This is a genomic window from Zoogloea sp. (genome assembly GCF_041914405.1).
Lineage (GTDB): Bacteria > Pseudomonadota > Gammaproteobacteria > Burkholderiales > Rhodocyclaceae > Zoogloea.
Genome location: NZ_JAYSDK010000003.1, coordinates 1 through 57,671, shown reverse-complemented (window position 1 = coordinate 57,671; position 57,671 = coordinate 1). Strand labels below are relative to the sequence as shown.

At 65.1% G+C, this 57,671-nt stretch carries 48 protein-coding genes and 1 riboswitch (1 of these 49 running past the window's edge); of the genes, 30 read left to right on the top strand and 18 right to left on the bottom strand.

From position 1 onward, the window contains the following. From ACE3RX_RS02600 to ACE3RX_RS02565, 8 genes are all read left to right on the top strand, one after another. Window positions 1–3,245 carry the 3' portion of a glycosyltransferase gene (locus ACE3RX_RS02600; RefSeq protein WP_374480014.1) on the top strand. It extends 1,213 nt beyond the left edge of the window, so the window shows 3,245 of its 4,458 coding nt (coding positions 1,214–4,458); the start codon falls outside the window, past its left edge; it ends in the stop codon at window positions 3,243–3,245. A 286-nt stretch (window positions 3,246–3,531) separates the two neighbouring features. Continuing rightward, on the top strand, window positions 3,532–4,413 hold the full coding sequence (locus ACE3RX_RS02595) for a flagellin (protein WP_374480012.1): 882 nt from the start codon (window positions 3,532–3,534) through the stop codon (window positions 4,411–4,413). A gap of 77 nt (window positions 4,414–4,490) precedes the next feature. Then, window positions 4,491–4,883 (top strand): flagellar protein FlaG, encoded by a 393-nt coding sequence (locus ACE3RX_RS02590; RefSeq protein ID WP_374480010.1) that lies wholly within the window; start codon window positions 4,491–4,493, stop codon window positions 4,881–4,883. Window positions 4,884–5,061: 178 nt separating this feature from the next. Then, window positions 5,062–6,465, top strand: a complete 1,404-nt coding sequence (gene fliD, locus ACE3RX_RS02585) for a flagellar filament capping protein FliD (protein WP_374480008.1) — start codon at window positions 5,062–5,064, stop codon at window positions 6,463–6,465. Window positions 6,466–6,495: 30 nt separating this feature from the next. Next, on the top strand, window positions 6,496–6,909 hold the full coding sequence (gene fliS / locus ACE3RX_RS02580) for a flagellar export chaperone FliS (protein ID WP_374480006.1): 414 nt from the start codon (window positions 6,496–6,498) through the stop codon (window positions 6,907–6,909). 19 nt (window positions 6,910–6,928) lie between these two features. Continuing rightward, window positions 6,929–7,273 carry a flagellar protein FliT gene (locus ACE3RX_RS02575; RefSeq protein WP_374480004.1) on the top strand — a complete coding sequence of 115 codons (345 nt, stop codon included), beginning with the start codon at window positions 6,929–6,931 and terminating at the stop codon, window positions 7,271–7,273. 27 nt (window positions 7,274–7,300) lie between these two features. Further along, window positions 7,301–8,452, top strand: a complete 1,152-nt coding sequence (locus tag ACE3RX_RS02570) for a flagellar hook-length control protein FliK (RefSeq protein WP_374480002.1) — start codon at window positions 7,301–7,303, stop codon at window positions 8,450–8,452. Next, on the top strand, window positions 8,449–8,775 hold the full coding sequence (locus tag ACE3RX_RS02565; protein WP_374480000.1) for an EscU/YscU/HrcU family type III secretion system export apparatus switch protein: 327 nt from the start codon (window positions 8,449–8,451) through the stop codon (window positions 8,773–8,775). Before ACE3RX_RS02570 ends, ACE3RX_RS02565 begins: the two co-directional genes overlap by 4 nt. Window positions 8,776–8,781: 6 nt before the next feature. On the opposite strand, the gene ACE3RX_RS02560 is transcribed toward ACE3RX_RS02565, so the two are convergent. The 5 genes from ACE3RX_RS02560 to ACE3RX_RS02540 form a co-directional block, all read right to left on the bottom strand. Continuing rightward, window positions 8,782–9,054 (bottom strand): oxidative damage protection protein, encoded by a 273-nt coding sequence (locus ACE3RX_RS02560; protein ID WP_374479998.1) that lies wholly within the window; start codon window positions 9,052–9,054, stop codon window positions 8,782–8,784. 65 nt (window positions 9,055–9,119) lie between these two features. Then, entirely contained in the window at window positions 9,120–10,730 is a 1,611-nt protein-coding gene (locus ACE3RX_RS02555; protein ID WP_374479996.1) for a diguanylate cyclase domain-containing protein, read from the bottom strand. 80 nt (window positions 10,731–10,810) lie between these two features. Further along, a complete protein-coding gene (gene argA, locus ACE3RX_RS02550; RefSeq protein ID WP_374479994.1) occupies window positions 10,811–12,163 on the bottom strand; it encodes an amino-acid N-acetyltransferase in 1,353 nt (450 codons plus the stop codon). 55 nt (window positions 12,164–12,218) lie between these two features. Further along, entirely contained in the window at window positions 12,219–13,706 is a 1,488-nt protein-coding gene (gene pap / locus ACE3RX_RS02545; RefSeq protein WP_374479992.1) for a polyphosphate:AMP phosphotransferase, read from the bottom strand. Then, the gene (locus tag ACE3RX_RS02540; protein ID WP_374480292.1) at window positions 13,699–14,439 is read right to left on the bottom strand and encodes a 16S rRNA (uracil(1498)-N(3))-methyltransferase; all 741 of its coding nucleotides are present in this window, start codon (window positions 14,437–14,439) and stop codon (window positions 13,699–13,701) included. The genes pap and ACE3RX_RS02540 overlap by 8 nt, the downstream gene beginning before the upstream one ends. A 133-nt stretch (window positions 14,440–14,572) precedes the next feature. Between ACE3RX_RS02540 and ACE3RX_RS02535 the strand changes: the two genes are divergently transcribed. Both ACE3RX_RS02535 and ACE3RX_RS02530 read left to right on the top strand, forming a co-directional pair. Beyond that, entirely contained in the window at window positions 14,573–15,382 is an 810-nt protein-coding gene (locus ACE3RX_RS02535) for an inositol monophosphatase (RefSeq protein ID WP_374479990.1), read from the top strand. Between the two features lie 143 nt (window positions 15,383–15,525). Beyond that, complete coding sequence (locus ACE3RX_RS02530; RefSeq protein ID WP_374479988.1) at window positions 15,526–16,401, top strand: phosphoribulokinase; 876 nt, start codon at window positions 15,526–15,528, stop codon at window positions 16,399–16,401. A 146-nt stretch (window positions 16,402–16,547) separates the two neighbouring features. Here ACE3RX_RS02530 and ACE3RX_RS02525 read toward each other — a convergent pair whose 3' ends face one another. Both ACE3RX_RS02525 and ACE3RX_RS02520 read right to left on the bottom strand, forming a co-directional pair. Then, window positions 16,548–18,314: an MORN repeat-containing protein gene (locus tag ACE3RX_RS02525; protein WP_374479986.1), complete on the bottom strand. Its 1,767-nt coding sequence runs from the start codon at window positions 18,312–18,314 to the stop codon at window positions 16,548–16,550. A gap of 4 nt (window positions 18,315–18,318) precedes the next feature. Then, window positions 18,319–19,701, bottom strand: coding sequence for a hypothetical protein (locus ACE3RX_RS02520; RefSeq protein WP_374479984.1), 1,383 nt, complete (start codon window positions 19,699–19,701; stop codon window positions 18,319–18,321). Between the two features lie 169 nt (window positions 19,702–19,870). Between ACE3RX_RS02520 and tkt the strand changes: the two genes are divergently transcribed. The 8 genes from tkt (at window position 19,871) to ACE3RX_RS02480 (ending at window position 29,468) form a co-directional block, all read left to right on the top strand. After that, entirely contained in the window at window positions 19,871–21,901 is a 2,031-nt protein-coding gene (tkt, locus tag ACE3RX_RS02515) for a transketolase (protein ID WP_374479982.1), read from the top strand. 99 nt (window positions 21,902–22,000) lie between these two features. Further along, on the top strand, window positions 22,001–23,029 hold the full coding sequence (gene gap, locus ACE3RX_RS02510; RefSeq protein WP_374479980.1) for a type I glyceraldehyde-3-phosphate dehydrogenase: 1,029 nt from the start codon (window positions 22,001–22,003) through the stop codon (window positions 23,027–23,029). Between the two features lie 67 nt (window positions 23,030–23,096). Beyond that, entirely contained in the window at window positions 23,097–24,281 is a 1,185-nt protein-coding gene (locus ACE3RX_RS02505; RefSeq protein WP_374479978.1) for a phosphoglycerate kinase, read from the top strand. A 175-nt stretch (window positions 24,282–24,456) separates the two neighbouring features. Continuing rightward, window positions 24,457–25,620 (top strand): diguanylate cyclase domain-containing protein, encoded by a 1,164-nt coding sequence (locus ACE3RX_RS02500; protein WP_374479976.1) that lies wholly within the window; start codon window positions 24,457–24,459, stop codon window positions 25,618–25,620. A 118-nt stretch (window positions 25,621–25,738) separates the two neighbouring features. Then, entirely contained in the window at window positions 25,739–27,073 is a 1,335-nt protein-coding gene (locus tag ACE3RX_RS02495; RefSeq protein ID WP_374479974.1) for a (Fe-S)-binding protein, read from the top strand. A gap of 4 nt (window positions 27,074–27,077) precedes the next feature. Further along, a complete protein-coding gene (locus ACE3RX_RS02490; protein ID WP_374479972.1) occupies window positions 27,078–27,662 on the top strand; it encodes an alpha-ketoglutarate-dependent dioxygenase AlkB in 585 nt (194 codons plus the stop codon). 216 nt (window positions 27,663–27,878) lie between these two features. Beyond that, the gene (locus ACE3RX_RS02485; RefSeq protein ID WP_374479970.1) at window positions 27,879–28,976 is read left to right on the top strand and encodes a flavin monoamine oxidase family protein; all 1,098 of its coding nucleotides are present in this window, start codon (window positions 27,879–27,881) and stop codon (window positions 28,974–28,976) included. A gap of 6 nt (window positions 28,977–28,982) precedes the next feature. After that, window positions 28,983–29,468 (top strand): hypothetical protein, encoded by a 486-nt coding sequence (locus tag ACE3RX_RS02480; protein WP_374479968.1) that lies wholly within the window; start codon window positions 28,983–28,985, stop codon window positions 29,466–29,468. A gap of 41 nt (window positions 29,469–29,509) precedes the next feature. Here the strand turns inward: ACE3RX_RS02480 and ubiD are convergent, their stop codons facing one another. The 9 genes from ubiD to ACE3RX_RS02435 form a co-directional block, all read right to left on the bottom strand. Then, on the bottom strand, window positions 29,510–30,982 hold the full coding sequence (gene ubiD, locus ACE3RX_RS02475) for a 4-hydroxy-3-polyprenylbenzoate decarboxylase (protein WP_374479966.1): 1,473 nt from the start codon (window positions 30,980–30,982) through the stop codon (window positions 29,510–29,512). Between the two features lie 74 nt (window positions 30,983–31,056). Next, on the bottom strand, window positions 31,057–32,373 hold the full coding sequence (locus ACE3RX_RS02470; protein ID WP_374479964.1) for a TolC family outer membrane protein: 1,317 nt from the start codon (window positions 32,371–32,373) through the stop codon (window positions 31,057–31,059). Window positions 32,374–32,399: 26 nt separating this feature from the next. Continuing rightward, entirely contained in the window at window positions 32,400–32,723 is a 324-nt protein-coding gene (locus ACE3RX_RS02465) for a rhodanese-like domain-containing protein (RefSeq protein WP_374479962.1), read from the bottom strand. A gap of 11 nt (window positions 32,724–32,734) precedes the next feature. After that, the gene (locus ACE3RX_RS02460; protein WP_374479960.1) at window positions 32,735–33,388 is read right to left on the bottom strand and encodes a protein-L-isoaspartate O-methyltransferase; all 654 of its coding nucleotides are present in this window, start codon (window positions 33,386–33,388) and stop codon (window positions 32,735–32,737) included. Window positions 33,389–33,471: 83 nt separating this feature from the next. Beyond that, entirely contained in the window at window positions 33,472–36,651 is a 3,180-nt protein-coding gene (locus ACE3RX_RS02455; RefSeq protein ID WP_374479958.1) for an efflux RND transporter permease subunit, read from the bottom strand. Further along, window positions 36,648–37,781: an efflux RND transporter periplasmic adaptor subunit gene (locus tag ACE3RX_RS02450; RefSeq protein WP_374479956.1), complete on the bottom strand. Its 1,134-nt coding sequence runs from the start codon at window positions 37,779–37,781 to the stop codon at window positions 36,648–36,650. Before ACE3RX_RS02450 ends, ACE3RX_RS02455 begins: the two co-directional genes overlap by 4 nt. Next, window positions 37,778–38,428 (bottom strand): TetR/AcrR family transcriptional regulator, encoded by a 651-nt coding sequence (locus ACE3RX_RS02445; protein ID WP_374479954.1) that lies wholly within the window; start codon window positions 38,426–38,428, stop codon window positions 37,778–37,780. Before ACE3RX_RS02445 ends, ACE3RX_RS02450 begins: the two co-directional genes overlap by 4 nt. Window positions 38,429–38,550: 122 nt before the next feature. Then, window positions 38,551–39,918 carry a sigma-54-dependent transcriptional regulator gene (locus tag ACE3RX_RS02440; RefSeq protein ID WP_374479952.1) on the bottom strand — a complete coding sequence of 456 codons (1,368 nt, stop codon included), beginning with the start codon at window positions 39,916–39,918 and terminating at the stop codon, window positions 38,551–38,553. Next, complete coding sequence (locus tag ACE3RX_RS02435; RefSeq protein ID WP_374479950.1) at window positions 39,915–41,723, bottom strand: ATP-binding protein; 1,809 nt, start codon at window positions 41,721–41,723, stop codon at window positions 39,915–39,917. The genes ACE3RX_RS02440 and ACE3RX_RS02435 overlap by 4 nt, the downstream gene beginning before the upstream one ends. A gap of 6 nt (window positions 41,724–41,729) precedes the next feature. Between ACE3RX_RS02435 and ACE3RX_RS02430 the strand changes: the two genes are divergently transcribed. The 8 genes from ACE3RX_RS02430 to ACE3RX_RS02395 all read left to right on the top strand — a co-directional run bounded on the left by ACE3RX_RS02430 (window position 41,730) and on the right by ACE3RX_RS02395 (window position 47,951). Next, window positions 41,730–42,797: a hypothetical protein gene (locus ACE3RX_RS02430; RefSeq protein ID WP_374479948.1), complete on the top strand. Its 1,068-nt coding sequence runs from the start codon at window positions 41,730–41,732 to the stop codon at window positions 42,795–42,797. A gap of 8 nt (window positions 42,798–42,805) precedes the next feature. Then, on the top strand, window positions 42,806–43,279 hold the full coding sequence (locus ACE3RX_RS02425; protein ID WP_374479946.1) for a hypothetical protein: 474 nt from the start codon (window positions 42,806–42,808) through the stop codon (window positions 43,277–43,279). Window positions 43,280–43,540: 261 nt separating this feature from the next. Then, window positions 43,541–44,179 (top strand): thermostable hemolysin, encoded by a 639-nt coding sequence (locus ACE3RX_RS02420; protein ID WP_374479944.1) that lies wholly within the window; start codon window positions 43,541–43,543, stop codon window positions 44,177–44,179. After that, entirely contained in the window at window positions 44,176–45,696 is a 1,521-nt protein-coding gene (locus tag ACE3RX_RS02415; protein ID WP_374479942.1) for an AMP-binding protein, read from the top strand. The genes ACE3RX_RS02420 and ACE3RX_RS02415 overlap by 4 nt, the downstream gene beginning before the upstream one ends. Further along, complete coding sequence (locus ACE3RX_RS02410; protein ID WP_374479940.1) at window positions 45,680–46,339, top strand: TenA family transcriptional regulator; 660 nt, start codon at window positions 45,680–45,682, stop codon at window positions 46,337–46,339. The genes ACE3RX_RS02415 and ACE3RX_RS02410 overlap by 17 nt, the downstream gene beginning before the upstream one ends. After that, the gene (locus ACE3RX_RS02405) at window positions 46,336–47,142 is read left to right on the top strand and encodes an SDR family oxidoreductase (protein ID WP_374479938.1); all 807 of its coding nucleotides are present in this window, start codon (window positions 46,336–46,338) and stop codon (window positions 47,140–47,142) included. Before ACE3RX_RS02410 ends, ACE3RX_RS02405 begins: the two co-directional genes overlap by 4 nt. Window positions 47,143–47,151: 9 nt before the next feature. Continuing rightward, window positions 47,152–47,814, top strand: coding sequence for a tetratricopeptide repeat protein (locus tag ACE3RX_RS02400; protein WP_374479936.1), 663 nt, complete (start codon window positions 47,152–47,154; stop codon window positions 47,812–47,814). Next, on the top strand, window positions 47,811–47,951 hold the full coding sequence (locus ACE3RX_RS02395; protein ID WP_374479934.1) for a hypothetical protein: 141 nt from the start codon (window positions 47,811–47,813) through the stop codon (window positions 47,949–47,951). Before ACE3RX_RS02400 ends, ACE3RX_RS02395 begins: the two co-directional genes overlap by 4 nt. A gap of 13 nt (window positions 47,952–47,964) precedes the next feature. Here ACE3RX_RS02395 and ACE3RX_RS02390 read toward each other — a convergent pair whose 3' ends face one another. After that, window positions 47,965–49,182, bottom strand: coding sequence for an MFS transporter (locus ACE3RX_RS02390; protein ID WP_374479932.1), 1,218 nt, complete (start codon window positions 49,180–49,182; stop codon window positions 47,965–47,967). A 268-nt stretch (window positions 49,183–49,450) separates the two neighbouring features. On the opposite strand from ACE3RX_RS02390, the gene ACE3RX_RS02385 reads away from it, so the two are divergent. The 3 genes from ACE3RX_RS02385 (at window position 49,451) to ACE3RX_RS02375 (ending at window position 55,033) form a co-directional block, all read left to right on the top strand. Beyond that, entirely contained in the window at window positions 49,451–52,045 is a 2,595-nt protein-coding gene (locus tag ACE3RX_RS02385) for a response regulator (protein WP_374479929.1), read from the top strand. 142 nt (window positions 52,046–52,187) lie between these two features. Next, window positions 52,188–53,636, top strand: a complete 1,449-nt coding sequence (locus ACE3RX_RS02380; RefSeq protein WP_374479927.1) for a lipopolysaccharide biosynthesis protein — start codon at window positions 52,188–52,190, stop codon at window positions 53,634–53,636. A gap of 119 nt (window positions 53,637–53,755) precedes the next feature. Continuing rightward, window positions 53,756–55,033 carry a putative O-glycosylation ligase, exosortase A system-associated gene (locus ACE3RX_RS02375; RefSeq protein WP_374479925.1) on the top strand — a complete coding sequence of 426 codons (1,278 nt, stop codon included), beginning with the start codon at window positions 53,756–53,758 and terminating at the stop codon, window positions 55,031–55,033. Window positions 55,034–55,151: 118 nt separating this feature from the next. On the opposite strand, the gene ACE3RX_RS02370 is transcribed toward ACE3RX_RS02375, so the two are convergent. Further along, window positions 55,152–56,597 carry a surface-adhesin E family protein gene (locus ACE3RX_RS02370; RefSeq protein WP_374479923.1) on the bottom strand — a complete coding sequence of 482 codons (1,446 nt, stop codon included), beginning with the start codon at window positions 56,595–56,597 and terminating at the stop codon, window positions 55,152–55,154. A gap of 197 nt (window positions 56,598–56,794) precedes the next feature. Continuing rightward, a riboswitch (TPP riboswitch) is annotated at window positions 56,795–56,896 on the top strand. 39 nt (window positions 56,897–56,935) lie between these two features. On the opposite strand from ACE3RX_RS02370, the gene ACE3RX_RS02365 reads away from it, so the two are divergent. Then, the coding region (locus ACE3RX_RS02365) for a phosphomethylpyrimidine synthase ThiC (RefSeq protein WP_374479921.1) at window positions 56,936–57,671 on the top strand (736 nt) is incomplete at its 3' end.

Sequence of the window (57,671 nt, the reverse complement as noted above, 5' to 3'; positions counted from 1 at the left end):
GCGCCATCGAATCACATCCCGGCCATGTCATCTACGTGGATGCAGACTACGTCAATGAAAGCCTCGAAGGCCGGCGACGTGTCGAGCACAGCCGCGGCAACCCCCTGGTCCATGAGGAATTCTCGGCGGATCGTCTGGCGGTGCAGAACTTCATCCCGGTCAACACCTTCAGTCATCCGCGCGCAATCATCGACCAGATAGGCGGTTTCAACGAATCTTTACCCGCTCTTGAGGACTGGGAATTCCTGCTGCGCCTGTCGGACGTCCTGCCTTTCTGCCACATCCACCGCACCACCGTCGAGGTACGCACCCGCCTCAACGCAGCCGGCAGCCACATGCTGGATCGGGAACGGGGCCGCCTGCCGGAACTCTACCAGGCCGTTTACGCTCAGCACCCCACTCGCGACGTAGACATCCGCCAGGCCCGCTCACAATTGCTCGCACGCTTCGAAGAGGCTCGCAAGGCCGCGACGAACGCCCCCAGCAACGCCGACAAGAACGGGGCTTCGTCCAAGGACGACAGGACAAACGAAGAAACCGACCGGCACAACTACGCCGTCTGGCGCTCGCGCCAGACACTCCAGGAAATCGATGCCCAGGTCCTCGCCGAACGGATGGTGCTCACCTGGAACCAGCAACCAGGCATCCACCTGCTGCTTGCGCTGTACCCTGGCGAGGAATCGCTGCTGGCCGACACGCTGGACAGCCTCCCGACCCAGCTCTACACCAACTGGCTGCTGACCGTCGTCACGGACCTGCCTGCACCGGAAGGCCTCGCCGATGCGCCCAACGTACAGTGGCTATCCCTGCGCGACGCAGCCCACATCGACTACGTGGTCGACGAGATGGCCGCGGCCTCGCCCGGCACCTGGCTCGCCCGTATCGAACCCGGACTGGTCCTCGAACCCCATGCGCTGCAGGTCATCGCCGACTACATCAACGCCCGCCCCGACTGGAAGCTCATCTACTGCGACGAGGACACGCTGCAGGAAGACGGCAGCTACACCGACCCGCTGTTCAAGCCCGACGTCAATCTCGACCTGCTGCGCTCCCAGGCCTACTTCGGCAGCCTGGTGCTGGTAGCCAAGGAAAGCTTCTTGTCCAGCGGCCGCTACGGCACGCACAGGGGGGCCGAGAACTACGACCTGTCCCTGCGCGTCCTCGACCAGGAAGGGGAGCACGCAGTCGGTCATATCAGCCAGGTTCTCGCCCACCTGTCCCGGCAGACCCGACGCTCCCTCTCCCCCGAAGCCGAAAAAAGCGCCCTGCAGGACCACCTGGCCCGGCGCGCACTCACCGCCGACGTCCTTGATGGCGCCGTGTTCGGTACCCGGCGGGTCCAGTATCAGTGGCCCAACGTACCGCTCGTCAGCATCATCATTCCGACGCGGGACAGGGAAGAGTATCTGCGCCCCCTCATCGAAGGCATCGAGGAGCGGACGAGCTATCCGAACTACGAAATCATCGTTGTCGATAACGACAGCAGCGATCCGGACACCATCGAATATCTGAACACCCTGCAGGAAAATGCGCAGGGCCATCCTGCGCGAGTGCTTTCCTGCCCGGGCGAGTTCAGCTGGGCTGCCAGCGTGAATACTGGCGCCTCAGCGGCTGCCGGTGACTACCTGTTCTTCCTCGACAACGACACCCACATTGTCCAGGACGACTGGCTTGATCGACTGATGGCCTTCGCTCAGCGCCCGGAAGTCGCCATCGTGGCCCCCCGCCTGACCTATCCCGAAACGGCCAAGGTGCAGGATGCCGGCACTATCCTCGGCCTGTACGGCGTGGCGGGCAGTCCCTGGAACAACAATGCCGACATCGACGAGCCAGGCTACATGGGACGCGCTCTGTGCGATCAGAACCTCAGCGCGGCAAGTGGTTCGGCGCTACTGGTACGCCGCAGCATATTCGTGCAGCTGAATGGAATTGACGGCCGGACCTACCCACTCTTCCATGGTGCCCTCGATTTCTGCCTGCGCGCCGGCGAACAAGGCCACAAGATCGTGTGGACGCCATATACAACGCTGGTTCACTACAACAGCGTTTCCCTCGCTGCGCGGCAACGCAAGCCGGAAGGCAAGTTAGTCGATCTGCAAGCCGGCCAAAAGGCCACAGACACGCTGTTCACTCAGTGGATGTCACGCCTAGCCAACGATGCGGCCTACAACCGCAACCTCAGCCTGGCAATCCCCTACAAGCCGGACCACATCACCCCCATCGACTGGGACACAAATTTCCATGACCGGCCGCGTATTCTTGCCACGCCGGTACCGGGTGGAGCAGGCGAATACCGCCTGCGCGCCCCCTTGCGCAGCATCAGCCAGGCCGGCCTAGCACACACCATGATCAGCGAGCCGCCGAAGGCCTTCTCCATGCGGATCCTGACTCCTATCGAGATCGCCCGTGCAGCGCCTGACATTCTGATCATGCATCAACCCCTTGATGACATGCAGAGCGAGGCACTTGATGCCTATGCACGCTATTTCCCCAAACTGCGCCGAATCCTGACGCTCGACGATCTTGTTATTGATTTGCCTAGGAAGCACCCCATGTACAAGAACGGCTACAAGGACGGGCGCCAGCGTCTGCGCCGCAACCTGTCACTGATGGATCGTGTCGTCGTCAGCACGCTGCCCCTGGCTGACCTGTGTGCCGACATGATCGAGGACATCCGGATCATGCCGAACACGCTGGAATGGTCCCTGTGGGGCGACGTGGCACCACCGCGGAAGCCTCGCAGCAAGCCCCGTGTCGGCTGGGCCGGCGCCCAGCAACATCACGGCGACCTCGAGCTCATTTACCCGGTGGTTGAAGCACTGGCCGATGAGGTGGACTGGATCTTCATGGGCATGTGCCCCGATGCGCTGAAGCCCTTCGTCCGTGAAGACCGCGGCTACGAGCTCGACTACCGCAAGTACCCCCAGGCCCTCGCCGCCATGGATCTGGACCTGGCGATCGCCCCGCTGGAAATCCATCCTTTCAACGAAGCCAAGAGCAACCTGCGGCTGCTTGAATACGGCATCATGGCCTGGCCGGTGATCTGCACGGACATCTTCCCGTACCAGAACGCTCCAGTGACACGCCTGCGCAATGATCCCGAGTTGTGGATCCGCGCCATCCGCGAACAGCTCGCGGAACCGGAAGCCCTGAAACAGGCCGGCCTGGCCCTCCAGCAATGGGTCAAGGATGGCTTCATCCTGGAGAATCACACCGCGAGCTGGTTCGCGGCCTACGGTTCCTGACGGTTGTCCAACTCCAGCCATCGGGCATATCGATGGCTGGAAAAAATGTGCCGAAGTCGCATTTTCGCCCTAAAGCTTTGCGTGTTTTGGCCGCTATCACTAGCCAAGCGGCAATCCGCCAAGAATCGCAAAAAAAAACAATTGAAAAAAGTCAACATATTTTTCTAAAGTCTTTGCGGCTCATCCCGTTAATGGACTCAACGGCGGTTGCCTTACACTCACCGGGCAAGGCGAACCAAAGTTAGGCCGAACGCTTATGTCTTGAACGGAATGAAGGAGAACCAAAATGGCTGCCACAATCAACACCAATGCGATGTCGCTGAATGCGCAACGCAATCTGTCCGCATCCCAGGCAGGCCTGTCCAAGGCCGTTCAACGCCTGTCCTCTGGCCTGCGCATCAACAGCGCAGCAGATGACGCCGCCGGTCTGGCCATCGCCGACCGCATGAACGCCCAAGCCAAGGGCTTTGACGTTGCGATCCGCAACGCCAACGATGGCATCTCCATGGCACAAACCGCTGAAAGCGCGATGCAGGCCATCACCGACAACCTGCAGCGGATGCGCGAACTGGCGGTTCAGGCCTCCAATGGCACCTACACCAGCGGCGATCGCGCCAGCCTGGATCTCGAATTCCAGCAGTTGAACCAGGAAATTGCCCGCGTCGTGGGTGGCACTACCTTCAATGGCCAGAGTGTGCTGACTTCGGCGGTAAGCTTTTCGTTCCAAGTTGGCGCAGGCACGGCCAGCACTGACTCGATCTCTGTAACTAGCGGTCAAGTTGGCTTGTCTAGCGCCTCTTTTGGATCGACAACAGCAGGGGCGATTATTGCCTCGGTAGGTGCATCAGGTGCCGTTACCGCTGCATCCATTGGCGGGAGTGGCTCAACAAATGCCCAAGCCGCCATTGCGTCACTCGATGCCGCGCTTGACACCCTGAACACTGCCCGCGCCAACTGGGGTGCCGTGCAAAACCGTTTCGCGTCGGTCGTGCAGACCCTGCAAGTCGCCTCCGAAAACGCCAAGTCGTCCCGCGGCCGCATCATGGATGCCGACTTTGCCCAGGAAACTGCCAACATGACCCGCGGCCAGATCCTGCAACAAGCTGGCACTGCCATGGTGGCCCAGGCCAACAGCATGCCCAACAACGTGCTGTCGCTCCTGCGCTAACGCACCTAGAGTTGTTCGCCGCAGCAGGCGCCGCGCCATAAAAGGCACGGCGCAATCTGCACAATTAGGAGATCATCATGAGCATTCAACCCGTCGGACCCGGCGCAGCGCAGCAGTATTCGCCGCCGGCACGGCCAGCCAGCAGCGTTGGCGGCACCCGTCAGGCCGATGCTGCAACTCCTAGCGACGACCCCAAGGCAGTGAAGACCGCCAATCAGGTAGAGCAAACCGGAAGCACGCCACTGACGCCTGAGCAGTTGGCCCAGGCAGTCACGCAAATCCAGGACGTCATCAAGCAGACGGCGCAGAGTCTGCAGTTCTCGATCGACGAGGACACAGGCTCCACCGTGGTGAAGGTCGTCGATACGGAGTCCAAAAAGGTTCTCCGCCAGATTCCGTCAGAAGAAGTCCTGGCTATAGCCAAGGCCCTCGATAAACTGCAGGGCCTGCTCGTCAGGCAAAAAGTCTAGCCTGTGCACGAGCATGCGGACCACCAACCCACCCCCCAGGTGGGTTTTTTTCTGGAAGGAACCCTGGCCGGCTGGCACGGTCCATGCTGATCAAATGCAGTCACGCTGACGCGCTCAAGTTTCCGGCGCATCAGCCGTAATCGCAAACAGCAGGAACATAGCTTCACGGGGGCGCATCATGGCAACCATTTCATCTGCAGGTATCGGCTCCGGACTTAATGTCGAGTCCCTGGTCACCGGCCTGATGTCGATCGAGCGACAACCACTCTCGCAACTGCAGAAGCAGCAGAGCAGCTATCAGTCCAAGATTTCCGCCATTGGTACGCTGAAGAGTGCCCTTTCGTCCCTGCAGACGGCGGCAAAGGCGCTCACCCCCTCCGCCGGCCAGACGGCAACGGCATCTTTTTCCGCCTACAAGGCAACCTTTGCCGATTCCACGATCGCATCGGCAACAACCAGCAATTCGGCCGTTGCCGGCACCTACTCCATTGACGTCACGTCACTGGCGACCAATCAGCGTCTGGCCCTGAACACGACTTACGCCGCCGGCGCACGCGCGCTGACCTTCGGTGCGGACAGCTCACGCACGCTGACCATTAGCCTGGCATCCGGCTCCACGTCCACGATCAACCTGGACAGCAGCCAGAACACCCTTGCCGCCGTTCGCGACGCTATCAACAATGCCAATGCGGGCGCCAGCGCGACCATCGTCACTGACACAACCGGCAAGCAGAATCTGCTGCTGACGGCAACAACTGGTGGTACAGCCAACAAGGTCACCCTTGGCGGCACGGCGACGTTTGTCGATCCAGCCAATTACGTCGATGAAAACAATCCGGGCACGCCCATCGCAGCTGGCAGCGCCTTTACGCAGACCCAGGCGGCAACCGATGCCGTCGTCAAGATCCAGGGCGTCTCGATTGCGACCAGCGGCAATACCATCGCGAATGCGCTCGATGGTATCAACCTCACCGTCAGCAAGACCGGCTCCACGACCCTGACGGTCAGCCGAGACACCTCCGATCTGAAAGACAAGCTGAATACCTTCGTGACGGCGTACAACAACCTGAACTCGTCGATCAAGAGCCTCGGAGCCTACGACGCGACGACCAAGACCGCTGCCGTCCTGAATGGAGACACCTCACTGCGGACCATTCAGTCCCAGGTACGTGCGGCCCTGACCGGGACTCCCGCGAGCCTGTCGAGCAACGCCTACAAGACCCTGAGCTCCCTCGGCATCTCCTTCCAGAGCGATGGCAGCCTGACGGTCGACAGCACGAAATTCGACAAGGCCGCCAACACCGACTTCTCCGCCGTAGCAACCGCGATTGGCGCCTACGGCAGTGCGCTGAAGACAACGACCACTGATCTGCTGGGCACCGGAGGGGTCATCTCCAGTCGCACCGATGGCCTGACCGCCAGCACCAAGAGCATTAGTAAACAGATCGACGCGCTCAACAATCGGCTGACCATCATTGAGCAGACCTATCGGGCCCAGTTCACCGCCCTTGATACGACGATGGCAAGCATGAACACGACGAGCACCTACCTCACACAACAGCTCGCGCTGCTGAGCAAATAAGCCGTAAGATCAACCCAAACGGAGAACACAATGTCGTTCGGCCTCGCCTCCCGTCGTGCCGCTGCCGCCTACAGCGAAGTCGGCTTCGAAACCGGGGTTTCCACCGCCGATCCGCATAAGCTGATCCTGATGCTTTTCGAAGGCGCCCTGCTGCAGATCGGTACTGCGACAGCTGCGCTTGAGTCCAACAATGTCCCCGCCAAGGGCAAGGCAATATCCCACGCCATCGAGATAATCGGCAACGGCCTCAAGGTCAGTCTCGATTACGAAGCGGGAGGCGATCTCGCCGAGCGCCTTGGCGCCCTGTATGACTACATGTTGCAACGACTCATCTATGCCAACCTGCACAACAGCAAGCCGGCTCTCGACGAAGTCGCGAAACTGCTTTCCGAACTGAAAGGCGCCTGGGAAGAAATCGGCACGTCCGACCAGGCCAACCGCTAAGACTGCCGGAGATATCTGCATGAGCTCCCTTGCCCTGCTGGAACAAATGAGCACCTACTCGACCGAGATGGTCGATGCGGCCCGTGCCAACGACTGGGATCGCCTTTCCCGCCTCGAGAAGCAGGTTGCCTCCCTGCGCGACCGTCTTGGCGTCGAAGAGGCCCTTGCTTTTCCGGGACGCCAGAAGCGCATGTCCGAGGACGAGCGGCAGAAGAAGATGGCACTCATCCGCCGCATCCTGGACGATGACAAGGAAGTGCGCGTCCATACCGAGCCCTGGATGGACAACGTGCGTCAGCTGCTGTCCGGCGGCACGCGCGAACGGAACGTGCGCAAGGCCTACGGCGAGCCCGACCAGAGCTAAACGCCCGGGCAGGCAGGTGGTCTCACCATGATTCCCGGCGACCTCGCCTCCCGCTTGCGGATGCTCACCGAAGCGAGTTTTTTTTCCGGCGAGCCCACCGTTGCCCCGACAGCCCGTGTCAGGGCCGTCACCTCCATCCTGCCCGACTTCACGCCAGGGCAGCGCATCACCGCCACGCTCCAGGCCATCGCGCAGGACAACACCTATCACGCCCGGATCGACGGCCGTGAGGTCATCCTGTCGCTCCCGCAATCAGTGAAGGCGGGCGACACCCTCGAACTGATCGTCAGCAAGGTCACACCACAGGCCGTGATGGCCACCCTGGCCCAGCCCGGCGGCGAGACGCCCCCCCTTCCAAGTCAGGCAGCCCTCAGCCAGACCGGCAAGCTGATCAGCTTCCTGCTGACCGGCCAACCGTCAGTCCCCAGCGCCAGCCTCAACGGCGGTCAGCCCCTGCTGCCGACAGCTCCGCAGACGCAGGCTGCAGCGAGCCAGCTGGCCGGCCAGTTAGGCACAGCCGTCACCGAGAGCGGCCTGTTCTACGAAGCCCACCAGGCCCGCTGGTTGTCCGGTCAACTGGACACCGCTGCCCTGCGCCGAGAGCCCCAGGGCAGCATGCCCGCCACGCCCCAGATGCCCACAACCGCGCCCCAGCCCAGCAATACTCCAGCCGGTGCGCTTTCGGCCGAGATTCAGACCCGCCTTTTATCCGGCGGGGAAGGCGGCGTCGGCAGCACCACTGAAAGCACTGGCAACGCCCTCCTGTCTGGTGGAAAAACCGACAATACGGCACCAATCGCCGAGAAACTGCTGCCTATCGTGCATCAGCAACTGGACACCCTCGCCACCCATCAGGCCGTGTGGCAAGGGCAGATCTGGCCGGGGCAGATGATGGAATGGGAGATCGAGGATCCGTCCGCCGACGAACGGGGGGCACATGACGGTGAAGAGGAGCCCGAACCTTACTGGAACTCGACCCTGCGCCTGACGCTGCCGAGCCTCGGCGGTATCGAGGCCCGCCTGCACCTGACTCCGGCGGGTATTGCCGTGCGCCTGCTCGCCGATGACAACGCGACCCGTGAGGCCCTGCAATTGGGCGAACCCCGCCTTGCCGACGCACTGGCCGCTGCCAATGTGCCACTCACCGGGTTGGTGGCCGAGCTCAGGAGCACGCCGTGAACCGCCCCGAAGCACCGTTGGAAGTCCGCGCCGAAGCCGTCGCGCTGGCTTACAACGCCAATGCCTCGGCACCAACGGTAGTGGCCAAGGGTCGTGGCTTGATTGCCGCGGAGATCATTGCCCGGGCCAAGGAAGCCGGGGTCTATGTACACGAATCCCCGGAATTGGTCGCGCTGCTTATGCAGGTGGACCTGGACGCCCGGATCCCACCCGAGCTCTACGTCGCGGTGGCCGAACTGCTGGCCTGGCTGTACAGCCTGGAACAGGGGGCCCAAAAGGCAGCGGCCCCGTTCCCCGGGGCCGCACAAACGGTACAGCGCTGAGCCGCCTCAGGATTTGGGCGGAACGTAGCCACCGATCTGATCGGCACCACCACCGAAGAAATAGCGCTCCATCTGTTCGGCCAGGTACTTGCGCGCACGCGCATCCATCAGGTTCAGGCGGTTCTCATTGATCAGCATGGTCTGGTGCTTGACCCACTGCTGCCAGCCTTCCTTGGAGACATTCTCGAAGACCTTCTTGCCGAGCTCGCCGGGGATCGGCGGCAGATCCAGACCTTCGGCCTCACGGCCGAGCTTCACACAGTTGACCATCCGTGCCATGTTTCTTCACCTCTTGAATTGGGATTCCGGGGCAGCACCGCTGCTGCCCATGGGGTAGCAAGATTCTAGCCCGCCACGTCGGGGGGATCCAGTCGCGCCTCATCACTTTCCGCAAACGCCCAGCCATTGCCGCCACGGGCCTTGGCCGCATACATCGCCCGATCGGCCGCCCCGATCAAGGACTCACCATCATGTCCGCAGCCTGAACTGATGGCAATGCCGATGCTGGCGGTCACGCCAACCGTTGCCGTACCGAAGTCGAAGCGTAGGGCCGCGATGCAGGTACACACCCGGCGCGCCAGCTCGGAAAGTTCCGTCGGCGTGCCAGAGGGCACCAGAATCGCAAACTCGTCACCGCCCATCCGGAAGAACATCTCATTGCGGCGCACTACTGCCACCACCGCATTGGCCAGGCCGATCAACACCCGATCACCCGCCTGATGACCGAAATTGTCGTTGACCGGCTTGAAACCATCCAGATCGATGGACAGCAGACCTACATCCTCGCCGTGGCGGCAGCCATCCGCCAGCATGCGCTCAAGCTCTTCATGGAAGCGCCGTCGGTTGAAGATGTTGGTCAGCGGATCGCGCTCGGCGAGGCGCATCAACTGACCCGCCACCTTGCGCTGCTCGGTCACATCCTCGAAGACCCAGATCCGGCCAATCGAGCGGGCGCCATCCGGGCCGGGCACCACGCGAGAAAAATCGGTCACGATTCGTCCGTCGGGGAAGGCAATCTCGAAGGGCTCGCTCGGCTCGCGGCAGCTCAAGACCTCGGCGACATGCCGCTGATAAGCATCGGGGTCGGCGACCCGCTCCATCACGTGCTGCTGCAGCACCACATCGCGCACGCCAACGAAGCTCTCCGCCGCGCTCAAATCCCAAATGTCGTAAAGCGCCCGGTTGCAGTACACCACTCGTCGATCCGCATCCATGAACAGAATGCCAACCCGCACCACGTCCAGCAGTGCCGACAGGCGGGAACGCTCCTCGTTGCTGCGGCGGAGGTAGTGCTCGGACAGGGCCTGGGCCCGGCGCAACGCAGCAACCGATTCGAGCAGCTTGTACTCGGCCTCCTTGCGCGCCTGGATATCGCTCAGCGTCGCCCGCATACCCAACAGTTGACCGGCTTCATCATGAATCGGCTGCCAGCGGGCGAGAACCCACAGCGTCGTCCCTGCCTTTGTCAGCAGCCGCAATTCAAACTCCACGACGGTCCCGCTCTGCAAGGCCAACGCGACCTGATCACGGCAGTAACGGCGATCCCGGTCATAGACGAGCAGATCGATGAAATCTCCGGCAAGAACCTCATGGACACTGTGGCCCGTGGCGCGCTCGATCGCCCCATTGATCCAGAACAGGGTGCCATCCGCGTTGATCCAGCCCTCTATACCGCGATCGGCCGCCGCGGCTTCCAGGAAATACCGTGTTCCGCCATGGCGTGGTGTCGGCAAGCCGGCCTCTTCCATATCGGCGGAGGCCTGCCTGGCATCACCGCCCATCTCGCTCCCGGGCAAGTCATGCTCCTCGGGACGCGGCAGACGCTGGCTCCGCAGGATCAGATAAGCCCCCGCCAGCCCGGCCATCGTCGCCAGTCCCGCCGTCAGCGTCACCACCGGCGACTCCATGCCTGGCGGTAGTGCTGCGTGGGCAGGCAGGCATGTCAGACCCGGCACGAGCGCAAGCCAGCCCCACCTCGGTCGACGGCCCCGGGCGGAAGGCACTTGAAACTTGAACCGGGGTCTCGACCGCATCCTCACAAAGCCTTCATGAAAACCTTGGAGCGCCGGCTGACGTCGTACATCTCGAGTTTCTGTCGTGGTAACTCGGCCGGTGGTACTTCACGGAAGCCCCGCTCCCGGAACCAATCGGCGGTACGGGTCGTCAGCACGAACAGGCGCTCCACGCCGAGGGCTCGGGAACGGACCTCGATGCGACGCAGCAGCATTTCGCCCAAGCCGGCCCGCCGGTGTTCCGGCACCACCGCCACGCAGGCCATTTCCGCCGCGCGCTCATCCATGAAGGGATACAGCGCCGCACACCCCACCAGCACGCCGTCGTACTCGACGACCGTAAAGCGCTCGATCTCCTGCTCCAGCCGTTCGCGACTACGCCGCACCAGCGTGCCGTCGGCCTCCATCGGCGCGATCACGCTGCCCAGCGCTCCCACGTCCTCGATGGTCGCCTCACGCAGGCGGAACAGCGGGTCGCGGGTCAGCACGGTACCCACGCCCTGGGGCGTGAAGAACTCCAGCAGCAGGCCGCCGTCCTTGTCCCGGTCGATCAGGTGTGCCCGACCGACCCCCTTGCGCACCGCGCGGATCGCGCAGGGCAGGTACAGGTCGAGATCCTCGGTCAGCCCTTCACCGGCGTTCAGCATCGCCTCCGCATCGTCGGCAGTGATGGCCTCGATGAGCCCGCCCTTCGCATCGAGCAGGCCGGGCGCATCGCACAGGTAGATCAGCTTCTCGGCCTTGAGGGCGATGGCCACCGCCTCAGCCACCGCCTCCATGCTCATGTTGAAGATCTCGCCGGCCGGCGACACGCCGAGGGACGACATCAACACCACGTTCTGCTGGTCCAAGTCGGCGGCGATCTCTTCGGCGATCACCTTGCGTACCGCACCGGTGAAGCCGTAATCCACACCATCGACAACGCCAACCGGTTTGGCGGTGAGGAAGTTGCCGCCGGTCACACGCATATAGCTGCCGGCCATCGGAGTGTTCGGCAAGCCCTGGGAAAGCTGCGCCTCGACCTCCAGCCGCGTCACCGCCACCGCCGCCTTCACGCACTCCAGCGCTGCCGCGTCGGTGACACGCAAGCCCTTGTGATAGCGCGGCGTCAGGCCGCGCCGAAGCAGTTCGGCCTCGATCTGCGGACGCGCACCATGCACCAGCACCAGCCTAACGCCCAGCGCCGCCAGCAGATTGCAGTCATAGGCCAGCTTCTCGACCAGATGGGCACCCGCCACCTCGCCGCCGAAACCCAACACGAAAGTCTTGCCACGGAAGGCGTGGATATAGGGTGCAGCAGCCCGTACCCAGGCAACAAAACGCTGGGACAACTGCTCGGCACGCTCGGCGACAGGAGCGGTAACAGACGAATTCACAGGCACTTCCAGACCATCGGGGTTAAACGACGCAATATTTTATTTTGCACTTCTTTCATTTCTGCAGTGCCAGCTCCAGTTTGTCCACCAGGGTCTGCAGCACTTTTACCCTAGCGTAATATTTATTGTCCGCTTCGACCAGTGTCCAGTTCGCAGTTTCCGTGCTTGTGCGATCGATCATGTCGCATACGGCGGGCTCGTAGAGCGGCCACTTCTCGCGGTTGCGCCAGTCTTCTTCGGTCAGCTTGTAGCGCTTGAAGGACTGTTCCTCTCGGGCCTTGAAACGCCGCAATTGCTCCTCATCGCTGATCGACAGCCAGAACTTGACGACGATTGCTCCCGCCGACACGAGCTGGTCCTCGAAATCATTAATCTCTGCGTAGGCGCGCATCCAGTCCGCCTCCGAGCAGAAGCCCTCGACCCGCTCCACCAGCACCCGGCCGTACCAGGAGCGATCGAAGATCGCCACCCGGCCCTGCCGGGGCAGGCGGCGCCAGAAGCGCCACAGGTAAGGCTGCGCACGCTCTTCCTCGCTGGGTGCGGCGATCGGGGTGATGTGGTACTGGCGCGTATCCAGGGCCTGGGTGACGCGCCGGATCGCCCCGCCCTTGCCCGCAGCGTCCATGCCTTCGAACACCAGCACCAGGCTGCGGTTCGCAAAAGCCTCGCTGCGCACAGCCAGCGCAAGGCGCCCCTGCAACCGTTCGAGCTGCTTGTCGTAGTCCTTTTTGTCCAGCGGCTGGTTGAGTACCAGCGCATTCAGCAGGTTGCGCTCATCCACCGACGAAGCCAGCGGCGCCGCCGTCTGGCGGGTCCGATAGCCGCGCGCGACATGATCGCAACGGCGGCGCAAGCCCTCCAGCAGGGTCCGCCCGACCTGCACCGCACGGTATTGCGGATCCGAACCATCCACGATCACCCACGGCGCGATGCCGGTACTGGTCTGGCGCAACACATGCTCCGCCACGTCCTTGTAGCGGTCGTATTCCTCGTAGACCTCCCGGTCCGCATCCCTCACCCGCCAGCGGGTTTCCGGATTCGCCTCCAGCGCCTTAAGGCGCTTCTTCTGTGCCTGCTTGGACAGATGGAACCAGAACTTGATCAACAACACGCCCTCGGCCGCCAGCATCGCCTCGAACCGATTGAACTCGGCCAGTTGCTGGTCGAGGCGCGCCTTCTTGATGCGCCCGAAGGCCCGGTCGCCGATGGCTTCGGAATACCAGTTGCCGAACAGCACGCCAATCTTGCCCCGCGGCGGCAGGGCACGCCAGAAGCGCCACAGGAAGGGGCGCTCACGCTCCTCATCGGTCGGCTTGTCGAAGGCATGCACCTCGATGTGGCGCGGGTCCATCCACTCGTTGAGGATATTGACCGTCTCGCCACGTCCGGCACCGTCGATCCCGTTGATCAGGATCACCGCGGCAAACCCCTTGCTCTCGAGCAGTTCGAACTGCACGTCCAGCAGGTCGGTACGCAGCTGAGGTTCGATCTGCTCGTAATCGGCCTTCGACAGCCGGTGGCCAAGCTCGGCGGATTCAAACATTGCCTTCTCCCGGGAAGTCGCCCCAAAGGGTCTGCAGGGCAGCCAGCGCCGCCAGGCCGGCGGTTTCAGTACGGAAGACCCGGGGGCCAAGCGCCAGCGGCTCGCAAGCGGCCCGTTCGGCCAGGGTCAACTCCCCCGGCGACCAACCGCCTTCCGGGCCGATCAGCACATGCAGCGGCCCCGAAGGACGGGACTTGCGGGCCAGCGCGCCCGCTGCGCCCGGCGCCAGGATCAGCCGGGTTCCCTCCACCGCCTGTGCCAGATACTTGTTGAGGGGCAGTATCTCGGCGATCTTCGGCACGCGGTTGCGCCCGGACTGTTCGCAGGCCGACACCGCCACCTGCTGCCAGTGGGCCACCCGCTTGGCTGCCCGCTCACCGGACAGCTTCAGCACTGAACGCTCGGCCGCCACCGGTTGCACTGCCACCGCGCCCAGCTCCACCGCTTTCTGCACGATCCAGTCCATCTTGTCGCCACTTGCCAACGCCTGCACCAGCGTGATTGCCAGCGGCGATTCCCGCTCCACCTCCAGACGCGGGCCAAGGCGGGCCAACGGCTGTTTGCCCAGGGCCTGCAGGGTCGCGGCGCATTCGCCACCTCGACCGTCGAAGAGCACGATTTCATCGCCGACAGCCAGCCGCAACACGCGCTCGGCGTGGTGGGCAACGTCGGCAGGCAGGGGCATATCGCTGTCGGGAGCGAGCCCGTCAGGGCAGAAGAAGCGCGGATTCATCATGCTATTATCCGCAAAACCGCGTGTTTAAACGGGATTGAAACAAAATGCCGATCCGTCTCACCACGCTTCCGATCATCGCCCTGCCCCCATCCTGGGGCAGCCGCACCTTCACCGTCCAACGGGCCGCCCGATGACCACCAGTGCCCAACGCCTCGAACTCGCCCGCTCCCTCGCCGAACTGGTGCGCCAGATGGCCCGCGAGACCATCCTGCCCCGCTACCTGCGTGCCGTGCGCGAGCACAAGGCCGACGGCAGCGTGCTCACTGAAGCCGACCTGGCCTCCCAGGCGGCCCTCGTCGAGCGCCTGCCGCAGCTCATCCCGGCCCCAGTGCTCGGCGAGGAAATGACCGCCGAGGAGCAGGGCCGCGTGTGGCAAGCCGGCATGGACGGCCTGTGGGTCATCGACCCGATCGACGGTACCACCAACTTCGCCAACGGCATCCCCTTCTTCGGCGTGGCGGTGGCCTACCTGGTCAATCACAAGACCCAGCTCGGCGTGGTTTACAACCCGGTCACTGACGAGGCCTTCTATGCCGGCCGCGGGGCTGGCGCCTGGCTCAACGACGTGTCGCTGCCCCTGCGCAGCCCGACCACCCGCCTGAAGGATGCGGTGGCCGGGGTGGACTTCAAGCGCATCAGCCATCACCTCGGCGACGAGCTGGCCGTCCGCCCCCCGTACTACTCCCAGCGCAACTTCGGCTCCAGCGCCCTCGAATGGTGCTACGTGGCCGCCGGCCGCCTGGACGTCTATATCCACGGCGGCCAGATGCTATGGGACTACGCGGCCGGCCGCCTGATCCTCGAGGAGGCCGGTGGCTGCTACAGCACCCTCGGAGGTACGCCGCTGACCGCAGGCCCAGCCATCAAGCGCTCCGTAATCGCCGCGGCCAGCCCCGCCCTGTTCGACCAGTGGCGGGTCTGGCTCAACACCCACTCCTGAGCCGCATTCGGGCCTCCGTCAAAAAGGCCCGATTTTTGCTGCAACACCGCGACACCCGGCTTTACACCGGAAGTTGAGCGCTTTTGGCACAGGCCATGCCACCGTGCCCTGTGCCAAAACCATTCACTTTCGAGAGCAACCCCATGTCCATGAAGCACCCGATCATCGTGGTAACCGGCTCGTCAGGCGCCGGCACCACCACGGTGAAGCACACCTTCGAAGGCATCTTCTGGCGGGAAAAGGTCAATGCCGCGGTTATCGAGGGCGACAGCTTCCACCGCTACACGCGAGAGGAGATCCGCGACCTCATCATCGAGGCTGAAAGCCAGGGCCGGCGCGGCATCAGCCACTTTGGCCCGGAAGCCAACCTGCTCGAGGAACTGGAGCAACTGTTCCGAACCTACGGCGAATCCGGCGGCGGAAAACGACGCTTCTATCTGCACAGCGCCGAGGAAGCCACCCGCCGCGGCCTCAAGATGGGCGACTTCACGCCTTGGGAAGAACTGCCGCCGGACACCGACTGTCTGTTCTACGAAGGCCTGCATGGCGCGGTGATCACCGACAAGGTCAACACCTGCCGGCACGCGGACCTGCTGATAGGCGTCGTTCCAATCACCAACCTGGAGTGGATACAAAAGATCCACCGGGACACCAAGACCCGCGGCTACTCGCTGGAAGCCGTGCAGGAAACCATCCTGCGCCGCATGCACGACTACGTGCATTACATCGTGCCGCAGTTCTCCCACACCCACATCAACTTCCAGCGGGTGCCGATGGTCGACACCTCCAATCCCTTCATCGCCCGCGACATCCCGACCGCCGACGAATCAATGGTGATCATCCGCTTCCGCGATCCACGCGGGGTGGACTTCCCCTACCTGCTGCGCATGATCCACGACAGCTTCATGTCCCGCGCCAACACCATCGTGGTGCCGGGCGGCAAGCTGGACCTGGCGATGCAGCTGATCCTCACGCCGCTGATCTGGAAACTGATGGAACGCCGCCGCCAGTGGGTGTGAGCTGAAAGAGTCCGCGGGCGAATCAATTCGCCCCCACGAAATGGGCGGGACTGGTTGGCGGATGAATTCGCCAACCACGGCAGAGCATCTGGGCAAGACAGCAGCGTGCGCGCCTGATCAGCGGGTAGGCTCGGCCAACCCCCTCCTCAATGGGCGGCGGCCGCAATGCTCTGGCCGGCTTCGGTCTTAAGGTCGTCGCGGAACTCCCCTTCCCAGGCCTCACCGGAGGCCCAGGTCAGGCGGCCGCGGCCATGCTTCTTGCCAAGGTGCCAGGCACCGTCGTAGCGGTTGCCGTTCTTCCAGGCATAGCTGCCCTGCCCCTGGAAGAGACCGCGGACGAAATCGCCGGTATAGCGATCCCCCGAGGCGAAGATCAGCGTGCCCCGGCCAGCCGGTTCGCCGTCCGCCACTGCCCCTTCATAGCGATTGCCGCCCGGGAACTGGATAGTGCCGTAACCAACCGCCCGGTCGTCGGCCCAGTCACCTTCGTACCACTGGCCGCCGACCCAATTGAAGCGCCCCTTGCCCTGGCGCCGACCGTCTACCAGCGTGCCGCTGAAGCGCTCGCCATTGGCCCACTCGACGGTGCCCGTGCCGCTCACGACGCCGCTCTTGGGATCCATCGTGAAATGCCCCTTGTAGGTGGTATCACCGGCCACCAGCGTGGTTTCGGCCGGCGCCTCCTTGCGAACGCCAGCTTGCGGTGCATCGGCCACCTTGGCGACAGGCGCCGCAACAGCGGGTGCCAGCGCAGTCGTCTCGACAGCCGTCCTGACCACCTCCCTGGCAACCGGAAGCACCGTAGCCGCGCTCGGCGTCACCGCTGTCGCGGTCGCCGCCACGGAAGTCTTGACCGCAACCGGCTCGACGACCGAAGCCGGTCGGCGAGTCCCGTACAAGGCCTGCGCATTGGCCGGCAGTGGCGTACCCCGCTCGCGGGCGAGCGCATCCGCATTGCTGCGGGCCAGGTTCTGCGGATTGCCACGGCACTGAGTCGACGCATCGCGCCAGGCCACCTCGGCCCTCATCGACAACTGATCCTTCTCTGTCGCCGACACACCGTTACCAGCGCCCTTCACGCGCTGGCTCAGATCGGTGGCGCCATCCCACAGCGGGCCGCAGAACTCGGCGTTGTGCGCATCGATCTGGGTCTGCTCCACCTTGCGCTGGGCCTGCTGCTGCCGGGTGCCGGAACACTTGTCGGCGGCCCCTTCCCAGGCCATCACTGCCTTGCCGTAGAGCATCGCGGCATCGTCCCAGCGCTTGTCCCGCCACGCCCCCTTGGCGTAATCGATGAGCGCCGAGGCGTTCTTCCAGGCGGCATCGCAGGCCGGCCCCGAGCTCAGCAACTCGGCGTTCGCGGTGCGCACCTTGACCGTGGCGGCCAGGCTCTTGTCGGCTTTCTCCCGATGGGGTGACTGGCACACCGCCACCGCCTCCCGCCAGGTGGTTTCGGCCTCGGCGAGCAGGCGCTCGACTTCCGCCGGATCGCCTTTGTCCGACTTGGCCGCGGCAGCACGAAGATCCAGGTCCAGTGCCTTGTCGAAACGCGGCAAGCATTCACCCTGATGGCTGATGGCTGCCTCGACCAGCTTCAGCTCGCTGGTGGCCCGATCCCCTTGCCGGTTGGCCTGCGTGGCCAACGTCGGACAGGCTGTCGCCACCTTCAGAAATTCGCCACTGGCACTACGCAGTTGCTGCTGCGCCTCCTTCCAACGCTTGGCGGATGCGGCCTGGTGGCCCTGCTCGAAATGTGCCTCGGCCTCCTGCAACAGCACGGGGCAATCGGCCGCCACGCCAACCGACGCCTCGGGCATACCGCCAGACGCCTCCGGCATGGCCTGCTGGGCCCCCACGCTCCCAGCCATGGCAAACAGGCACGCCAGCAGCCCCCGACTATGCATCGTGTTCATCAACTCAATCTCCACCCGATTCCAAAGGCATTCTCAGCATCGCATCGATCAGCCCGCCATGCACCGCTCCGGCCGCCAGCGGGGCATCGTCACTGGCCATTTGCAGGGCCATCTGACCGCTCTCCTCCGAAGCGCTCTGCAGATCGTCGAGCTTCAGCGCAAACACGTCCAGGGACTCGCCTTTCAGCACCGCCGCCAGCATTTCTTCCCGCTGGGTCTGGCGAGCCAGGGCGGCATAACGCTGGAGGCGATCTTCATCGAAGACGAAGGGATTGCTGATCGTGTTGGCATCCAGGAGCTTCTGATGCAGCGTCGCACCGGCCAGCGGGTCCCCGCCGAGCTTGCCGATGCGGTCGTAGGCCCAGCGGTCCGCATCGTCGAAAGCTGTTGTCGCCACCCACGACAGGCTGGACACCGACATGCCGACCCGCGCCATGAAGCTGTCCCGCAACACACTGCCGAGCTGGCGCCCCGCCGACTTGGCGATCTCCTCGCCCACTTTCTGCGCGTATTCCTTGCCAGCCTGCTCGGCGATGCTGCGGGCCGCCTCCTGCAGGGCCTGCTTCGCGATGGCTTCGCCCGCCGACTTGGCCGCCGCAGCAGCTGCAGCCTGCGCCGCCTGATCGACCGCCACCTTGGCGGCCTGCGCCGCCGCATTGAGACCGGTGGCCAGCGTGGCGATCTCGAACAGCGTCGACACGATCTCCTTGGTGTAATGGTAAGTCTTCATCCGCGCCCCGCCCTCCTCGGACAGCCCCTGGGTCCACAGCACCATCCACAGCGCCTCATCTGGACTGATCTGGGGGCTGAACACCGTCAGCGGATAGATGCTCATCAACCAGTGGTAATCCTGGTAGGTCGGCGTGACCGGCGGCGCCAGGCGCGCATAGCCACGGCACACCTGCAGGGGCTTGATCATCACGATCTTGCCCGCGGCCGTCTTGACCGGAAAGGGCTTGCCGCCGTCGCGCAGTTCAGCCAGCTCGGCCAGCATCTTGTTGGCATCCCGACGGCTGTAGCCCTTTAGCTCGACCAGCTTGTCACCGACCTGCAAGCCCGAGTCCGGTGCAGCACCGACGATGGTGAGACGCTCGTCCACCTGCAGCGCCCGCACCCAGGCCACGCGGTCGTCCTCGTCCCATTCATAGCTGGTCGCTACGCTGAACGGCAACTCCCACTGGTGGCTGCAGTCCGGATCCTTCAATGCCGCCGAACGCACGATGGCCGGCCGCAAGGCACGTTCGCCATGGCCGAGCAGACGCAGATTGGCGAGCAGGGTCTCGTTCACCTTGCGGCCATCATCGACGGTGTACTTGACCGAGCTGCAGCCGCTCAGGGTCAGCGCCACCCACGACAGGGCGGCCACGGCAAGGAGGCGCAAGGACATCGACGGGACGAATGTAAGCAAATGTAGAGCCCTGATTATGCCGTAGTTTTCGCGACGTCGCGCCCCTTGCCCCGGATCGCACTTATCCCCCCGCAAGGCTACCCAAGTACCCGGAAATCAAAGATAATTACGGTCTTTGCGCGCCGCTCCCCCGGCCGAAGGTTCTTCGATGTCTTCTACGCGTAACGTCAAGCTGCCCGTCTTCAACCCCCTGACTGGCGCGATCCGCGCGCTGGCCATGGACGCCGTCCAGAAGGCCAACTCCGGCCACCCGGGCGCCCCGATGGGCATGGCCGAAATTGCCGAGGTGCTGTGGCGCCGCCACCTGCGCCACAATCCGGCAAACCCGAAGTGGGCCGATCGCGACCGCTTCGTGCAGTCCAACGGCCACGGCTCGATGCTGATCTACGCCCTGCTGCACCTGACCGGCTACGACCTGTCCATCGACGACCTCAAGAACTTCCGCCAGCTGCACAGCCGCACCCCCGGCCACCCGGAAGTCGGCTACACCCCCGGCGTCGAAACCACCACCGGCCCCCTCGGCCAAGGCATCACCAACGCGGTCGGCATGGCGCTGGCCGAGAAGATCCTCGCGGCCGACTTCAACCGTCCCGGCCACGAGATCGTCAACCATTACACCTACGTCTTCCTCGGTGACGGCTGCCTGATGGAAGGCATCTCCCACGAAGCCTGTTCGCTGGCCGGCACGTGGGGTCTTGGCAAGCTGATCGCCTTCTACGACGACAACAACATCTCCATCGACGGCCACGTAGAGGGCTGGTTTACCGACGACACCCCCAAGCGCTTCGAAGCCTATGGCTGGCATGTAGTCCGTGAGGTACAGGGCCACGACCCCGTCGAGATCGAGGCTGCCCTCAAGGCCGCCCAGGCCGAAACCGGCCGCCCCAGCCTGATCTGCTGCAAGACCATCATCGGCGCCGGCGCCCCCAACAAGCAGGACAGCCACGACGTGCACGGCGCCCCGCTGGGCAATGCCGAGATCGAGGCTGCCCGCGCCTACATCGGCTGGAACCACCCGCCCTTCGAAGTGCCGGCCGACGTCTACGCCGCCTGGGACGCCAAAGAAAAGGGCGCTGTGCTGGAAGGCGAGTGGAACAACCGCTTCGCTGCCTACGCCGCAGCCTTCCCCGAACTCGCCGCCGAATTCACCCGCCGCATGGCCGGCGAACTGCCCGCCGACTGGTCTGCTCATGTGGACGCCGTGCTGGCCAAGGTCGCCGACAAGGGTGAAACCATCGCCACCCGCAAGGCCAGCCAGAACAGCATCGAAGCCTTCGCGCCCAAGCTGCCGGAACTCCTCGGCGGCTCCGCCGACCTGGCCGGTTCCAACCTGACCCTGTGGTCCGGTGCCAAGGGCATCAGCAAGACCAGCGGCGGCAACTACGTGTACTACGGCGTGCGCGAGTTCGGCATGGCTGCCATCGCCAACGGCATCGCGCTGCACGGCGGCCTGGTGCCCTACACCGCCACCTTCCTGATGTTCAGCGAATACGCCCGCAACGCCCTGCGCATGGCGGCGCTGATGAAGGTGCGCCAGATCTTCGTGTTCACCCACGACTCCATCGGCCTCGGTGAAGACGGCCCGACCCACCAGCCGGTCGAACAGACCGCCACCCTGCGCCTGATCCCCAACATGGATGTCTGGCGCCCCTGTGATACCACCGAATCGGCGGTGGCCTGGGCGGCGGCAATCGAACGCGCCGAGGGCCCGAGCTCCCTCGCTTTCTCCCGCCAGAACCTGCCCTTCCAGCCGCGCGATGCCGAACAGGTCTCCAATATCCGCCGCGGCGGCTACGTCCTGTCCGATTCAGGCACTGGTTCACAGGCAGGCAAGGCGCAAGCCGTTATCATAGCGACCGGTTCGGAAGTGGCGCTGGCGCTGACCGCCCAGAAGCGGCTCGCCGAAGAAGGCATCGCCGTACGGGTCGTTTCCATGCCCAGCACCAATGTCTTCGACCGTCAGGATGCCACCTACCGCGCGTCCGTGCTGCCCAAGGGGCTGCCGCGGGTCGCCGTCGAAGCAGGCGTCACCGACGGCTGGCGTAAGTATGTCGGCCTCGAAGGCGAAGTCATCGGCGTGGATCGCTTCGGCGAATCCGCCCCGGCCGGCGAGCTGTTCAAGTATTTCGGCGTCACCGCCGAGGCCGTGGTGTCCGCGGTCAAGAAGGTCATCGCCTGACCTTTCGGCAAACCTCAATCAAGGCCTGCGCCTCCTCAAGATAGGCGGCGCAGGCCCGGAAGTTTCGGTTTCGTGCATTTACACTAGGGAGAAGAGTCGATGAGCATCAAAGTTGCCATCAATGGTTTCGGTCGTATCGGCCGCTGCACGCTGCGCGCCATTTACGAGCAGGGTCTGCAAAACGAGTTCGACGTGGTCGCCATCAACGCCTCCGGCGATCTGGCCACCAACGCCCACCTGCTGAAGTACGACACCACCCATGGCCGCTTCGCCACCTCCGTGGAAACCGAAGGCGACAACGTCATCATCATCGACGGCAAGAAGATCCCGTTCTACTCCACCAAGGATCCGAAGGGCGTGAACTGGGGCACCCACGGCGTGGACGTGCTGCTGGAGTGCACCGGCGCCTACACCACCAAGGCCAAGGCTGCCGCGCTGCTCGAGCAGGGCGCCAAGCGCGTGCTGATCTCCGCCCCCGGCGGTGACGACGTGGACACCACCATCGTCATGGGTGTGAATGAAGAGGTCCTGAAGGGCGACATGACCGTCGTCTCCAACGCATCCTGCACCACCAACTGCCTGGCCCCGGTCGCCAAGATCCTGGCCGACAGCGTCGGCATCAAGCAGGGCCTGATGACCACCATCCACGCCTACACCAACGACCAGGTGACCGTGGACGTCCGCCACAAGGATCTGCGTCGCGCCCGTGCCGCCGCCGCCAACATCATCCCGACCAAGACCGGCGCCGCCAAGGCCGTCGGCCTGGTGCTGCCGCAGCTCGCCGGCAAGGTCGATGGCTTCGCGCTGCGCGTGCCGACCATCAACGTCTCGCTGGTCGATCTCACCTTCACCGCCGAGCGCGCCACCACCAAGGAAGAGATCAACGAGCTGATGACCGCCGCGGCCAACGGCCCGCTGAAGGGCATCCTGGCCGTCAACACCGAGCCGCTGGTGTCTTCCGACTTCAACCACACCACCGTTTCCTCCACCTTCGACGCCACCCAGACCCGCGTCATCAAGGGCGAAGACGGCTCCGTGCTGGTCAAGGTGCTGGCTTGGTACGACAACGAGTGGGGCTACTCCTGCCGCATGCTCGACGCGGCCCGTGCCTTCGTCAACGCCAAGTAATTCCGCCGTATCGACGCCCCGCCCTGTGCGGGGCGTTTTCACATCCGACGACACGTAGAACATCATCATGCAAGTCAAGAAACTCACCGACCTCGACGTCAAGGGCAAGAAGGTTTTCATCCGCGCCGACCTCAACGTGCCCCAGGACGACGCCGGCAACATCACCGAAGACACCCGCATCCGCGCCTCGATCCCGTCCATCAAGTACGCCCTCGACGGCGGTGCGGCAGTGATGGTCACCTCGCACCTGGGTCGTCCGACCGAGGGTGAGCTGAAGGCCGATGACACGCTGGCGCCGGTGGCCGTGCGCCTCGGTCAGTTGCTCGGCAAGCCGGTACGCCTGATCCAGAACTGGGTGGACGGCGGTTTCGACGTCGCCGCCGGCGAGGTCGTACTGCTCGAGAACTGCCGCTGCAACAAGGGCGAGAAGAAGGACAACGAAGAGCTCGCACGAAAGATGGCCGCCCTGTGCGACGTCTATGTGAATGACGCCTTCGGCACCGCCCACCGCGCCGAAGCCACCACCCATGGCATCGCCAAGTTCGCGCCGGTCGCCTGCGCCGGCATCCTGATGGGCGCGGAGATCGACGCCCTCGGCAAGGCTCTGCATGCCCCGGCCCGCCCGCTGGTGGCCATCGTCGGTGGCTCCAAGGTGTCCTCCAAGCTGACCATCCTGAAGTCGCTGGCCGACAAGGTTGACCAGCTGATCGTCGGCGGCGGCATCGCCAACACCTTCCTGCTGGCCTCCGGCAAGCGCATCGGCGAATCCCTGGCCGAACCCGAACTGGTCAAGGAAGCCCAGGCCATCATGGACATCATGAAGGCCCGCGGCGCTGAAGTGCCGCTGCCCGAAGACGTCGTCGTCGCCGACGAAGTGTCCGCCATGGCCCGCGCCAACAAGGTCTCCGTCGATGACGTCGGCCCCCACGACCGCATCCTCGACGTCGGCCCGAAGGCAGCTGCCAAGCTGTCCCAAATCATCGCCAATGCCGGCACCGTGGTCTGGAACGGCCCGGTTGGCGTCTTTGAACTGCCCCAGTTCGCTGGCGGCACCAAGATGATGGCCTCCGCCATCGCCCACTCCGAGGCCTTCTCCATCGCCGGCGGCGGTGACACCCTGGCTGCCATCGCCAAGTTCCACATCGCCGACGACGTGGGCTACATCTCGACCGGTGGTGGCGCCTTCCTGGAGTTCCTTGAAGGCAAGACCCTGCCGGCCATCGCTGCACTTGAGGCTCGCTACAACGACTGAGCGCATCTCCCAGTGCATGCCTGAATGCGGCCCATCCGGGCCGCATTTTCATTTTTTGCCGCCCGCGGTCGCATTACCCGAATGGCACGCTTCAAAATAGGCATTCGTTGACGATAATTCACCCAGTATTCCCCAGTACCCACCGGCCGTCCCGAACGCACGAAGGACAGGATTCATGCCAATTCCGGTAAGCGCCCTGCTTGGATCGCCCCGCCGCCTGATGGCTGCCATCGTGATGTTCGTGGCCCTCGATCTGACCGTACTGCTGATCAACCTGTGGATTGCCGATCAGGTCGCCCGTGACGCGGTGGCCATCAACCTGGCTGGCCGCCAGCGGATGCTGTCGCAACAGACCACCAAGGCCCTGTTGTTGGCCACCACCGGCAACGGAAATGTCGATGCCGCCCGCCAAGAGTTCAGCGAGGCATTCGACCTGTTCCGTCGCACCCTGAATGCATTTTCCGACGGCGGCGACACCCTGGGCGGCGATGGCCGGCTGCTGGAGCTGGACAGGGTCCACGGCGCCGGGGCAGGCGCGGTTGCCACGGCACGCAAGCTGATCGCACCACTGGAACATATCGCCGCCTCGGCCAACCAGTCGCGCCCCCCCGACGCCGGCGAACTGAGTTTTGCGGCGGACTACATGGTGCGCCACAATCGGGAGATCCTTGGCCTGATGAACACCCTCACCTCGGAGCTCGAACAGGAATCAGTGCATCGCACCCGCGAACTACGGGGCATCCAGACCGGCGCCTTCGTGCTGGCCCTCGCCAATTTCCTGCTGATCATCTTTGGCATGCTCGGCAAGTACCGCAGCGTGGAAGCCGACAGCCGCCGCTGGCGGGAAATGGCGCGTCACGACCCATTGACCGGCATCGCCAACCGCAAGGCCTTCGTCGAGGCTGCGGAAGGGATTCTGTCCCGCGCCGCCATCGACGCCCAGTCCGGCACGCTGCTGATGCTTGACCTGGACGGCTTCAAACCGATCAACGACAACTTCGGCCACCTGGCGGGTGACCAGATCCTGATCAGCCTCGCCGACAGCTTCGAGACCGCCGCACGGGCTACCGACATCGTTGCTCGGATTGGCGGCGACGAGTTCGTGATGTTGTGCCCCGCCCTGCACGGGGACAAGGATATCGCGCTGTTCTGCGAGCGCCTCATCGCCACCGTGGTGGCCCTGCCCAGTGGCAACTTTCCCGGCTGCCGCCTGGGAATCAGCATCGGCGTGGCCTGCTACCCCGACAATGGCTACGATCTGAACCACCTGCTCGCCCTCGCCGACCAGGCCATGTACACGGCCAAGGGCGCCGGTGGCAACCGCTGGCACGTTGCCTGAACCCGCCCCCTGCCCAATTGTCGTAGACGCGACACAGACACCACACACAAAGTACTGATCTTTATAAGAAAGACCTCTGGCACCCGGTTTGCTTACTCTCTCCGTTACGGAGAGAGTGATGAAACATCAACTGGATTGGTCATCTTATGAAACCGCCGGGCAGGGCGACGCCTATGCCGGGATACCGGCCAGTGGTGGCGATTTTGCCAAGGCGGTCGCGGTCTGCATCAACGACCGCCTGTGCCAGCGCAAGCCGAAGGGCGTCATGTGCCCCAGCTTCCGTGCCACCGACGCGCCCGGCCAGTCCCCGGGGGGACGGGTACTGCTGCTGAAGGCGGCCCTCAATGGCGAACTGGGCGACGCGCCCTTCGGCGACGAGCGGCTGGCCACCGCGATGGACCTGTGCGTCGGCTGCAAGGGCTGCAAGCGCGAATGCGCCAATCAGGTGGACATGGCAGCCATCAAGATTGAATACCAGGCCCAACGCAACCTGGCCCTCGGCACACCACGCCGGGACACACTCTTCGCCTCGCTACCCCGGCTGCTGAACCACCGCCAGATCTTGCGCCAGTTGGTGCGACTGCGTAACCGCCTGCCCCTGCTGGCCAACCTCGGTGAGCGCTGGCTGGGCATCTCCGCCCGGCGCAGGCTGCCTGAACCCAGCCCGCAAGCCTACCGCCCCCCTGTCGCCAGCAATCCTGACGGACGGGAAGTGATCCTTCTCGTGGACACCTTCGCCCGTCACTTCGAGCCGGAGATCGCACAAGCCGCCCACACCGTCCTGACGGCCGCCGGCTACCGTGTCACCAGCCTAGAACCCAGCGCCGACGATAGCCACCCCTCAAGGCCCCTGTGCTGCGGCCGCACCTATCTGTCCCTCGGCCAGGTCGACGCGGCCCGCGCCGAAGCCAGCCGCATGCACGCGGCGCTGCGCCCGGCCCTGGAGGCGGGCACCCCCATCGTCGGGCTGGAGCCTTCCTGCATCCTGTCCCTGCGCGACGATCACCTCAAACTGGGCCTCGGCAGCGACGCGGAGAAGCTCGCCAAGCAGGTCTACCTTTTCGAGGAATTCATCGCCCGCGAACACGACCGCAAGCACCTGCAACTTGAACTGAAGCCCCTGCCAGGCGGCAAGACCCTGGTGCACGGCCATTGCCACCAGAAGGCAGTTGGCGCGATGAAGTCCCTGCGCAAAGTGCTGCGCCTGATTCCCGACTTCGAGTTCGAGTTCATCGAGAGCAGTTGCTGCGGCATGGCTGGCAGCTTTGGCCTCGACGCCGAACACCGCGACATCTCCCTGCAGATGGCCGAACTGGATCTCCTGCCGGCACTGCGCAGGGCCCCCGACGCCGCCGTGCTCGCCAATGGCTTCTCCTGCCGGCACCAGATCCTCGAAGGGGCCGGGCGACAGGCCCAACACGTGGCCATCCTGCTCGAACGCGCACTGACCTGAGCGCATGCTGATCAGTTCGACGCCGTCCCTCCCGCAGCTACGCATTGGTCGGATCTTCGAAGAGAACGACGCTGATCGGCTGTTCCACAGCCTGCTCACCGAAACGCAGTGGAACGATGGCTGCTACCTTGCCGCCGGGCGACGCTTCTCACTGCCCCGACTGCAGGCCTGGTATGCGGATCCCGGCATCGACTACCGCTACGCGGACAACCTGCACAATTCCCATGCATGGACACCGACGCTGCAGGCCCTGCGCGAACAAATCCAACAGATTTCGGGACTGCACTTCAACGCGGTCCTGCTCAACCTCTACCGTGACGGCCAGGATTCCGTAGGCTGGCACGCCGACGACGAACCCGATCTGGGGCCAGACCCGGCCATTGCCTCCCTGAGCCTAGGCGCCACTCGCCGCTTCTCGGTCCGGCCGCGCCCCCAGGGCGAAGCCCGGCACATCGCCCTTCCCGCCGGCACCCTGCTGGTCATGGACTCCCCTTTCCAACAGAAATGGGAACACGCCGTCCTCGAGGATCCTTGCGTCATGAGTCCGCGCCTCAACCTGACATTCCGTCGGGTGTATGGCGGAACATGACATTCGCGCACCAATCGGAAAAGCGCGTCAACCTACAACGGTGCGGGAATGCCTCCCGCAGACATAAAACCGACATATCAACATGGTTTTAATGAAGGCATCGACGGGAAACAAATTTTTTAGATTCATGCACTTAACAATGAATCACTGTTGCCCTGGGGAGATGGAACGAAGTTTGCTGATCATGCCGCCATAACGATCATCCGGAGCAACAGCATGTTGGATACGGTCATAGTTGGCGGCGGCTTATGCGGACTGGCAGTCGCCAATGGCCTCGCCTCGCGCGGCGAAGACTTCGCCCTGTTCGAAGCCCGCACGCGTCTTGGCGGCCGCATCCTGTCCAGCGACGCGGCGACCCCAGGGCTGCCCGCCGACCTGGGTCCCACCTGGTTCTGGCCAGACAGCCAGCCCCGCATCACCCGACTGATCGCCGACCTCGGGCTGAAGCAGTTCGCCCAGACCGACGGAGAAACTCTGCTCCATCTCAAGGATCCCGGCACCGGCCCAACCACCCTGTCCGCGGGTCCGGTCCACGGTGGTGCCCGCCGCGTGTCCGGCGGCCTCGGCGCGCTGGTCACCGCCCTCGCCAAACGCCTGCCCCGCCACAGCCTGCATTTCGGGCACGTGCTGATGGCCGTCCGCAACTGCGGCGATCACGTGGAGCTGAATTTTCTCCGCGGTTACGAACCCGTCACCGTGCGCGCTCGTCATGTGGCGCTGGCCGTCCCGCCGCGCCTGCTCGAAGAAAGAGTGGATTTCTCGCCAGCCCTAGCCGCACCGCTGCGCCAGGTCCTGCGCGACACACCCACCTGGATGGCCGGCAGTGCCAAGGCTATCTGCGGCTTCGAACGCCCCTTCTGGCGTGACGCCGGCCACACCGGCAACGCCTTCATCACCCACCCGCAGGCGGCGCTGGCCGAGGTCTTCGATGCCAGTGACGAGCCGGCCGGCCGCACCGCCCTGGGCGGCTTCGTCGCACTGCCGCCGGCCCTGCGGGAATCCTTCCGCAGCGGCCTTCCGATGCTTGTGCGCAGCCAACTGGTGCAACTGTTTGGCGCCGCCGCCGAGCGCAGCACGCCGTTCATCCAGGACTGGTCATCAGAAGCCTATACCTGCAGCCTCCTCGACCAAACCCCGCCGGACGGTCACCCCGAATACGGGAACCGAGCCCTCCGTCTCTCGCACTGGAACGACAAGCTCTACTTCGGCGGCTCGGAAACAGCCGGCTACGGTGGCGGCTACATGGAAGGCGCCCTTGAGGCAGCCGGCCGCATCCTCAAGGAACTGGCCCTCGACCGGGCCCTGATGAACTGAAACACCATGAGCATCGGAACCAACGACCTGTGCGTCGCCCGCTTTGCCGCCTGGGTAGCCAAGCAGCGCAAGCAGAGCTTCGACCGCTACCGGATCACCCTGCATCGCAACCTGTCGGCCCAGCGGCGCCAGCACCTGACCCAGCAGGCCATTCTCGACACGGCCGCAGCGCTCTTCCGCGAAGCGCTGGAAATGCTTTACGAACTGCCCTTCGACAGCCGTGGCGTCCGCGTGGAGCGCGGCTGGTCGGAGCTTACACTACGCATCCTGGAGCCCTTCCAGGGCTTTTGCGAAGCCCTGCTGGACGACGCGCTACGCTTCAACCGCAGCTCCTGCGCAATCTCCAACTTTGCCGAAGAGCACCTGCCCAGCGTGGTCTACCAGCTGGAAATGCGCCGGGAGCTGGCCGCCGCATGGAAGGATTTCGCGCTGACCGCCAACGACCTGCTGGTGGACACCGGCCACCACGAGATGGCGAGCGCGGCCGCCTGAAAGACGGGCGGCAATCCAGCCCACGGAACGGCGGCTGACCGTCAGAGCCCCAGCTCGCTCCACATGGCATCGACCCGCGCCTTGATGGCCGCGTCCATGACAATAGGCGTCCCCCATTCCCGCTGGGTCTCGCCCGGCCACTTGTTGGTCGCATCGAGGCCCATCTTCGAACCCAGCCCGGCGACCGGACTGGCGAAATCCAGGTAATCGATCGGCGTGTTATCCACCAGCGTGGTGTCCCGCGTCGCATCCATGCGAGTGGTCAGCGCCCAGATCACTTCCTTCCAGTCACGGATGTTCACATCGTCGTCCACCACGATGATGAACTTGGTGTACATGAACTGACGCAGGAAGCTCCAGATGCCGAACATCACGCGCTTGGCGTGCCCCGGATACTGCTTCTTTATGCTGACCACGGCCAGCCGGTACGAACAGCCCTCCGGCGGCAGATAGAAGTCGACGATCTCGGTGAACTGCTTCTGCAGTAGCGGCACGAAGACCTCATTGAGGGCCAGACCCAGCATCGCCGGCTCGTCGGGCGGCTTGCCGGTGTAGGTGCTGTGGTAGATCGGGTCGCGCCGGCTGGTAATGCGCTCGATGGTGAACACCGGAAACTCGGCCTGCTCGTTGTAGTAACCGGTGTGATCGCCGTAAGGCCCTTCGAGGGCTGTTTCTCCGGGATGGATCACGCCTTCCAGCACGATCTCGGCGGAAGCCGGCACCTGCAGGTCGGAGCCCAGGCATTTCACCAACTCGGTCTTGGCGCCGCGCAAGAGGCCGGCGAACTGGTATTCAGACAGGCTGTCCGGCACCGGCGTCACCGCGCCGAGGATAGTCGCCGGATCGCAGCCAAGCACCACCGCCACCGGGAAGGGCTGACCCGGATTCGCCAGTTGGTGGTCGCGGAAATCCAGCGCACCGCCACGATGGGCCAGCCAGCGCATGATGACCTTGTTGGATCCGAGCACCTGCTGGCGGTAGATGCCCAGGTTCTGGCGGGTCTTGTTGGGGCCGCGGGTCACCACTAGGCCCCAGGTGATCAGCGGCGCCACATCACCCGGCCAGCAATGCTGGATCGGCAGGTCGGCGAGATCCACGTCCTTGCCTTCCTTCACCACCTCCTGGCAGGGGGCCGACGACACCGTCTTCGGCGACATGTTGAGCACCTGACGGAATACGGGCAGCTTGTCCCACGCGTCCTTGAGACCCTTCGGCGGCTCCGGCTCCTTCAGGAAGGCCAGCAGCTTGCCGACCTCGCGCAAGGCCCCCTGCCAGTCCTCCCCGCTCTCGCCCATTCCCAGCGCCACCCGCTGCGGTGTGCCGAACAGATTGGCCAGCACCGGCACGCGATGGCCCTTGGGGTTCTCGAAGAGGATCGCCGGACCGCCTGCTCGCAGCACGCGGTCGCAGATCTCCGTCATTTCCAGGTGCGGATCGACTTCAGTCTTGATCCGCTTGAGCTCGCCGAGACGCTCCAGTTGGCTGATGAAATCCCGCAGGTCGGTGTATCGCATGGAAGGAATGACAGGAAGGGTTGAAATGCGAACGGCCGCTGCTGCGGCCGTTCCTTGCCCGGATACCGGGTAGTTCAGTCCAGCAAGGCGTTCACCGCCTTGATGTCCTCGTCGCCGAGGGTGCCTGCCGCCGCCTTCAGGCGCAGCTGGGCGAGCAGCGTATCGTAGCGGGCCTTGGCCAGCCGCTGCTGGGTGTCGTAAAGCTGGCTCTGGGCATTCAGCACGTCGATGTTGATGCGCACACCCACGTCGTAGCCGAGCTTGTTGGCATCGAGGGCCGAGGTGGATGACACCAGCGCCGCCTCATAGGCCTTCACCTGGGCCAGGCCGCTGGTCACACCGAGGTAAGCCTGGCGGGCTCCCTGTGCGGAATTTCGGCGTGCGTTATCGAGATCTGCGCCCGCCTTGTCGCGCAGCGCCATCGTCTCGCGAACGCGGGAACTCGTCGCCCCGCCCTGAAACAGCGGCACCGCCACCTGCACGCCGATCACAGTGGAATCAATGTCGTAACGGACTGGCGCAGTCGGCATGAAGGCTGCCGTCGACGAAACGGTATTGCCGCGGCTGGCCACCAGGTCCACTGTCGGCAAGTGGCCGGCGCGGTTGCGCTCCACCTCGCGCCCAGCCAGTTCCACACCCAGCTGGGCCGCCTGCACGGAGAGATTGCCGCCTTCCGAGGCCGCCACCCAGGACTGGACGTCTCCCGGCTCCGGACGGCTCAGCGTGACGCCCTTGCGCAGTCCCTTCAGGCCATCTACGTCCTTGCCAGTCAGCACCGACAGGGCATGGCGCTTGACGGCCAGATCGCTGTCAGCAGCAATCATCTGTGCCGACGACAGGTCAGCCCGGGACTGGGCCTCGTGTACGTCGGTAATCGTCACAGTGCCCACCTCGAAGCTCTTCTTCGCCAACTCGAGTTGCTGGCTGTTCGCTTCGTGCAGGGCACTTGCGGCCGCCAGTACATCCTGAGCGGCCAGCACGTCGAAATAGGCCTGGGACGCGCGCAAGGCAAGATCCTGGCGGGCCTGGCGGTACTGCACCTCGGCCAGCGCCACCTGGATCTCTCCCTGCTTGAACTGCACCCAGTTCTGCCAGCGGAACAAGGGTTGCGTCAGCTGCACCTGCCATCCGTGGCTGTTGAAGCCGACTGAAGAGCCCGCCGGACGACGCGGGTCCATGTCATTCCAGGTGGTGTTCCCGGACAAGCCAATGGATGGCAGCAGTCCGGCACGCCCCTGCGGCAACTTTTCCTGTCCGGCGGCCAGGGAAGCCCGGGCCGCGGCCAGCGGCGCATCGTAGGCCAAGGCATCGCGATAGACCTGCTCCAGATCCGCCGCCGACGCACCCGCCGCCAACAGCCCCGCCACCATTGCCATCGCAAGACGCTTCATCCCGTGCTCCGTCCCTGTTCGACCGCTCAATACTGGGGCATGGTCGGGTCGACCTGGGCCGCCCACTGGGCAACCCCGCCGGCCAGATTGATCAGGTTGGTGAAGCCCTGGCGCTCCAGGAACATCGCCACCTGCATGCTGCGGCCGCCGTGATGGCAGATCACCACGATCTCCGCATCCGGCTCCAGTTCCTGCATGCGCGCCGGCACGCTGGCCATCGGCATCAGCACCGAACCCGGGATCGCACAGTACTCGAACTCCGAAGGCTCCCGGACGTCGAGCAGGAAGGGCGAAGGACGATTTTCATCCTGCAGCCATTCGGCCAGTTGCGGAGGGGTGATGTGATTCATCAGGGCTGTGCTCAGAAGGTGAAGTGGCTCTTCTGCGGCGCGTTGCGCATCGCCGGAACCAGGTTTTCAAACAGCGACTCGGTGCGGAACTGGCTTTCGGACACACGGGTCACCAGGGTTGCGGTCATCAGCGGCGCTTCGCCGACGAAGGCGAACAGGCGGCCACCTACCTTGACCTGCTCCAGCAGGGAATCGGCGATCTGCGGCACGCCGCCAGACACCACGATCAGGTCGTAGGGCGCGCTGCTGGCCCAGCCGCGCACCGCATCGCCTTCCTCGACGATGACGTTCTCCACGCCGTAGCGCTTGAGGTTGTCGTGAGCCATGTTGACCAGCGCCGGCTCGATGTCGACGGTACGCACCCAGTCGGCCTTGGCGGCGAGCAGCGCGGCGAAGTAGCCGGAGCCGGCACCGACTTCGAGAACCTTGTCGGAACGCTTGACCTGGATGGCCTGCAGGATCTTGCCTTCGATCACCGGGACCAGCATGCTGCCGCCGTGGCCAAGGGGGATCTCGGCTTCCGACAGGGCCAGAGACTTGTACGCTTCCGGCACGAACTCTTCACGGCGAACGCTCATCAGCAGGTCGAGGACGCCGAAGTCCAGAACCTCCCAGGGGCGGACCTGCTGCTCAACCATGTTGAATCGTGCTTGTTCGAAATTCATTGTGTGACTCCCGGATAAATATTAGCACAAGCTAATATTGATGATCTGCATGCCTGAATTGGTTGCGACAAAACTTTCGAATTTTAGCTCAGTTGTGCACTGCGCAGATCATCCGTAGCACTCCCGTCGCCCGGCACCGGCTTCACCCGGTACCACGCGGCGTACAGCGCCGGCACGAACAACAGGGTTAGCAAGGTGGCAACGATCAGCCCGCCCATGATCGCCACCGCCATCGGCCCGAAGAAGGCACTGCGGGTCAGCGGGATCATCGCCAGCACCGCCGCGGCCGCGGTCAGCGCGATCGGCCGCAGGCGGCGCACCGCGGATTCGACGATGGCATTCCAGGCCGGCAAACCCTTGTGCATGTCCTGCTCGATCTGATCGACGAGGATCACCGAGTTGCGCATGATCATGCCGAACAGGGCGATCGTGCCGAGCATCGCGACGAAGCCAAAGGGCTGCTTGAAGAGCAGCAGGAACAGCACGACGCCAATCAACCCCAGCGGCGCGGTGAGCACCACCATCGCGGTCCGCGAGAAGCTGTTGAGCTGCACCATCAGCACCGTAAACACCACCCCGAGGAACAGCGGGAAGCCGGCATTGACCGAGTTCTGCCCCTTGGCGCTCTCCTCCACCGCGCCGCCAGTCTCGATACGGTAGCCCGCCGGCAGGCGCGCCTTGATCGGTTCAAGCAGCGGCTCCACCTGGGCGGTAACGGTCGGCGCCTGGACGCGGCTGTCGTAGATCTGGCCGCGCACGGTAATGCTCGGCTCCCGGTTGCGACGCCACACCAGGCCCTGTTCAAAGGCGTAGCTGACGGTCGCCACCTGGCCCAGCGGCACGGACTTGCCGCTGCGGGTCGGGATCGCCAATTCGGCGACAAGGGACAGCTTGTTGCGCTCGAAAGCATCGCCGCGCAGCACCACGTCGATGGACTCGATGCCCTCACGGTAACTGGTCGCCGCCAGGCCGCGCAGCGAGGTGTTCAGGAAGTTGGCCACATCCTGCGTGGACAAGCCCAGCAGGCGCGCCTTGTGCTGATCCACCTCGACCTTCAGCACTTTGGACTGCTCGTCCCAGTCGAGCTGCACGTCGGACAGGCTGGCATTGCCACGCATCACCCCGGCCACCTCCCCGGCGTAGTGGCGCACCGTCGCAATGTCTGGCCCATTGACGCGGAACTGCACCGGGAAGCCCACCGGTGGGCCATTCTCGAGCCGCGTGATGTTGGCGCGCAGGTTGGCGAAATCCCGCTTGAAGAGTTCGATCATGCGCTCCCGCAGCGCCTCCCGGGCCGGGATGCTGTCGGTCAGGATCACGAACTGGGCGAAATTGGCGGCAGGCAGCTGCTGATCCAGCGGCAGGTAGAAGCGCGGGCTGCCGGTACCCACGTAGGCCACGTAGTTCTGGATGCCCTCCTCCTTGTCGAGGATGCGCTCCAGCCGCTCCGCCTCGGCCTGGGTCGCTCGCAGACTGGCCCCTTCCGGCAGGCGCAGGTCGATGAGCAGCTCAAGCCGCGTCGAGTTGGGGAAGAACTGCTGCTGCACGAGGCCGAAGCCGACAAGCGCCGCGACGAAAATCCCCAGCGTCGTGGCGATCACCACCCAACGCTTCGCCACACACCAATCCACGACGGCCCGGAAACGGTTGTAAAAGGGCGTGCGGAACACCGCGTCCTCATCCCCTTCCACATGCGGGTCACCCAGGCCGATGCGGTCCTTGAAGCGCTCCAGGCGCGGGAAGCGGCGCGCGAACCAGCTGGTGTTCTTCGGCGCCCGCGGGTCGGGCAGCAACACATAGCCCAAATAAGGCACCACCACCACCGCTGCCAGCCAGGACGCCAGCAGCGCAATGGCATTCACCTGGAAGATCGAGCGGGTGTATTCGCCGGTAGACGACTGGGCAGTGGCGATCGGCAGGAAGCCGGCCACCGTCACCAACGTGCCCGACAGCATCGGACCGGCCGTGCTGGTATAGGCGAAGGCGGCCGCTTTAGAGCGCTCCCAGCCCTGCTCCATCTTCACCAGCATCATCTCGACGGCGATGATCGCGTCGTCCACCAACAGACCCAACGCAAGGATCAGCGCACCCAGGGAGATCTTGTGCAGGCCCACGTCGAACAGGCGCATGCCAAAGAAGGTCACGCCGAGCACCAGCGGAATCGACAGGGCCACCACCAGGCCAGTTCGCAGGCCCAGCGAGAAGAAGCACACAACCAGCACGATGATCACCGCTTCATTCAGGGAGTGCACGAACTCGCTGACCGAGCGTTGCACCGCCTCCGGCTGGCTGGCCACTTCGGTGAGCTCCAGGCCGACCGGCAGCTGGGCCTGGATGCGCGCAACGGTCGCCTTCAAGTCTCCACCGAGAGCAATGATGTCGCCGCCCTTGGCCATCGACACGCCGATACCGAGGGCGTCCTGGCCGCGAAAGCGGAAGCGCGGCGCCGGCGGCTCAACAAAGCCCCGCGCGACGGTGGCGATATCGCCAATGCGGAATTCCCGCCCACCGGCCTGGATGCGCGTCTCGCGGATCGCCTCGACGGTGTCGTAAGCACCGCTCGGGCGCAGGTAGATGCGCTCGTCCTTCGTTTCGAAGTAGCCCCCAGGAGCCACTGCGTTCTGGCGCGCCAGCGCGTCAGTCACTGTCTGCACGTCCAGCCCCAGGGTGGCCAGCTTGGTGTTGGACAGCTCCACGTAAATGCGCTGCTCCTGCTCACCAATCAGGTCCACCTTGGCCACATTGGGCACCCGCAACAGCTCGGCGCGGATCTTGTCGCTCTCGGCCTTCAGGCGGGCGTAGTCGAAGCCATCGCCGGTCAGCGCGTAGATGTTTCCGAACACATCGCCGAACTCGTCGTTGAAGAACGGCCCGCGGATACCCGCCGGCAGCGTGCCCTTGATGTCGCCGATCTTCTTGCGCACCTGGTAGAAGATGTCCGGCACGTCCTTGGACGGAGTCGAATCCTTGGCGACGAACAGCACCACCGACTCGCCCGGCCGCGAATAGCTACGCATGTAGTCCACGTTGGGGACTTCCTGCAGCTTCTTCTCGATGCGGTCGGTCAGTTGCTCCTCGGTCTCCCGCGCCGACGCCCCCGGCCATTCGGTACGCACCACCATCACCTTGAAAGTGAAAGGCGGATCCTCGGACTGGCCGAGCTTCTGGTAGGACAGGATGCCGACCAATGCCAGCGCGACAATCAGGTAACGGACCAGCGGCTGGTGGCGCAGCGCCCATTCCGACAGGTTGAAGTGCTTCACGCGCCGCCCCCCGCCGCCTTCACGCTGACCGGAGCCGGCGCAGGCGCGGGCTGGTTGGGCGCCAACGGCTGCAGCAGCTGGCCGGCGACGATCTTGTGCACGCCGGCGGCGGCGATCGTTTCGCCGGGCTTCACGCCGTCGGCGATCAGCACGCCATCCTCCCGGTACTGGCGCACCGTCACCGGTCGCAGCACGGGCTTGACCAGCGCGCCTTCGGCCTGCATCACCCACACCGCACTGCGTCCGTCATGCTCGAAGACCGCCGCAGCCGGCACCAGCAGCGCCCCGGCCGCGGCCTGGGCATCCGGCAGTACCACGTTTGCGGTCATCCCCAGCTGTACCGCGGGGGTCGGATAGATGATGCTCACCCGAACCGCGTAGGTGCGAGTTGCCGCGTCGGCGCTCGGCGCAATCTCCCTCACCCTGCCACGCAGTGCCGTGTCGGGCTGGGCCCACAGGCGGATTTCCACGTCCTTGGCGGCGCGCAGCGCCGACAGGCGGCTTTCCGGCACGGCGATCAGCACTTCCCGCTCACCGTCGCGAGCCAGCTTCATGACGACTGAAGAATCCTTCACCACCTGCCCGACCTCGGCACTGACCGCGGTGATCACCCCGGCCTGATCGGCCACCAGCGTCGTGTAGCCGCTCTGGTTGCCGGCCACCGTCGCTTGGGCGCGGGCTTGGGCGACGCGCGCCTCGGCCGACTTGAAGGCCGACTCCTTGGCGTCCAGCACGCTACGGCTGACGAAGTTCTTGCCAACCAAATCCCGATAGCGCTCGACCTCGGCCTTCGCGAAAGCGTATTCGTTCTGCGCCGCCGCCAGCTGGGCGCGGGCCGCTTCCGCGTTGAGACCGGCATCGCTCGGATCCAGCCGGGCCAGCACCTGGCCGGGCTTCACCGCCGTTCCCACATCCACACGGCGCTCGATGATCTTGCCGGTGATGCGGAACGCCAGATCCGATTCATAGCGCGCCCGCACCTCGCCGGCATACAGCGCACCGGCCGCAACTGGCGCCAGGGCCAGCTTGTGGACGACCACCGGACGCGGCGCCTCAGCCACCGGCGCCGGTTTCGAACAAGCGGCCATCAACGCCGCGGCAAGGATACTCAGGGCCAGACTACGCATCATCGGGGGGACTCCTCGCGAGGCGCGACCAGCAGGCCGCGGAAGATCATGTCGAAATAAGTGTCGAAATAGGTGTCGGACACCAGGTCCGGCCCGGTACAGCCCGCCATCGAGTTTTTCCAGACGGACAGCATCAGCAGCGGGAAGAACACCAGTTGGCGCAAGGTCGGCACATCCAGCGGGCGGAACACGCCGCGCTCGATGCCGATGTCGATGGCACGCCCGAGCAGCGCCATCCAGCGCACGATGACGGCCTCATGGTGATAGCGGGCGACCTCTGGAAAATTGCCTGCCTCGGCGATGATCAGCTTGGAAATACCGCCGAGATCGGTCTGACCGACCTTCTCCCACCAGTCGAGGAGGATCTCCTTCAACAAGCGCTCCGGGTCGTCCTTGAGGGTCTCCAGCTTGGCTTCGATCTCATCGAAGAGCGGCAGCACGCCTTCTTCGATAACCGCCTTGAAGAGCGCTTCCTTGCTGTCAAAATAAAGGTAGAGCGTGCCCTTCGACACCCCGGCGCGGGCCGCCACCTCATCCAGGCGCGTCGCCGCGAAGCCCTTTTCAATGAACAGGGACAGCGCCGCGGCGGCGAGTTCGGATGGGCGCGCCTCCTTGCGGCGCTGGCGGCGGGTGGGGGTGACTGCGCTCATGGCGTTAGATTACTGACTGACCAGTCAGTAATCTAACCAAAACCCCCCGCGGAGTAAACGACGAATGGAAGCAGCCGACGCACTCCGGGCACGGGACAATCGCCGACAGCCCACGCGGGAGCTTATTCGTCGGCGTCGCCCCGGTACTTCTTGAGCTTGTACCAGAGGGTCCGTTCGCTGATCCCGAGCTGCGCCGCCGCGCGGGTCTTGTTGCCGTCACAGCGGCCGAGGGCGGCCTCGATCATGCGTTTCTCGAGGGCCTCGACGACCTCGTTCATCGGCCCCTCCGGCACGTCGCTAGTGGCGCTGCCGGTGGAAGATAACGCAACCGGCGGCGTATCGAAGACGAAATGCGCCTGGCGCAGGGTGCCGCCACCGGCCAGCACCAGCGCCCGCTCGACCATGTTCTCCAACTCGCGCACGTTGCCGGGCCAGGCATAGGTGGCCAGATGCTCGTACAGCCCCGGCTCGGCCAGCGGCGCGCCGCCGCTGCGCCCGTGCTTGGCGGCGAAATGGGCGACCAGGCCGGGAATGTCCTCCTTGCGCTCGCGCAGCGGCGGCAACGCAATGGCGAACACGTTGAGGCGGTAGAACAGATCCTCCCGCAGCCGTCCGTCGGCAATCGCCTGGCGCGGATCGCGGTTGGTGGCGGCGATCATGCGCAGGTCGAGGCTGATCGTCCGGTTGGAGCCGAGACGCTCCAGCGTGCCTTCCTGCAGCACCCGCAACAGCTTGGCCTGCAGGGCCATCGGCATCTCGGTGAGTTCGTCGAGGAACAGGGTACCGCCGTCGGCCAGTTCGAACTTGCCGACCCGCTCCTTCACCGCGCCGGTGAAGGCCCCCTTCTCGTGGCCGAACAGCTCGCTCTCCAGCATCTCGGCGGGAATCGCCGCGCAGTTAATAGGCACAAAGAGCCGCTCGGCCCGCGGCGAGGCGGCGTGGATCGCCCGCGCGGCGAGTTCCTTGCCAGTGCCGGTCTCGCCGGTGATCATCACCGTCGCCTTGCTCGGCGCCACTTGGCGGATCTGCTGATAGACCGCCTGCATCGGTGCGCTAGTGCCGACGAAGCCCTCCCAGCCGCGGTTCAGCTCTTCGCGCAGGAAGGCGTTCTGGCGGCTCATGCGGGCCGAGCCGAGGACCCGCTCGATGGCCAGCTCCAGCGCCTCCAGGTCGAAGGGCCGCAACAGGTAATCGCTGGCGCCGCGCTTCATCGCATCCACCGCGGATTCGACCGTGCCGTGGGCGGTGATGACGATAACCGGCACCGCCAGCCCTTCCTCGCGCAGCCGCGACAGCAGCGTGATGCCGTCCATGTGCGGCATGCGCATGTCGGTGATGATCAGGTCGAGGGGATGCTGCCGGGCCAGTTCCAGCGCCTCCAGGCCATCACCGGCGGAGAAAACCGTGTGCCCCATCTGGCGCAACATGATCTCCAGCACGCGACGCATGTGGGGTTCGTCGTCGGCGACGAGGATGTAACTCGGGTTCATGAGCTGTGCGGCCCCGCATGGCGGGGCAGGCGAAGGGTGAACAAGGCGCCGCCGAGGGGGCTCTGGCCCGCTACGATGGTGCCGCCATGGGCCTGGACGATCTGCTGCACGATGGCGAGGCCGAGGCCCACGCCACCTTCCCGGCGGAAGAAGAAAGCCTCGAAGATGCGCTCGCGCTCCTCTGCCACGATGCCCGGCCCGTCGTCGCCGATGCCGATCTCCAGCGCATCGCCGAGATCCACACTGAAAGCCTTGACGGTGCCACCTTCCGGCAGGATCTGCAGCGCGTTCAGGATCAGATTGAGAAAGACCTGGCTCATCTGCTCGGCGTCCAGCTCGGCAACCGGATCCGTCGCCTCGAGGGCTTCGGCGAACACCACCTGCTTCTTGGACGCCTGGCCGGCAAGTAGCGCAAAACAGCGGCGGATCAGGCCGTGAACATCGGTCGGCACGAACACCGGCGCCCGCGGCCGGGCACTGTCGAGCATCGTCGACACCAGCCGGTTGAGCCTCTCGGTCTCGCTGTCGATGAAGCCGGTCATCTCCCGTCCTTCCGGCGACAGACCCGGCTCCCGCCGCAGCATCTGCGCCGATGAGCGGATGATTCCGAGCGGCGTACGCACCTCGTGGGCGATCACCGACGCCATCTCGCCGACCATCGCCAGCTTGGAGGCCCGCACCAGGTTACGCTGGGATTCGTCAATGTGACCGACCATTTCCACGAAGGCCGTCGACAGTTCGCCGACCTCTCCTGCCCCACCGGGCGGCGCGCCCGCAAGACGACCATCGCGCCGGTAACGGCGGGTGAATTCGGTCAGCGCAACGATGGGCCGGGCGATCGCTCCGCTGACCCACGCTGCCAGCAGCAGGGTCGCGCCGACCAGCGCCCCAAGCAACAGCAGCGCGATCGCCACCATGCGGTGGATCGGCGCCAGCGCCTCGTCGAGGGGCTGGATCACCAGCGTGCGCCAGCCCAGGCCGTCGAAACCACCAAAGGCCGCAGCCCGGCCGACGCCGACCGCCACCGTCGCACCGTAAGCCGGCGTCGCGTCGAGCACGTAGGCACCGGCCGCCGTCGGGATAAGGGTCCACCCGCTCACCGGCCCGGCATCCGCCACCATGGCTTCGCGCAGACGGCGGGACGCCGCAATCAGACGCCCGCTGCCGTCGATGATGGCCAGCGTGCGGCCGTCACCGGCGGCCCGGTCGAGCATCGCATCCACCTGTTGCCAGTCGAACTCCAGACGCAGTTCGCCAAGGGGCGCATCGTCGAAGCGGGACAGGATGGGTGCGCCGATCGACAGGCTTGCTGCCGGCCCCACGGCCCCCGGCGCCGGCAGGCTGAGCGTCAGCGGCGTGCCCGACAGGCTCACTTTCCGGTCAGATCGATCATGCGTGATCACTTGCCCTAAAGCGGCAGGCCGGCTGCTGGCAACGATCCGCCCCGCGGTATCCAGCGCCGACAGATCCCGATACACCCCGCCGTAGCCTTCCTGCAGACGGGCGAGGAACGCCGACAGGCGGCGATCCACGTCCTGCACCTGCAGATCCTGCATGACCTCCAGGCGGCTCCAGATCGCGGCGTTCTGCAGGCGCTCGAACAGCACCTTGTCCAGGTCGGCAGCAATCGCCCCCGCCTGGCTGGCCAGGCTCTGCTCGATCTCGGCCTGCAAGGCCTGGCGCGCCTTGACAAACGCCAGGCCGGCCAGAAGTATGGCGGGCGCCAGGGCCACCACGACGAAGGCCTTGAGCAGGGTGCTGCGGATCGTTACCGGTCTGGGCACGTTATCGACGGAGAACCGCATCGGGACATGGACTGCCGAGTATACGAAAAAGCGCGGGCCTGCCTGTGCGTCCTGCTGCCGACCCTACTTCTGCTGAACGCCCAGGCCCGGGCCGACGACGCCGATGAAGCCCCGACGCCGATCCGCCTCGGCAACTACGAACTGGGGCGCGGCCTGCCCCTCGGCGACAGCGGCTTCACCGTTGGCGGCTACGCCACCGCACGCTACGACGACGTTCGCGGCCGCGATCCGCGCCTCACCGCCGACCACCTGAGCCTGATGCTGTGGTGGGAAGGCGGCGGGCGCCTCAAGTTCTTCTCGGAGACCGACTTCGAGGAAAGCCTGGCGACCAAGCGCACTGGCCCGGACGAAGAACGCTTCCTGGCCCTTGAGCGTTTCTACTTCGACTACACCGTCAACGACACGGCCACCGTACGCGTCGGCAAGTTCCTGACCCCGATCGGGCGCTGGAACCCGATCCACGCCGACCCGCTGGTGTGGACCACGTCCCGCCCGATGGTGACCCACGCGGTCTTCCCTGGCTACGCCACCGGCGTGATGCTGCAGGGCACGACCGAAATCGGTGAGCGGGAGATGGACTACTCGATATATGTCTCGTCCGGTACCGAACTGCGCCGCAAACCCGCCGAAGACCCCTTCACCGAAGCCCGCGGCGTGCACTTCAACCTGCCGGTCAGCAGCAGGCTGCAGGTCGGCCTGTCCCTCGTCGATTTCGAGCAGGACCAGACCCGGGGCGAGCGCAAGCGCCTGGCCGGCATGGATTTCCTGTGGACCCACAATCGCTGGGAGATCTCCGGCGAAGGCATCTACCGCGGATCCAGCGCCGGCGCACCGCATACCGAGAAAGGCGGCTTCGTGCAGGTGGTTGCGCCGCTGCGAGGCCGCCTCTACGCCGTCGGCCGCTTCGAGCAAATGCGCCTGGACGGCACCGATCACCCGGCCCGCAACTGGGTCGCCGGCCTCAACTACCGCTACGACCGGGCCCTGTCGCTGAAGGCCGAGGTCACTGGCGGCAGCCACCTGCCCGACGGCACGCCGGAAGGCCTGCTGGCCTCCATCAGCGTGCTGTTCTGAACCCGCGGATGCCCTTCGCCCCCATCCTGCGCAGCGGCTTCACAGCGTGCCTCGCAGCGCTGCTGCTCGGTGCCGCCAGCCTGGCCGACGCCGCCGAGCTGTCCGGCATCGCGGTGATCGTCGCCCCCGGCTCCACGCTCCGCGACCTGGACAAGCACGAGCTGGCGCTGATCTACAAGCGCAAGAAACGCCTGTGGCCGGACGGCCGCCGGATCGCGCCGGTCAACCTGCCGGCCGGCCAGAACATCCGGAAGGCCTTCTCCGTCGCCATCCTCGGCCATACGCCGGAGGAAATGGACGACTACTGGCGCGACCAGTACTTCCACGGCGAACTACCACCCTTCGTCGCCAGTTCCGAGGAGGCAGTAATCCGCCTCGTCGCCACCACGCCGGGCGCCATCGGCTACGTACCGGCCTGCCTCGCCGACAAGCGGGTGAACGTGGTGTTGACGATAGACGACGGCCTGCCCTGTCCGCGCTGAGGCCTGCAATCCCCGTCTACCTTTTTTGCAGTACTGCAAGTTCTTGCAGTCCCTCCACAAGCCCCTGACGCCACCCGCAACAGGCTGCTTTCCCATATCACATCAATCACTTAATCCCTCTTAAGGGCACATGGCACCCCTTTTGCGATATCGACAGCAAAGCCGGCGCAGCCCGTCGGCCCATCGTCCTCGAAGGGAGTCACCGTGTCGGCACTGCAAATTCCGTTCAGAACCCCGCCCGTCGGCACGCAGCCGGCTGGCATGCCACTTTTCCCGCCCTTCGAGCCTGCGGCCACAGCCCATCCGATCCTCGTCCCGGACAACAAACGCCTGATCGAACACCGCGGCGACGGCCGGCAGGCCGCCGAAGCGATGATCCGCAGCCGTTTCGCCGCCGCCTACGACGCCCGTATCGGGCATTTCATGCCGCGCCTGTTCAGCCTGCAGGAAACAGCGGACCAGCCGATCGGCGTCTGTGGCCTGCGGGAAGCCGCTTTGCAGCCGCTCTTCCTCGAATGCTATCTGGATCAGCCGATAGATGTCGCGATCGGCCGCGCCATCGGTCAGCCGGTCAGCCGCACGAGCATCGTCGAGGTCGGCCAGCTCGCCGGGCGCGGCGCCGGCAGCTTCCGCACACTGATCCTGCGCGTCACCGAGCGCCTGCACGAGGAAGGCCACCGCTGGGTGGTGTTCACCGGCACCACCGCCCTGCGCAACGCCTTCGCCCGCCTCGGCCTGGCCCCACGGGAACTGGCGCTGGCCGACCCCGCCTGCCTGTCCGCCGCGGAGAAGGCCGACTGGGGCAGCTACTACCAGCACAGCCCACGGGTGATGTTCGGCGACATCCGCGAGGGTTTCGCCGCCATCGCCGGGCGTCTCGCAGGAAGCCGGCCGGCATGAGTCACCTGAGCCACCACCCGGGCGCCCTGCTGGCCGCCCTCGTTCGCCACGCGGTAACGACGCCCGACACCATCGCGCTGGAAGGCCCGGCCAGCGGCCTCAGCTACGCAGGCCTCGCCGAAGCCGTCGGCACGCTGGCCGAAACCCTCCTGGCCCTGCGCCCGCGGGTCGTAGGACTGCTCGCCGAAAACGGCCCCGACTGGGCGGTGGCGGATCTGGCCTGCCTCGCCGCCGGCATTCCGCTCGTGCCGCTGCCAACCTTCTTCACAGCAGCCCAGCATGCCCATGCGGTCCGCCAGGCAGGCGTCGACCTGCTGCTGAGCGACCGCCCGGACGCACTGGGCACGCTCGCCCGAGCAGGCACTCCGCGCCGACTGCACGGCAGCCTGTACCTGCGCCGGCTCAACTCGGCACCGGCGCGCCTGCCCTCCGGCACCCTCAAGATCACCTTCACGTCCGGCACCACCGGCACACCGAAGGGCGTCTGCCTGGGCCGCGAGGCCATCGAAAGCGTGGCCGCCAGCCTGCAACAGGCCAGCGCGGCCCGGCCAGACGACCGCCACCTGGCCCTGCTGCCCCTGGCGACGCTACTGGAAAACATCGGTGGACTGTATGTCCCGCTGCTGGCCGGCGCGACGACGCGCCTGCTGCCGGGCGAACAGGTCGGCCTGAACGGCAGCGCCGGCGTCGATCCGGCGCGCCTGCTGACCGCTCTCGGCACCGCCCGTGCCACCTCGACCATCCTCGTACCGCAGTTGCTGCTGGCCCTGGTCGCGGCGCTCCGCACCGGCGCTGCGCAACCGTCCGCGCTGCGCTATGTCGCCGTCGGCGGCGCCCCGGTCTCGCCGCGCCTGCTGGAAGCCGCCACTGCGCGGGGCCTGCCGGTCTTCGAGGGCTATGGCTTGTCGGAATGCGCGTCGGTGGTCGCCGTCAATCGCCCCGGCGACAACCGGCCGGGCAGCGTCGGCCGCCCTCTGCCGCATGTCGCGCTGGCGATCGGCCCCGGCGGCGCCATCCACATCGGCGGCGCCGGCTTTCTCGGCTACCTGGGCGAAGCGCCGCGCGACGGCGCATGGGTCGACACCGGCGACGTCGGCCACCTGGATGCGGACGGTCGGCTGCACATCACCGGCCGCCGCAAGAACATGTTCATCACGGCCTTCGGGCGCAACGTGGCACCGGAATGGGTCGAGCGGGAACTGCTGCTGCAGGCGCCGATCGCCCAGGCCGCGGTGTTCGGCGAGGGCCGCAGCAGCAACGTCGCGGTGATCGTGCCGCGCGGCACGGCCAGCCAAGCCGACATCGACGCAGCCATCGCCGCTGCCAACCGGGATCTGCCCGATTACGCCCGCGTCGGCACGTGGATCCGCGCCACGACGCCTTTCAACCCCGACAACGGGCAGCTCACCGCCAACGGCCGGCCACGCCGCGAGGCCATCGCCAGCGCGTATGCCAACGCACTGACTCCAACCCATCCGTCCGACACATCGAAAGAGACCCATGGACTGCTTTGCTGAACTGGAACAGGCGACCCGCGCCGAACGCACCCGCCTGCTGTCCGCCCCGATCATCGCCGGCGCCTTCGGCGGACGCGTCAGCCGTGCCCAGTACCTGGCCTTCCTGACCCAGGCCTATCACCACGTGCGCCACACCGTGCCGCTGCTGATGAGCTGCTGCGGCCGCCTGCCGGCCCGCCTGGAATGGCTGCGCGACGCCACGGCCCACTACATCGACGAAGAGCTGGGCCACCAGGAATGGATCCTCAACGACATCGCCGCTACCGGCGGTGATGCGGAAGTGGTGCGCCATGGCCAGCCCGCCTTCGAGACCGAGCTGATGGTCGCCTACGCCTACGACACCGTGCAGCGCGGCAATCCAGTCGGCTTCTTCGGCATGGTCTATGTGCTGGAGAGCACCAGCGTCGCGCTGGCCAGCCAGCTGGCCAGCACCCTCGGCCCCGCCCTCGACCTGCCGCCCCGCGCCTTCAGCTATCTGAGCAGCCACGGCAGCCTCGACGTCAGCCACATGGAGCACTTCCGCGCGCTGGTGAATCGCCTCGACGAGCCGGCCGACAAGGCCGCCCTCCTGCACGCGGCCAACCGCTTCTTCCGCCTGTACGGCGACCTCATCCGCAGCCTTCCTACCGGAGACGCAGCATGAAAGACAAGACCATCCTGATCACCGGCGCCAGCGGCGGCATCGGCCGCGCCCTGGCCCGCAGCTTCGCCAGCGCCGGCGCCCGCGTGGTGCTCCTCGGCCGCCAATCCAGGCCGCTGATCGAGCTCGTCGCCAGCCTGCGCGCCGAAGGCCACGAAGCGCGGCTGGTCATCGCCGACCTGCTCACCACATCGCCGGCGGACGTCGCCCGCAAGGCCATCAACGCCTTCGGCAGTCTCGACGGGATCATCAACTGCGCCGGCGTACAGCACTTCGGGCTGAGTGCCGACCAATCGGCCGCCGCCACCGCCGAGACCTTCGCAGTGAATACCGTGGCGCCGATCCAGCTGATCCAGGCCCTGCTGCCCCACCTGCAAGGCCGCCCCGAAGCCCATGTCGTCAATGTCGGCTCGATCTTCGGCTCCATCGCCTTCCCGTGCTTCGCCACCTACTCCGCCAGCAAGTTCGCGCTGCGCGGCTACTCGGAAGCCCTGCGGCGGGAACTGGCCGGCGGACCGGTGCAGGTGCACTACGTGGCCCCCCGCTACACCCGCACCGCGATCAACAGCGAAGCCGTCGCCCACATGGCCGACGCGCTCGGCATGCACCAGGACAGCCCCGAGGCCGTCGCCGAGCAGGTCCTCGCCGCCGTACTGCACAAGGCGGCCGACACCTACCTGGGCTGGCCGGAGAAGCTCTTCGTCCGCCTCAACGCCATCCTGCCGCGCCTGGTGGACCGGGCGCTGATCCGCCAAGGGCGCCAGATGCGCCCCTTCGCCCGCCACCATCTGGCCGAATCCAACTAGGAGCCCCTCATGAAGAAACCCCTCGCCACCCTGCTGCTCGCCCTGCTGTCCGCCACCGCGCTGGCCGATGACGGCAAGCTCGAACCTTCCGTCGCCGACATCGCCCACCGCTGGGCGCGCATCAACTACCAGGCCCCGACCAAGGAGCACGAGAAAGCCTTCAAGGAGCTCGCCGAGCAGGCCGACAAGCTGGTCGTCGCGGAGCCCGGCAAACCCCAGCCGATGGTCTGGGAAGCCATTGTGCTGGCCAGCTACGCCAAGGCCAACGGCGGCCTCGGTGCGTTGTCTGCCGCCAAGCAGGCCCGCGACCTGCTGCTGGCCGCCGAGAAGATCGACCCGCAAACGCTCCACGGTTCCGTCTACACCAGTCTCGGCAGCCTCTACGCCAAGGTGCCGGGCTGGCCGATCGGTTTCGGCGACAAGGAGCGGGCCCGCAAGTATCTGGACACGGCGCTGAAGATGAACCCGAAGGGCATCGACGCCCACTACTTCTACGCCGACTACCTGGCCGACAAGGGCGACTACGCCGCCGCCGTCGAGCATCTGCAGCAAGCCCTCGCAGCCCCGCCTCGCCCCGGCCGCGAAGATGCGGATGCCGGCCGCCACAAAGACGTGCAGACCCTGCTCGACGAAATCCGCAGCAAGCACGCCGACAAGCTGGCCGCCAGATGAACACCCGGGCCGCCCCCGCCACCGCCCCGGCCTGGCGCAGCCGCCTGGTGGATTACACCCTGTGCGCGCTGGCCGCCGCCTGCGGCATGGCCGGCTACGACTGGCTGTACCGCGAAATTCTGGCCATGTGCTTCTGACGCCGACGCGCGGTCAGCCGGCTGGCGACCGGTGGCGCAGCAGTGGCAAGGCGCCCAGCAAGGCCAGCCCCGCACACAGGGCACCGGCCAGGAAGGTCGCGCGGGAGCCGAAGGCATCCCACAGGCCGCCGGCAATTACGCTGGCGGCTAGCAGCGCGAGGCCGCCGACCAAGTTGAAGACGCCAAAGGCCGTGCCCCGCAACTCGGCCGGCGCAGCATCGGCCACCAGTGTCGCCAGCAGGCCCTGGGTCATGCCCATGTGCAGCCCCCACAGCACCAGTCCCAGCACGAAGCCGGGCAGCCCATCGACCACCCCCAGCGCCAGATCGGCCAGCACCAGCACGGCCAGGCCCAGCGTCAGCAGCATGCCCCGGTGGCAACGGTCGGCCAGCACGCCGATCGGGTAGCAGGACAGGAAATACACCACGTTCATCACCACCAGCACCGCCGGTACATAAATCAGCGTCACACCAACCTCCTGCGCCCGTAGCACCAGGAAGGCCTCGCTGAAGCGGGCCAGCGTGAATACCGCGGAGAGCGCTACGATGCCCCAGTAGAAAGCCGGCAGGCGCGCCAGCTCGGCCCGCGACAAGGGTATGCGCGGTTTATGGATCTCATTCCGCGGCGCGTCGTGCACGGCCAGCAGGATCACCGCGAAGGACGCGAAGGCCGGGATCACCGCGAACCAGAACACCAGCGGAATGTTGTCGCCGGTCAGCCCCATCAGGCCGATCGCCAGCAGCGGGCCGATGAAGCCGCCGGCGGTATCGAGGGACTGGCGCAGCCCGAAAGCCGCCCCGCGCAGCTCCGGCGGTGCCAGATCGGCGATCAGCGCGTCCCGCGGCGCACCGCGGATGCCCTTTCCGATGCGGTCCACAAAACGGGCCGCCACCACCCAGCCGAGCGTCCCGGCCAGCGGGAACACCGGCTTGGTGAACGCCGCCAGGCCGTAGCCCAGCGCGGCCAGCAGCTTGCGCCGACCGAGCCAGTCGGACAGCGCCCCCGAAAACACCTTGGTGATTGCCGCGGTTGCCTCGGCGACCCCTTCGATGAAGCCGACCGCGAGCATCGATGCTCCCATCACCGACACCAGATAGACCGGCAGCAGCGCATGGATCATCTCGGACGAGATGTCCATCAGCATCGACACCAGCCCCAGCGCCCAGATGCCACGCGGAATCCGCCCCGCCACCGCCCCCAACGCACGATCCGCCTTGCTGCTGGAATCCATCCGAGGTCCCTCCTTTCAGACGATGGCCCGACATTGCCGAGGCCCAACACAACCGTCCAGCCCGGGATCGCCAACCCCGCGCCGCCAGGCACCCGACCGCTTGCTGCCACACCATCGCCAATACCCATTATGGGCATTCAGTACTTTCGCCATATCGCAGTGACTTCCTTCCTGCGCAAGCCCTCATCCTTTATGTATATTCCATTCAGTTTTCAATGCAGGTACGGCAACCGACGCCCACCCAGCCATAACCCGAAAGCAGCACACAGTGAACAAGAACGTTTCGATGATCCTGCTGATCGTCACCTGCTTCATCCTGTTCCTGATGGGAAATCTGGTCGCGTCCCGGGACTCCATCTGGCACCAGACGGAGGATCGCGCAACCACCCTAGCACGCATGATCGAACAGCATGCCTCGGGCAACATCGATCGGGTGGACGACATGCTGCAAAGCATCGGCGAACGCGTCACCATCGCCGACCTGAGCAACGCCCGCCAGCTTGCGAGCACGCGCCGGGAAGAACTGAGCGCCTTGCTCGTCAGCCACCAGCAGCGTACCAATGGCGTGGTTTCCATCTCCCTGACCGACGCAGCCGGCCTGGTCTTCGCCAACTCAGTCGGCACCCCGCCGGGCAGCACACTGGAAGACCGGAACTACTTTCTCGAACTCAAGAACGGAGCCCGTCGCCAACCGGTAGTGTCCGGCGCAATCAAGGGGCGAGTCTCGAAAAAATGGGGCATCCAGATTGCCCGCCGGCTCGATCTGCCCGACGGCAGCTTTGGCGGCATGATCGTCGCCAACTTCGGCCTTGCCGAGGGCTTTCTGGATTACTACGCCACCCTCGGCCTGTCGCCGCGCACACGCATCAGTCTTGTGGACGGAAGCGGCAACATCATTGTCCGCCAGCCCGCGGTCGAGGCAGCCATCGGGCAGCCACGCACGACCCAGGCCGTTGCCAACGCAATTCGCAGCGGCAGCACCGATGGCCTGGAAATTGGCGTTTCGCCGCTCGACAACATCGAGCGCATGAACGCTTATCGCAAGGCGATCCGCCACCCCCTGTACATCGTGGTAGGAATTCCCCTCGATGAAGCCTTCGCGGAATGGAACCGGGGCCTGCTGCTGAGCCTCCTGGGCGGCACCGTGCTGGTCATCCTCGGCCTGCTGGTGGCGCGGGCCATGCACCGGCAGAACCAGGCCGACCTCCTGCTGGAGGAGCGCACGCGCCAACTCGAAGAAAGCAACCACCGCCTCGCCGAACGCTCGACCGAACTGATCGCGGCACGCGATGCCGCCGAACAGGCCAGCCAGGCCAAGAGTGCCTTCCTGGCCAACATGAGCCACGAGATCCGCACCCCGATGAACGCCATCATAGGTGCCGGGCACCTCCTCAGATCTAGCAATCCCCGGCCGGACCAGCAGGACTGGATCCAGCACATTTCCACCGCGGCCTCCCATCTGCTCGCCCTCATCAACGACATCCTCGACCTTTCCAAGATCGAAGCCGGCAAGCTCCAGCTGGAAGCCACCGACTTCCGGACAGCCAGCGTGGTCCAGCAGGCCGTCGAGATGATCACCGCGCGGGCGCGGGCCAAAGGCCTCCGGGTCGGGGTGGACATCGCCGGGTTGCCACCGGCGATGCACGGCGATGCCACCCGCATCAGCCAGATCCTGGTCAACTACCTGGGCAACGCGGTCAAATTCACCGAGCGCGGGCACATCGCGCTGCGCGGCTTCGTCCTCGTGGAAGATCACGACGGCTGGATGATCCGCTTCGAAGTCAGCGACACCGGCATCGGCCTGGACGCCAGCCAACAGGTCCGCCTGTTCGAGGCCTTCGAGCAGGCGGACCAAGGCACAACCCGCAAGTTCGGCGGCACCGGCCTAGGCCTCGCGATCACCCGCCACCTGGCCCGACTAATGGACGGCGAGGTCGGCGTGGAGGCCAGCCCCGGCAGCGGTGCCACCTTCTGGGTCACCCTGCGGCTCGGTCGTGCTGCGGACATCCCGCTCAACGATCCCCTCGACAGCAGCGCACGTGATTCGGGTATTGCCCTCCGCCTGGCAAGTGAGTGCGGCAGCTGCCGCCTCCTGCTGGCCGAAGACATGGAAGCCAACCAGCAGGTCGCCCTGGCACTGCTGGCCGAGGCGGGCCTCCATGCCGACCTGGCCCGTACCGGCGTGGAGGCCGTTGCCATGGCCCGCGAGCAAAGCTACGACCTGATCCTGATGGACATGCAGATGCCGGAAATGGACGGCATCGAGGCGACCCGCGCGATCCGTGCCCTGCCCGGCTATGCGCAGACCCCCATTCTTGCGATGACCGCCAATGCCTTCGCCGAGGACCGCCAGGCCTGTCTCAACACCGGCATGAACGACCACATCACCAAGCCGGTCGATCCCGAAGCCCTGTACGCCACGCTGCTGGCCTGGCTGCCGGCCAAACCCCGCAGCGACGCCGGGGGCGAGGCCTCCTCCCCGTCGGCGCCGCCAGCAGCCGACCCACTGACGGGGATTGGCGACATTCCCGAACTGGATGTGGCCACCGGACTGCGCAATACCGGCGGCAAACCAGTGGCCTACCGAACCCTACTGCAGGGCTTCCGCCGCAGCGTGCAGCAGGAACGCACACAGCTGCGCCAGGCCCTCGACGAACGGGACCATAACGCACTCAAGCGTCGCGCCCACGCCCTCCGGGGCACTGCGGCCACCCTCGGGCTGGGCAGGATTACCGACACTTGCCTGGATCTCGAGAGCGCCCTCGGCAGCGCCCTGCCCGACAGCGTCATCAGCGACCACTGGCAGGCCGTCGATGATGCGCTCATACGCTTCGAGACACATTCCTGGCCGCTGGCAACTTAACACCGGGCCAGCGTCGCGCACAGCGTCACAGCCGCCCTGCTATGCAGGCTGCAATGACGTGCAAACGGCAGTTTTTCGCAAAAGCGTAGCGCCGACTCGGCTAAACTTGGTGCCCGGCTGAACACCTACCCCTGTCGCTCCCTTGTCCACACGCAAAGCCCTCGCCTTCTCGTTTCTCGACCGCTACGCCAGCCACGCCATTGGCATGGTCTCGTCGATGATCATTGCGCGTCTCCTCACACCTGGCGAGCTGGGCGTCTTCTCGGTAACGATGGTGTTGCTGGCCTTTCTCAGCACGGTTCGCGATCTGGGCGCCGGCGAATATCTGGTCCAGGAAAAGGAGCTGACCACGGCCCGCGTCCGTGCAGTATGGGCGGTGCAGCTGGGCCTCGGCCTCGGCCTTGCGCTGATCATCCTGCTTGCCGCGGTACCCGTCTCCGCCTTTTACGGAGAACCGAAGATGCGCGACATCATGTTCGTCATCGCGCTCAATTACGCCATCAACCCCTTCGGCTCCTTGACCTACGCCTACCTGATCCGGGAAATGCGCTTCGACTCGATCGCGTTGATCCGCTTTTCCGGGACCATGACCGGCACCGTCGTCTCGCTCACGCTGGCCTGGCAGGGCTACGGCCCCATCAGCCTGGCCCTGGGCATGTTCGCGACGACGCTGGTGAGCGCGCTCACCTCCATCTACTTCCGCCCCAAGTCCTTTCCGTGGATTCCGGGGACCAGCGAAATCCGGCGCGTGCTGTCATTCGGCGGCAAGCTGACCTCCACGTCCCTGCTGAACACCCTGAGCAGCAACGCCCCCGAACTCCTGCTTGGCAAGATGCAGAACATGGCTGCCGTCGGCTTCTACTCCCGCGCCAGCGGCCTCGTGGCCATCTTCAACCGGCTGATCACCGACCCCATCATCACTGTCGCAATGTCCGGTTTTGCCCGGCAACGTCGGGAACACGGCCAATTCACCGAGGCTTTTCTGAAGGCCAACGCCTACATCTGCGCCCTGGGATGGTCGTTCTGCCTCGTCCTGATCCTGCTCGCGCATCCGATCACCCACGTCCTGTATGGCACCCAGTGGGATGACTCCGTCGACCTCGCACGGATTCTGGCGATCGGCAACATGTTTGTCGCTCCCGTCACACTTGGCGCTGCCGCGCTGACAGCCTCCGGGCAGGCCGGCCGCATGCTGATGATCACTGGCATCACCTCCGTCACCACCATCGTGCTGGCAGTAGGTGGTGCGGCCCTTGGCGTCACCCTGTTGGCCTGGTCGATGACGCTGACGGCAGCCGTCAGCGCCGCTGTGTGGATCCACATGCTCAAGGCCGTGGTCGGCTTTTCCTGGAGCCAGCTCTTCGATGCCCTGTGGCGCAGTGCGCTGATTGCGCTGGCCTCGGCCATCGGTCCCCTGATCGTCGTCGCGGAGTTCGGGCTGGCCCCCGAAAACAGCCTGCTTGCAGTCGGGCTCGGCGGCACGGGCGCATCAATCGGCTTCATCGGCGCGGCCATCCTGACCGGTCACCCGCTCCGGGAGGAATTGAGCAGTGCCTGGACCAAACTCCGCGCACGCGTCAAACCAGGCTAGATTGAACCGCAGCTTGGTCCCTTGCTCCCCAAACAGCTTGAACACGATGCAAACCCGATGTTGTCTCCAGCAGGCTCCTTTGCCGAATCAATCCGATACGCAATTCCAAGAGGTGTGCCGTGCGTGATCTGTTAATGGTTCTGATCCTGTTCTACGTATTGCCAAGCGCAGTCCGGCATACCTACGTCGCCGTCAACCTGTGGACGTGGATCAGCATCATGAATCCTCACCGGCTGGCCTATGGATTCGCCCATAACGCGCCCTTTGCGGCCATCGCCGCCGCCGCCGCGCTGATCTCCCTCGTCGTCACCAAGGACAAGCTCGAATTGCCCAAGGCGCGTCCGGTCATCTTTCTGATGCTCTTCGTGGGTTGGATGTGCATCACCACGGCCGCCTCCCTGTATCCCACTGAATCCATCGTTCAGCTGACGAAGGTCCTCAAGATCCAGATCATGACCTTCGTAGCACTCGCCGCGCTGAAGGAGCGCAAGCACATTGAGCTGTTCATCTGGATGAACGTCATCTCGATCGGCTTTTATGGCCTGAAAGGGGGGGTATTCACCATTACCAGCGGTGGTGCACAACGCGTTTGGGGGCCGCCCGGCGGCTTTATCGAAGGCAACAATGAGCTCGGGGCCGCACTGATCATCACCATCCCGCTGATGAATTACCTGCGCCTCGCCTTCCCGAACAAGTGGATCAAGCGCGGCCTGCTGGCCATGATGCTCTTTTCCGCCATCGCGGCACTGGGCACCCAGTCCCGCGGGGCCTTCCTGGCCATCTGCGCGATGGGGTTCGCCCTGTGGCTACGCTCGGATCACAAATTGCTCACCGGCATCTTCGTGGCGGTGCTCGCCGCCCTGCTCGTTGGCTTCATGCCCTCCAGCTGGGAAAACCGGATGCAGACGATCAACAACTATGAGGCTGACGGTTCTGCGATGGGGCGTATCAACGCATGGCAACTGGCCATCAACATCGCAAATCACCGTCTGACTGGTGCCGGCTACGAAGCCTATACACCCGAGACGTTTGCAATGTACGCGCCAAACCCGATGGACATCCACGTTGCCCACAGTATCTATTTCTCGGTGCTGGGCGAGCACGGCTATATCGGCCTGTTCCTCTTCCTGGGCGTATGGCTGGGTGCCTACAGCATGGCGGGGCGAATTCGAAAAGAGACCAAGAATGACAAAGAGCTTTTCTGGCTATTCCACTTAGCGGGGATGTGTCAGGTTTCGCTAATCGGCTATGGCGTCGGTGGCGCCTTCTTGAGCCTTGCCTACTTCGACCTTCCTTACAACATCATGGTCGTGGTGGTGAGCTCGTGGTATTGGCTGAAGGCCCACGGCAAGAAAGCCGAATCCTCCACCCCATCCGTCGCAATGCAGCCCTCCTGACCCACCAGCTCCGGACACAACGGACTGTGATCCAGTCGACCGGGGCACATTCGTCAGGGCACACAAAACAAAGCGGCCTCTCGGGCCGCTTTGTTTTCATTGACGCAGGGCTCTCAGATCAACGCGATTCCTTGATGAGTCGGCCACGCACCGACTGGATCGGTCGAGCGTTCATCGGATAGAGGCGGGAGAAGATCGCAATCTGCTCTGCCGCCACCGGCTGGGGCTGCTTCATCACCATCCACAGCACACCTTCACTGCACGGCGGCGTGGTCAGGGAGCCCATGTAGGTGTAGTAGCTGCGGTTCTCCGGCAGGAACTGGTTCAGATCGATGCTGACCCCCTCTGGCGAATAATCGACGTTCTTCTCCAGCGGCAGGTTGTTCCACAGGGTCTGGATCAAGGAGTGGGCCTGGCCGCGCTCAAGCAGCACGGCAACCACCGCCAAGCGGCCATCCAGATCCTTGTGCACCAGGTGCACCACCATGTCGAAGCCACGCCCGTTGACGCGCTCTTCCGACGGGCGATGGAAATGGAACTGGACTAGGTCATAGACGCGCCCCATCACGGACATCGTGTTGCCCTGCCCCAGATTCACCTGGATGGTGTGACCATTGTCCACAATGCGGAAATTGGACAGCCGATAGTCGAAGCGGATGGGCTCGAGATCGACCTTGATGCCCTCACGGATATCGATCGGTGACTGCCTCTCACCATTTCCGCACAACTGCCACTCTGGCTTGAGGGAACCCCAATTCGGGGGGCCGTTGTCCCCCTCGTAGCTCCAGTGGATCTCGTGATGCGCCAGCGCCACCGGACGCGGCGACTCGACATACTGGACCGGAGCCCGTACGACCCGCGGCCTGGGGCGTGGCGCCGGAATGTACACCGGCACCCGTTGCACCTCGGGCGGAGCGGCCTCGGCCCGGGCAGGCTTCTCCGCCGCTTCGGTCTTGGCCGGCGGCGCGGGCTTGTCGATAAGGTTCTTCTTGATGGGCAGGGTGATTTCCTCGCCGCGCTCACCCTTGCCTTCCGCCACCTGGGTCGTGACCGGCTTGTCGACGCCCTTGGCCGGACGATAATCCGCAGAACGCAGCTCGGGCTTGCCAGCCTGGGCCGTCTGGGCTGCTTTCGACGCCGTCTTGGCGAGCTGGGAGATGTCGGCCACCCCGCCTGCGGGCTTGCAGACGTCGCGCCACAAGCGCTCATCCACGCTGCCCGGCGTCACCTGCATGTCTTTCTCGACCTTGACCTTCTCGTCCTTGATGACCATCGCGTCGGCGTCGAGATAGACGCGCTTGACCGTGGCGAAAGTCTGGTTGCGGCAGTCGTAGCGATTCAGCGCCTTCACCGACGTGTAGCCTGCAGCAGCGGCTTCAGCCTCCGACAGAACGATGCGTCCCCAGGCTACCTTGGTGCCGGGATCGGACTGCAGGATGCTTGCGCGGTCGAGCTCGATGGTCCGCTTCTTGTCGGATGCGACAGTCTGCCAGTCGGCCGCCAGAGCGGACGTCACACCGGCTAACGCCAGCAGGGTTACGAGGGTTCGCATGCGATGGCGCATGGTTGCGTCTCCGGGAAATATGCGTGGCCAGTGGGTGGCCGATTGCTAGCTATTTCGGCCGGGATGGCCAAAACCTTTAGGCATGGCGCCATTCCCGCCGGATTCTTCCCCTGCAGACCACCGTCCCCAAGCCTCCGGTATCGACAGAAAATCCCGCCAAATCTTGCGTTTACCTGTGGCTTCCAGTACTTTGCCGGCACAAACGTTAGGGGTGCCGCGGCGCTTGATCGCCCGGCTGAGAATTACCCTCCGAACCTGATCCGGGTCGTACCGGCGTAGGGAAACGTGGCTCCTGCCGCCTTTCCCTCTTCCGGCGGCCCTCCCCCAAAGGAGCCTCCATGAACGCCACCGACAAATTCCTCGCTGCGTCCGCCCATGTGGACGAAGCGGCCGTTGCGCCGCTACCCAATTCCCGCAAGATCCACGTCGAAGGCTCCCGCCCGGACATCCGCGTGCCGATGCGCGAGATCACCCAGGCCGATACGCCGACCGGTTTCGGCGGTGAGAAGAACCCGCCGATCTTCGTCTACGACTGTTCCGGCCCCTACACCGACCCGACCGCCCGCATCGACATCCGCTCCGGCCTGCCGGCCCTGCGTCAGGGCTGGATCGAAGAGCGCGGCGACACCGAAGTGCTGCCCGACCTGTCCTCCGAATTCGGCCGCGCCCGCGCCGCCGATCCGAAACTCGACGAGCTGCGCTTCCCCGGCCTGCACCGCAAGCCCCGCCGTGCCAAGGCCGGTGCCAACGTCTCCCAGATGCACTACGCCCGCCAGGGGATCATCACGCCGGAGATGGAATTCGTCGCCATCCGCGAGAACGTGAATCGGGCCGCCTACCTCGAGAGCCTGCGCGCCACCGGCCCGCAGGGCGAGAAGATGGCCGCCCTCCTGACCCGCCAGCACAAGGGCCAGGACTTCGGCGCCGCCATCCCGGGCGAGATCACCCCCGAATTCGTGCGTTCCGAAGTCGCCCGCGGCCGCGCCATCATCCCTAACAACATCAACCACCCCGAGTCCGAGCCGATGATCATCGGCCGCAACTTCCTCGTGAAGATCAACGCCAACATCGGCA

Coding starts and splice junctions, on each gene's coding strand:
- ACE3RX_RS02560 (WP_374479998.1), bottom strand. CDS start 9,054: ATGGCACGGATGGTCAACTGTGTGAAGCTCGGCCGTGAGGCCGAAGGT.
- ACE3RX_RS02525 (WP_374479986.1), bottom strand. CDS start 18,314: ATGAACACGATGCATAGTCGGGGGCTGCTGGCGTGCCTGTTTGCCATG.
- ACE3RX_RS02430 (WP_374479948.1), top strand. CDS start 41,730: ATGGACTGCCGAGTATACGAAAAAGCGCGGGCCTGCCTGTGCGTCCTG.
- ACE3RX_RS02520 (WP_374479984.1), bottom strand. CDS start 19,701: ATGTCCTTGCGCCTCCTTGCCGTGGCCGCCCTGTCGTGGGTGGCGCTG.
- ACE3RX_RS02435 (WP_374479950.1), bottom strand. CDS start 41,723: ATGCGGTTCTCCGTCGATAACGTGCCCAGACCGGTAACGATCCGCAGC.
- ACE3RX_RS02505 (WP_374479978.1), top strand. CDS start 23,097: ATGCAAGTCAAGAAACTCACCGACCTCGACGTCAAGGGCAAGAAGGTT.
- ACE3RX_RS02400 (WP_374479936.1), top strand. CDS start 47,152: ATGAAGAAACCCCTCGCCACCCTGCTGCTCGCCCTGCTGTCCGCCACC.
- ubiD (WP_374479966.1), bottom strand. CDS start 30,982: ATGCGATACACCGACCTGCGGGATTTCATCAGCCAACTGGAGCGTCTC.
- ACE3RX_RS02535 (WP_374479990.1), top strand. CDS start 14,573: ATGACCACCAGTGCCCAACGCCTCGAACTCGCCCGCTCCCTCGCCGAA.
- ACE3RX_RS02370 (WP_374479923.1), bottom strand. CDS start 56,597: ATGCGCCATCGCATGCGAACCCTCGTAACCCTGCTGGCGTTAGCCGGT.
- ACE3RX_RS02490 (WP_374479972.1), top strand. CDS start 27,078: ATGCTGATCAGTTCGACGCCGTCCCTCCCGCAGCTACGCATTGGTCGG.
- ACE3RX_RS02530 (WP_374479988.1), top strand. CDS start 15,526: ATGTCCATGAAGCACCCGATCATCGTGGTAACCGGCTCGTCAGGCGCC.
- ACE3RX_RS02500 (WP_374479976.1), top strand. CDS start 24,457: ATGCCAATTCCGGTAAGCGCCCTGCTTGGATCGCCCCGCCGCCTGATG.
- ACE3RX_RS02420 (WP_374479944.1), top strand. CDS start 43,541: ATGCCACTTTTCCCGCCCTTCGAGCCTGCGGCCACAGCCCATCCGATC.
- fliD (WP_374480008.1), top strand. CDS start 5,062: ATGGCAACCATTTCATCTGCAGGTATCGGCTCCGGACTTAATGTCGAG.
- ACE3RX_RS02570 (WP_374480002.1), top strand. CDS start 7,301: ATGATTCCCGGCGACCTCGCCTCCCGCTTGCGGATGCTCACCGAAGCG.
- ACE3RX_RS02445 (WP_374479954.1), bottom strand. CDS start 38,428: ATGAGCGCAGTCACCCCCACCCGCCGCCAGCGCCGCAAGGAGGCGCGC.
- tkt (WP_374479982.1), top strand. CDS start 19,871: ATGTCTTCTACGCGTAACGTCAAGCTGCCCGTCTTCAACCCCCTGACT.
- ACE3RX_RS02470 (WP_374479964.1), bottom strand. CDS start 32,373: ATGAAGCGTCTTGCGATGGCAATGGTGGCGGGGCTGTTGGCGGCGGGT.
- ACE3RX_RS02390 (WP_374479932.1), bottom strand. CDS start 49,182: ATGGATTCCAGCAGCAAGGCGGATCGTGCGTTGGGGGCGGTGGCGGGG.
- ACE3RX_RS02485 (WP_374479970.1), top strand. CDS start 27,879: ATGTTGGATACGGTCATAGTTGGCGGCGGCTTATGCGGACTGGCAGTC.
- ACE3RX_RS02460 (WP_374479960.1), bottom strand. CDS start 33,388: ATGAATTTCGAACAAGCACGATTCAACATGGTTGAGCAGCAGGTCCGC.
- ACE3RX_RS02540 (WP_374480292.1), bottom strand. CDS start 14,439: ATGAATCCGCGCTTCTTCTGCCCTGACGGGCTCGCTCCCGACAGCGAT.
- ACE3RX_RS02405 (WP_374479938.1), top strand. CDS start 46,336: ATGAAAGACAAGACCATCCTGATCACCGGCGCCAGCGGCGGCATCGGC.
- ACE3RX_RS02575 (WP_374480004.1), top strand. CDS start 6,929: ATGAGCTCCCTTGCCCTGCTGGAACAAATGAGCACCTACTCGACCGAG.
- ACE3RX_RS02595 (WP_374480012.1), top strand. CDS start 3,532: ATGGCTGCCACAATCAACACCAATGCGATGTCGCTGAATGCGCAACGC.
- ACE3RX_RS02440 (WP_374479952.1), bottom strand. CDS start 39,918: ATGAACCCGAGTTACATCCTCGTCGCCGACGACGAACCCCACATGCGT.
- gap (WP_374479980.1), top strand. CDS start 22,001: ATGAGCATCAAAGTTGCCATCAATGGTTTCGGTCGTATCGGCCGCTGC.
- fliS (WP_374480006.1), top strand. CDS start 6,496: ATGTCGTTCGGCCTCGCCTCCCGTCGTGCCGCTGCCGCCTACAGCGAA.
- ACE3RX_RS02425 (WP_374479946.1), top strand. CDS start 42,806: ATGCCCTTCGCCCCCATCCTGCGCAGCGGCTTCACAGCGTGCCTCGCA.
- ACE3RX_RS02495 (WP_374479974.1), top strand. CDS start 25,739: ATGAAACATCAACTGGATTGGTCATCTTATGAAACCGCCGGGCAGGGC.
- ACE3RX_RS02465 (WP_374479962.1), bottom strand. CDS start 32,723: ATGAATCACATCACCCCTCCGCAACTGGCCGAATGGCTGCAGGATGAA.
- ACE3RX_RS02450 (WP_374479956.1), bottom strand. CDS start 37,781: ATGATGCGTAGTCTGGCCCTGAGTATCCTTGCCGCGGCGTTGATGGCC.
- ACE3RX_RS02480 (WP_374479968.1), top strand. CDS start 28,983: ATGAGCATCGGAACCAACGACCTGTGCGTCGCCCGCTTTGCCGCCTGG.
- pap (WP_374479992.1), bottom strand. CDS start 13,706: ATGTTTGAATCCGCCGAGCTTGGCCACCGGCTGTCGAAGGCCGATTAC.
- ACE3RX_RS02410 (WP_374479940.1), top strand. CDS start 45,680: ATGGACTGCTTTGCTGAACTGGAACAGGCGACCCGCGCCGAACGCACC.
- ACE3RX_RS02415 (WP_374479942.1), top strand. CDS start 44,176: ATGAGTCACCTGAGCCACCACCCGGGCGCCCTGCTGGCCGCCCTCGTT.
- ACE3RX_RS02395 (WP_374479934.1), top strand. CDS start 47,811: ATGAACACCCGGGCCGCCCCCGCCACCGCCCCGGCCTGGCGCAGCCGC.
- ACE3RX_RS02590 (WP_374480010.1), top strand. CDS start 4,491: ATGAGCATTCAACCCGTCGGACCCGGCGCAGCGCAGCAGTATTCGCCG.